Genomic DNA, 56,114 nt, shown 5'->3' with positions numbered 1-56,114 from the left:
CCTGCATGCTGCCATCCTCGCCGCCGCGGCCGTGCAGGACGATGAAGGCGCGGTCGATCTTCTCGCTGCCCAGGCGCTGCAGCAGGTCGTCGCCGACATCGATGCCGAAGGCGTCGACACCCGCCGCCTGCAGCGCGGCCAGCACCGCTGCGCCCGACTTCAGGGAGACCTCGCGCTCGGCGCTCTTGCCGCCGAAGAGCACGGCGACGCGGCCGAAGGCCTTGGGATCGCGGGTCGAATGCAGGGCTGTCATTTGCTTTTCCTCGCGGCGCTCGCGGCACCGCCGAACAGGGGACTCTTGAGCAGTTGCGGGGCCACCCCGCCGATATCGCCGGCGCCCTGGCAGAGCAGGATGTCGCCGGCGCGCAGCAGCGGCTTGACCAGCGGCGCGAGGTCGACGCCACGCTCGACGTAGATCGGGTCGAGCTGGCCGCGCTGGCGGATGCTGTGGCACAGCTGGCGGCTGTCGGCACCGGGAATCGGCTCCTCGCCGGCCGGGTAGACTTCCATCAGCAGCAGCACGTTGGATTCGCCGAGAACCTGGACGAAGTCGTCGTACAGGTCGCGGGTGCGGCTGTAGCGATGCGGCTGGTAGACCATCACCAGCCGACGCTCCGGCCAGCCGCCGCGCACCGCCTTGATCACCGCCGCGACTTCGCGCGGATGGTGGCCGTAGTCGTCGACCAGCATCACGCTGCCGCCTTCGACCGGCAGTTCGCCGTAGACCTGGAAGCGCCGGCCGACACCGGCGAACTCCGCCAGCCCCTGGACGATGGCCTCGTCGTCGATGCCTTCGTCGGTGGCGATGGCGATGGTCGCCAGCGCATTGAGCACGTTGTGGTTGCCGGGCATGTTCACCGACACCTCCAGCGGCTCGCAGCCATCGCGCAGCACGGTGAAGTAGGTGCGCATGCCGTGCTGGCGGATGTTGATGGCGCGCACGTCGGCATCCTCGCTGACGCCATAGGTGGTCGTCGGCCGGCCGATCTGCGGAATGATCTCGCGCACCACCGGATCGTCGACGCAGAGCACCGCCAGGCCATAGAATGGCAGGTTGTGCAGGAACTCGACGAAGGTCTTCTTCAGCTTGCCGAAATCGCCGCCGTAGGTGCTCATGTGGTCGGCATCGATATTGGTGACCACCGCGACCATCGGCTGCAGGTGCAGGAAGCTGGCGTCGCTCTCGTCGGCCTCGGCGATCAGGTAGCGGCTGCTGCCCAGCTGCGCGTTGGTACCGGCGGCGGTCAGGCGGCCGCCGATGACGAAGGTCGGGTCCAGCCCGCCGGCGGCGAACACCGAGGCCAGCAGGCTGGTGGTGGTGGTCTTGCCATGGGTACCGGCGACGGCGATGCCGTGGCGGTAACGCATCAGCTCGGCGAGCATCTCGGCACGCGGCACCACCGGAATCCGCTGTTCCAGCGCCAGCGCGATCTCCGGGTTGGCGGCGTTGATCGCACTGGATACCACCAGCACGTCGGCTCCGGCGACGTTGCCGGCCTGATGGCCGATGAAGATCTGCGCGCCGAAGCTCTGCAGCCGCTCGGTGCTGGCCGACTCCTTGAGATCGGAACCGGACACCTCATAGCCGAGGTTGAGCAGCACCTCGGCGATACCGCACATGCCGACCCCGCCGATCCCGACGAAGTGGATGCGGCGGATGCGCCGCATGCGGCGGACTTCGGCTTTTACCGCGGCAGGAGACTTAGCCATGGGCCACCTCCAGGCAGATATCGACCACGCTGCGGGTGGCGTCGGGCCGGGCCAGCCGGCGCGCGGTGGCCCCCATGGCCTTGAGTTTTTCCGGCTGCATCATTACCTCGGTCAGCTGCGCGGCGAGCGTGGCCGCGTCAGTCTTGGCTTGCGGCAGAAGGACGGCGGCGCCCTCCTTCGCCAGATATTCGGCATTGCGGGTCTGGTGATCGTCGATCGCGTGCGGCAGCGGCACCAGGAACGACGGCAGCCCGGCGGCGGCCAGCTCGCAGACGGTCAGCGCCCCGGCGCGGCAGATCACCAGGTCGGCCCAGGCGTAGGCCCGCGCCATGTCCTTGATGAACGGCGCGACCTCGGCGGCCACGCCGGCCTCGGCGTAGCGCTGCGTGGTGATCTCGGCGTGCTGCTTGCCGGCCTGGTGGAACACCTCGGGACGCAGCTCGACGGGCAGCTGTGCCAACGCCGCGGGCAACAGCTTGTTCAGCGGCTCGGCGCCGAGGCTGCCACCCAGTACCAGCAGGCGCGGCCGGCGACCGTCCAGGGCATCGCGCGGCGTTTCCAGGAACAGTTCCTCGCGCACCGGGTTGCCGGTGGTGCGGCGCTTGTCGCTCGCCGCGAAGGTGTCCGGGAAGGCTTCGCAGACACGCCGCGACAGCGGCGCGAGGCTGCGATTGGCGGTTCCGGCCACGGCGTTCTGCTCGTGGATCACCAGCGGCACGCCAGCCAGTTTCGCCGCCAGCCCGCCCGGACCGGTGACGTAGCCGCCCAGGCCGAGCACACACACCGGGCGCAGCTCACGGATGATGCGGCGCGCCTGGAACAGCGAGCGAATCAGCTGCAGCGGCGCCTTGAGCAACGACACCAGGCCCTTGCCGCGCAGCCCGCTGACCTGGATCAGGTGCAGCGGCAGCCCGGCGGCCGGCACCAGCTCGTTCTCGATGCCGCGCGGCGTCCCCAGCCAGTGCACCGCGTAGCCGCGCGCCTGGAATTCGCGCGCGCAGGCCAGCGCTGGGAATACGTGGCCACCGGTACCGCCGGCATGATCAGGACATTAGCGGCCATGAGCGACCTCCTTGGCCGAGGGCTCGGCAAAGTCGGACTCGTCGAACTCGGCATCCTCGCTGCCCAGCACGGTGCGGCTTTCCCACTCGATGCGCAGCAGCAGGGCCATGCTCGCGCAGGTCACCACCAGCGAGCTGCCGCCATAGCTGAGGAACGGCAGGGTCAAGCCCTTGGTCGGCAGCAGGCCGACATTCACCCCGACGTTGATCAGGAACTGCCCCAGCCAGAGGGACGCCAGACCCCAGGCGACATAAGCGGCGAAGAACTGCCGGGCCTTCTCCGCCCAAAGGCCGATGTAGAGGCACGCACGCCGACGAAGGCAAACAGGGCGATGGTCGCCAGCGCGCCGACCATGCCCAGCTCCTCGGCGAGCACCGAAAAGACGAAGTCGGTATGCGCCTCGGGCAGGTAGAACTGCTTCTGCACGCTGTTGCCCAAGCCGACGCCGAACCATTCGCCGCGACCGAAGGCGATCAGCGCCTGGGTCAGCTGGTAGCCGGCGCCATACTGGTCGGCCCAGGGATCGGTGAAGGTGATCAGGCGCTGCAGGCGATATTCCTGGGTCTGTACCAGGATCACCACCGCACCGACCGCGGCCACCACCAGCAGGCTGAAGCGGATCATGCCCACGCCACCGAGGAACAGCATCGCCACCGCGGCGCCCATCATCACCACCGTAGCGCCGAAGTCGGGCTCCAGCAGCAGCAGGAAGGCCATCGGCAGCAGCACCAGGAACGGCTTGGCGAAGCCCCACAGGCTTTCGCGCACTTCCTCCTGGCGGCGCACCAGGTAGCCGGCCAGATAGATCACCACGAACACCTTGGCCAGCTCGGACGGCTGCAGGTTGAAGGCGCCGAAACCGATCCAGCGCATCGAACCGTTGACTTCGCGGCCGATGCCCGGCAGCAGCACCAGGATCAGCAAGCCGAAAGCCGCCAGCAGCAGCATCCAGTCGAGCCGCTGCCAGGCCGACAGCGGAATCAGCAGCATCATGGCCGCGGCACCGAGGCCCAGCGCCACGTAAACCAGGTGCCGGATCATGTGATACAGCGCATTGCCGGAGCTCACCGCGGCGACCTCGGAGGACGCCGAGGTGATCATCACCAGGCCCAGGCCGAGCAGCGCCAGGCAGCCGGCCAGCATCGGGAAGTCCAGGTCCAGACCACGGCGGCCGAACAGCGGCGAAGGGGCATGGCGCAGGAAGGCAAGCATCAGTCGAGCGCCTCCACCGCAGCGGCGAACAGACGGCCGCGCTCTTCGAAGTTCTTGAACATGTCCAGGCTGGCGCAGGCCGGCGACAGCAGCACCGCGTCGCCCGCCTCGGCGCAGGCGGCGGCACGCTGCACCGCCTCGTCCAGGGTCGCCACGCGCAGCAGCGTGGTGGCGCCGGCGAGCGCCTGCTCCAGGCGTTCAGCATCGCGGCCGAGCAGCACCACGGCACGGCAGAAGCGCGCGACGGGCGCGTGCAGGCCGGAGAAGTCGGCCCCCTTGCCGTCACCGCCGGCGATCAGCACCAGCTTGCCGTCGATATCGGCACCCAGCCCCTCGATGGCTGCTAGTGCGGCACCGACGTTGGTAGCCTTGGAGTCGTCGTAATAATTGACCTCGCCGCGCTGGCCGACCCACTGGCAGCGATGCGGCAGGCCGGCGAAGTGGCGCAGGGTCTCCAGCATCGGCTCGAACGGCAGCCCCACCGCATGCCCCAGCGCCAACGCGGCCAGCGCGTTGGACTGGTTGTGCGCGCCACGCATCTTCAGTTCACGCACCGGCATCAGCGCCTCGAACTGGAACGCCAGGTACTTCTCGCCGTTCTCCTCGAACAGACCGAAACCCTTGAAGTCGGGCTTGCCCAGGCCGAAGGACCAGGTCGGCACATCCTCGCCGATCAGCGGCCGGCTGAGGCGGTCGTCACGATTGATCACCGCCTGGCGTGCACCGCGGAAGATCCGGTGCTTGGCCTGGTGGTAGGCCGGCAGGCCGCTGTAGCGGTCCATGTGGTCTTCGCTGATGTTCAGGCAGGTCGCCACCTCGGCGTCGAGCCGCTCGGTGGTTTCCAGCTGGAAGCTGGACAGTTCCAGCACATAGAGCTCGACGTCGTCGGCCAGCAGGTCCAGCGCCGGGGTACCGAGGTTGCCGCCGACCGCCACCTTGCGCCCGGCCGCCTGGGCCATCTCGCCGACCAGGGTGGTAACGGTGCTCTTGGCATTGGAGCCGGTGATCGCGATGATCGGCGCCTTGGCTTCACGGGCGAACAGCTCGATATCGCCGGACAGCTTGACGCCGCGCGCCGCCGCTTCCTGAAGAGCCGGCGTGCTGACCGCCAGTCCCGGGCTCACCAGCAGCTCGCCGGCACGGCAGAGGAACTCGACGTCCAGCTCGCCACAACGCACCTCGATGCCCGGGTACTGCGCCTGGAGAGTGGCCAGCTCCGGCGGGTTCGCGCGGGTGTCGACGACCGCGAACGGCAGGCCGCGGCGCGCCAGATGGCGAACCACGGACATGCCGCTCTTGCCGAGGCCGACGACGATGCGGAACTGGTCGGAAGCGATGAGCACTCTGGTTACCTCAGTTTCAGGGTGGCGAGGCCGACGAGCACGAGGATCACCGTGATGATCCAGAAGCGCACGATTACCCGAGGTTCGGGCCAGCCCTTGAGTTCGAAATGGTGGTGGATCGGCGCCATGCGGAACACGCGCTTGCCGGTCAGCTTGAACGAGGCGACCTGGATCATCACCGACAGCGTTTCCATCACGAACACGCCGCCCATGATGAACAGCACCACCTCCTGGCGGACGATCACCGCGATGGTGCCCAGCGCCGCGCCCAGCGCCAGCGCGCCGACGTCGCCCATGAAGACCTGCGCCGGATAGGTGTTGAACCAGAGAAAGCCGAGACCGGCGCCGATCAACGCGCCGCAGAACACGATCAGTTCGCCCGCACCCGGGATGTAGGGGATCAGCAGGTATTCGGCGAAGTTCATGTTGCCGGACAGGTAGCAGAAGATGCCCAGGCCGCCGCCGACCATCACCGTCGGCATGATCGCCAGGCCGTCGAGGCCGTCGGTGAGGTTGACCGCGTTGCTCGAGCCGACGATGACGAAGTAGGTCAGCACCACGAAGCCGATCCCCAGCGGGATCTCGATGTTCTTCAGCAGCGGCAGGATCAGCGTGGTCTCCACTGGCGCCTGCGCGGTCATATAAAGGAAGACCGCCGCGCCGAGGCCGAACACCGACTGCCAGAAATACTTCCAGCGACTCGGCAGGCCGCGGGAGTTCTTCTCGATCACCTTGCGGTAGTCGTCGACCCAGCCGATCGCGCCGAACAGCAGGGTCACGGCCAGTACCACCCAGACATAGCGGTTGGACAGGTCGGCCCAGAGCAGGGTGCTGATGCCGATGGCGCTGAGGATCAGCGCGCCGCCCATGGTCGGCGTGCCGGATTTCGACAGGTGCGACTGTGGCCCGTCGGTGCGCACCGCCTGGCCGATCTGGCGCAGCTGCAGGGTGCGGATCAGCCACGGGCCCATCCACAGCGAAAGCACCAGGGCGGTGAGCACGCCGAGAATTCCACGCAGGGACAGGTACTGGAAGACCGCGAAGCCCTTGTGGAACTGTTGCAGATACTCGGCGATCAGCAGCAGCATCAGTGTTTCTCCATGGTTGGCCCGGCAAGCGCATCGACGACCTTGTCCATCGCCGCGCTGCGTGAGCCCTTGATCAGAATGGTGGTGGCGCTGCCCTGTTCGGCACGCAGGGTTTCGATCAGGCTGTGCTGGTCGGCGAAGTGCCGGGCACCGGCGCCGAAGGCCGTGACCGCATGCGCCATCAGCGGCCCGACCGCATAGAGCGCGTCGACCTTGCCGGCGGCATAGGCCCCTACCTCGCGGTGCCCTTGCTCCGCCCACTCGCCGAGCTCGCCCATGTCGCCGAGCACGAGGACAGTGCGACCGGCGAAACCGGCCAGCACATCCACCGCGGCACATATGGACGCCGGATTGGCGTTGTAGCTGTCGTCGATCAGCCGCACGCCGTTGGCCAGCATCTGTGCCACACCGCGGCCCTTGACCGGCTGCAGGCTTTCCAGGCCCGCGACGATGGCCTCGCACGGCACACCCAGGGCATGCGCGGCGGAGGCGGCGGCCAGGGCATTGGCGACGTTATGCCGCCCCAGCAGATTCAACTGCACACGGGCCGTCCCGCAGGGACCGGTGAGCACGAAATTCGGACAGCCGCGCCGGTCATAGGCGATCGAGCGGGATAGAAGTCGGCCAGCGGGCTTTCCAGGCCGAAGCTGACGATACGTTTGCCCCCAACCCGTTCGGCCCAGATCGGATACGCCTTGTCGTCGCGATTGAGCACGGCGATACCGGCCGCGCCCAGCCCGTCGAGAATCTCGCCCTTGGCTTCGACGATCTTCTGCGGACCGCCGAATTCACCGACGTGGGCGGTGCCGGCATTGGTAATCAGGCTGACATCCGGACGCACCAGACTCACCGTGTAGGTAATCTCGCCGGGACGCGAGGCGCCCAGTTCGATGACGGCGCTACGGTGCTGCGGGCCGAGTTCCAGCAGGGTCAGAGGCGCGCCCAGGTCGTTGTTCAGGTTGCCACGGGTAGCCAGTACCGCATCCTGGCCATGGGCCGCGCGCAGGATGCTGGCCAGCAGCTCCTTGACGCTGGTCTTGCCGCTGGAGCCGGTAATCGCGGCTACCGGTCCGTTGAAGCCGGCGCGATTCAAGGCGCCCAGCCGGCCCAGCGCCAGCCGGGTATCGGCCACCACCAGCTGCGGCAGCGGCGCATTGGCGATTTCGCGCTCGACCAGCGCTGCGACGGCGCCGCGCGCGGCAACGTCCGCCAGGTAGGCATGGCCGTCGAAGCGCGGACCGGTCAGGGCGATGAACAACTGGCCCGGCTGGATCGCGCGGCTGTCGGTACACACTGCGGTGAAGCTGGCGTCGGCATCGACCAGGCGGCCGTCCAACGGCTCCTGCAGGCGACTCAGGCTCATGGCTTCAAGCATCGGGCGCCTCCCAGGTGGCCAGGGCCGTGCTGGCCTCTTCCAGATCGGAGAACGGCTGCCGTTCGCCGCGAATTTCCTGATAGTCCTCGTGGCCCTTGCCCGCCAGCAGCACCACATCCTCCGCCCGGCTGGCGGCGATAAGCGAGGCGATTGCCTGGCCGCGGCCGTGCAGGAAGGTGACGTGCTCGGGATGGGCGAAGCCCGTGCGGATGTCCGCGAGAATCTGCTCGGGCGCCTCGTTGCGCGGGTTGTCGTCGGTGACCAGCACCTCGTCGGCCAGCCGTTCGGCCACTTCGGCCATCAGTGGGCGCTTGCCGCGATCGCGATCGCCGCCGCAACCGAACAGGCAAAGCAGCTTGCCGCGCGCGTGTGGGCGCAGGGCGCTGAGCACCTTTTCCAGAGCGTCCGGGGTGTGCGCGTAATCGACCACCACCAGCGGCCGCTCGCCGCCGCCGAGGCGCTGCATGCGCCCAGCCGGGCCTTCGAGTTCGGGCAACACCGCGAGGATTTCGTCCAGCGGGTAGTCCATACCGAGCAGCGCACCAACCGCCGCCAGCACGTTGCTGACGTTGAAACGCCCCAGCAACGGACTGCGCAGCGAGCGTTCACCCTGTGGCGTGATCAACCGGGCATGGATGCCGTCGTCGTCCAGCCGGGCGTCGGCGCAGTAGAGATAAGCGGACGGGTCTTCCAGGCTGTAGCCGATCAAGCGGGACTCGGCGGCTTCGCCGGCGAGCGCACGACCGAAGCCGTCATCCAGGTTGACCACCCGGCAACTCAGCCCCGGCACGTCGAACAGGCGCGCCTTGGCCGCACCGTAGGCTTCCATGCTGCCGTGGTAGTCCAGGTGGTCGCGGGACAGGTTGGTGAACACCGCCACGTCGAACTCCAGCGCGGCGACGCGCCCCTGCTCCAGGCCATGCGAGGAAACCTCCATCGCCACAGCCCGCGCGCCCTGCTGCTTCAGGCTGGCCAGGGTCGCCTGCACGCCGATGGCATCCGGCGTGGTGTGCCGGCCCAGCTCCAGTTGCCCATGGAAGCCGGTACCCAGGGTGCCGATGATTCCGCAGGGCTCGCCGAGCCGATCCAGCGCCTGGGCGATGAGCTGGCTGACGCTGGTCTTGCCGTTGGTGCCGGTGACGCCGACCAGGCGCAGGCTGCGGCTGGGCTCGCCATAGAAGCGCCCGGCGATGGCGGAGAGCTGTCCGGAAAGCTGGCGCACCGGCAGCATCACCGCCTGCTCCGAAAGCAGCTGGCCCGCGCCTTCGGCCTCGTAGGCCACCGCTGCGGCGCCCCGGGCGATGGCATCGTCGATATGGTCGCGACCGTCCTGCTGCAAGCCCGGCACGGCGAGGAACAGATCGCCGCCGCGCACCTTGCGGCTGTCGAGGGTCAGCTCGCGGATCAGCACGTCGCTGCCGGCCTGCGGCAATAGATGATTCAATGGCATCGGCATCAGCTGCGCCCTCCCTTGCCTTTCGTCGCTTCGGCCGTTTGCAGTTCCGCCGGCGGCGGCAGGTTGTCCGGGGCGACATTCATCAGCCGCAGCGCGCGCGCCATGACCTTGCCGAATACCGGTGCGGCCACCAGGCCACCGTAGTACTGGCCCGTGCTGGGCTCGTCCACCACCACCACGGCGGCGATCCGCGGATTGGACAACGGCGCGACGCCGGCGAAGAAGGAGCGGTAGGCGTCCTTGGTATAACCGCCGGTGCCGGAAATCTTCTTCGCGGTGCCGCTCTTGCCGCCGACGTGATAGCCCGGCACCTTGGCGCGGGCACCGCCACCACCGTCCTCTTCGACGACGGCCCGCAGCATCTGCAGCACGGTACCGGCGATCTGCTTGTCGATGACCTGCACGCCGTCCTGGGTGCGGTCCAGGCGCAGCAGCGACAGCGGCACGTTGACCCCGGCATTGCCCAGCACCGCATAGGCATGCGCCAGTTGCACCGCCGTCACCGAGAGACCGTAGCCGTAGGCCAGCGATGCGGTTTCGGCATCGCGCCACTTGCGATGGTTGGGCAGGTTGCCGACGCGCTCGCCGGGGAAACCGAGCCCGGTATCCTGGCCGAAACCGGCCTGCTGCATCACCGCGTAGACCGGCTCGGCACCGATATCCAGGGCAATCTTGCTGATGCCGACGTTGCTCGACTTCATCAGGATGCCGGTCAGCGACAGCATGCCTCCGCGCGAGACGTCGCGGATGGTGTAGCGGCCGATACGCATCCAGCCCGGCAGGTATTGACGACCGAATCCGGCTGATACTTGCCGGTGCCCAGCGCCGCGGCGATGCTGAACGGCTTGACCGTCGATCCCGGCTCGAACACGTCGATCATGGCCCGGTTGCGCATGGCGGCCGGCTGCAGGTTGCGGCGATTGTTGGGGTTGTAGGTCGGCTGGTTGGCCATGGCGAGGATCTCGCCGGTCTTCACGTCGATCATCACCAGGCTCGCCGCCTTGGCGCCGTATTCCTGCACCACGTTGCGCAACTCGCTGTGGGCCAGATACTGCAGGCGCAGGTCGATCGACAGCGCCATGGCCTTGCCGGCCTTGGCGTTCTTCACTACTTGCACATCCTTGATCAGGCGGCCACGGCGATCCTTGAGCACCTGGCGCTTGCCGGGAACGCCGGCGAGCCATTCGTCATAGGCCAACTCCATGCCTTCGCGGCCACGGTCGTCGATGTCGGTGAACCCCACCACATGGGCTGCCACCTCGCCGGCCGGATAGAAGCGGCGGAATTCCTCCTGGGCGTAGACGCCGGGAATCTTCAGGTCGAGCACGCTCTGCCCCTGCTCCGGGGTCAGGCCGCGCACCAGATAGATGAATTCGCGCGAGGCCTGCTGTTGCAGGCGCTCGGTCAAGGCAGCGGCGTCCTGGCCAAGTGCCTTGGCCAGTTCCGGCCAGCGCGCACGTGCGGCCTGCAGTTCCCGCGGGTTGCCCCACAGCGTGGTGACCGGGGTGCTCACGGCGAGCGGCTCGCCATTGCGGTCGGTGATCAGGCCACGGTGCGCGGGAATCGGAATATGGCGAACGCTGCGGGCATCGCCCTGCTCCTTGAGGAAGCCCTGGTTCATGACCTGCAGGTCGACGATGCGCCAGGCGATCGTCCCCACGAGCAACGCCAGCAGCGCCAGCACGATGCGAAAGCGCCAGGGATAGAGCGCGCCCTGGATCTTCATGGCTTCACCAACCGCACATCAGCGGCCGCCGGGATGTGCATGCGCAGCTGCTCGCTCGCGAGAATCTCGATGCGGCTGTGGGCGGTCCAGGTGCTCTGCTCGAGGATCAGCCGGCCCCATTCGGCCTGAGCCTTGTCGCGCACGCTCAGCTCGCCGTAGAGCTCGTTGAGCAACTGGCGGTTCCAGTGCGCGCTGTAGGCCACGGCGATCGCCGACAACAGGACGCCGGCGAACAGCACCAGCATCAGCAGGCTGCCGCTGGGCATGGAACGCAGCATCCGGCTCACCGCACTTTCTCCGCCACACGCATGACGGCGCTGCGCGAACGCGGGTTGGCCCGGACCTCCGCCTCGGAGGCGTATTGCGGCTTGCCGATCAGTTTCAAGCGGGGCTCGAAGGCCTTGGGGATGATCGGCAGGTCGCGCGGTAGCTTGTCTGCCTCGCCCTTGGCATGCCGCCGCATGAATTGCTTGACGATACGGTCCTCCAGCGAATGGAAGCTGATGACCACCAGCCGCCCGCCGACTTCGAGCGCCTCCAGCGCGGCGTCTAGGCCCTTTTCCAGATCGCCGAGTTCGTTGTTGACGTGGATGCGCAGCCCCTGGAAGGCACGGGTCGCGGGGTTCTTGCCCTTTTCCCAGGCCGGATTGGCGTCGGTCAGCACCTTGGCCAGGTCCGCGGTGCGCTCGAAGGATTTTCCGCGCGGCGCTGCACCACGGCACGCGCCATGCGCTTGGCGAAGCGCTCCTCGCCATACTCCTTGAACACCCGGGCAATCTCGTCTTCGCCGGCCTGGGCGATCCACTCCGCCGCGCTGACGCCCCGGCTGGGGTCCATGCGCATGTCCAGCGGGCCGTCGCTGAGAAAGCTGAAACCGCGCTCGGGGTCATCCAGCTGCGGCGAGGAAACCCCCAGGTCGAGCAGAACACCGCTCAGCGTCCCGGTCCAGCCACGCTGCGCCACTTCCTCGCCGAGCTCGGCAAAGCTTCTCTGCACAACGACAAAGCGGCCGTCCTCGGCCGCCAGTGCTTGCCCCGTAGCGATGGCTAAGGGATCCTTGTCGAATCCTAGCAAATGGCCATCAGGCCCGAGCTGCTCCAACAGTAGCCGGCTGTGCCCGCCGCGGCCGAAGGTGCCATCCAGATAGCGACCGTCCGGACGCACGGCCAGCGCCGCGACGGCTTCGTCGAGCAACACGGTGATATGTCGCAGGCTGCTGATCTGGCTCACAGGATAAGGTCACGTAGTTCTTCCGGCAGACCGCCGGGTTGCTTGATGGCCGCCAGGTCCGCGTCGGATATCGCGTTCCAGTCGTCCTCGTTCCACAGTTGAAACTTGTTGAGCTGCCCCACCAGCATTGCGCGCTTGTCGAGCCGGGCGTACTCACGCAGGCGCGGCGGCACCAGCACACGGCCGCTTCCGTCCATCTCCAGATCCACCGCATTGCCGATCAGCAGACGCTGCAGACGGCGGGCTTCCTCGCGCAACGAAGGCAGGTCGCGCAACTTGGCTTCGATCAATTCCCACTCGGGCAAGGGATAGATGCACAGGCAACGATCCACGGCATCGATCGTGATGATCAACTGGCCATCGCCACGCGAATTCAGCTCGTCGCGATACCGGCTGGGCATGGCAAGCCGGCCTTTGGCGTCGAGACTGATGGCGTTGGCTCCGCGAAACACGGCTGCGCTTCCCCTGAATTAGCTATCCATGCCCATATTTACCCACTTCATGCCACTTCTTACCACTTATGCGCACTATAGAAACGCACCCGCCCCACCGTCAAGGCGAGCCCGACGGGAAAAAGCCTTACGGAGCGGCAATTTAGCGAGCCCGAGAGGAGGAAACGGCTGAAGAAGACAAAAAGCGGTTACCAGGAGGGAAAAGGCACAAGCACTTACCCAACAAAGTTAATGTGCTTTGTTAAGTGCAAGAATCTTTCGGAATTAAAAACGGGCGAAACGGAAGGAATAAAAGTTGGAGAGTCGATCTGTAAGCCGGGTTCTGTCGAGGACAGCCATTCCTCTACGACAGCCATCGCTGACTGCCTCTAGCAACCTACCCGGACCCAGCGCGGGCCACGCCAGAGGGTCCCTATTTGGTCTTGCTCCAAGTGGGGTTTACCTAGCCACGGACTGTTACCAGCCGTGCGGTGCGCTCTTACCGCACCTTTTCACCCTTACCGGCACCGAAGCGCTTAGGCGGTTGTTTTCTGTGGCACTTTCCGTAGGCTCGCGCCTCCCAGGCGTTACCTGGCACTTTGCCCTATGGAGCCCGGACTTTCCTCCCTCCCTTCTTGCCGGAACAAAAAGAGACAGCGACTGTCCGATCGACTCTCCGCCGACAAGGGTAACGACCCAAGCTGCAAGCTGCAAGCCAGCGGCTCACAACGGCCAAGCTTTTTCTTCCAGCTTCAAGCTTATGGCTTCGCTGCTTTACCCCTGCCTCGCCAATGCCGCCTGGTACAACAGGTTCTTGCGCACCCCGGTGATTTCGGCCGCCAGCGCGGCGGCACGCTTGAGCGGCATCTCCGCCAGCAGCAGATCGAGCACCCGCAGCGCCTCGGCACTCACCGCATCTTCACCTTCCGGAGCCTGCCAGCCGCCGACCACCAGCACGCACTCGCCACGCTGTTGATTGGCGTCGGCCTCGACCCAGGCGCGCAGCTCGCTCAGCGGCATACCCTGCAAGGTCTCGAAGGTCTTGGTCAGCTCACGCCCCAGCACTGCCGCGCGCTCGCCACCGAACACCTCCTGCAGATCACCCAGGCACTCCAGAATGCGATGCGGCGCCTCATAGAATATGAGGGTACGCGGCTCGTCCTTCAGTTGCTCGAGACGCGCGCGACGTCCAGCAGCCTTGGCCGGCAGGAACCCCTCGAAAATGAAACGATCCGACGGCAACCCCGCCGCCGACAATGCCGCAATCAAGGCACAGGCCCCCGGCACCGGCACCACACGGATGCCTGCCGCCCGCGCCTGGCGGACCAAGTGATAGCCGGGATCGGAGATGAGCGGGGTACCGGCATCGGAAATCAGCGCGACATCGTCGCCTGCCAACAGACGCCCGAGGAAGCGCCCACCCTCGTCGCGCTCATTGTGCTCATGGCAGGCAGCCAGAGGCGTCTGGATACCGAAGTGCGCCAGCAGCCGGGAGGAGTGACGAGTGTCCTCCGCGGCGATCAGCGCCACCTCACGCAGCACCCGCAAGGCGCGGGCACTGATGTCCTCCAGGTTGCCGATGGGCGTGGCGACCACATAAAGCGTACCCGCGCCGGAATTCGCAACACCGCTGGCAGTCACAGGGCTTACCTCAATCACGGAAATGCGCATTGTAGCCCGATTCAGTGCCGCGACATCGCGGCTGCGTCGGGGCTTGGGTACAATCCGTGCACACTCGCCAGTGCTTTCAGGAACGATTACATGATGGTCCGCCTTCGCCCACTTCTCTTCATCTGCCTAGCTGCCATGCTTTCGGCTTGCGCCAGCTCGCCCTCTTCCACGCTGGGCGAACTGCCGCGCACCCCGCAAGCCACGACGCAGCAATTGCTGCAGCAGGCCGATAGCAGCGATCCGGAGCAGGCCGCACAACTGCGCCTGGCCGCGGCCGACCAGAGCATGCGCCAGGGCAATCCGGCACAGGCCCGCAGCATTCTCGGACAAGTTCAGCTGGATGCCCTGAAGCCAGCCCAGCAAATCTTCGCGCGCACCCTTCAAGCCGAACTCGCACTGGCCGACGATCAACCACGCCAGGCCGAGCAAGCCCTGCAGCACCCGGCATTCGAACGCCTCGGCGAGCTTCCCGTGGAACAACAGATCCGCACCCAACTGGTTCGCGCCCAGATGTTCGAGGCCACCAGCCAGCCACTCGCCGCCGCCCGCGAACGGGTATTCACCGCCCCCCTGCTGAGTGGCCAGCAGGCCAAGGATAATCACGAGGCCATCTGGAAGCTGATCTCCGCCCTGCCGGCGGAACAGCTGCACGGCGCCACCGAACCGGACCTGGCCGGCTGGCAGGCGCTCGCCGCCACCCTCAAGCAAGCCGGCACCGTTGCCCAGCAGCAGCGCGCCATCGACGACTGGATCGCCCAGAACCCGCAGCATCCCGCCGCACAGCAGCTCCCGGAACCACTGCTGAAGCTTCGCGAACTCGCCGACCAGCCATTGACCAATATCGCCTTGCTGCTCCCCATGGAAGGTCAACTGGCCAACGTCGCCCGCGCCCTGCGTGATGGCTTCCTCGCTGCCCACCTGCAGGAACAACAAAGCGGGCAGGCGTTGCGGATCGAACTGTATGACAGCACCCGCCTGACCTCCATCGACGACTTCTATCGTCAGGCCGGAGCCGCCGGTGTCCAGTTGGTGGTCGGCCCGCTGGAAAAGGATCTCGTACGACAACTCGGCGAACGCGACCAACTACCGATCACCACCCTGGCGCTGAACTACAGCGATGCCGGCCAGCGAACGCCCCCGCAACTCTTCCAGTTCGGACTCGCCGCCGAAGATGAAGCCCGCGAGGTTGCCCGCCGCGCCTGGGCCGATGGCCATCGCCGAGCCATTGCCCTGGTCCCTCGCGGCGACTGGGGCGCCCGCATTCTCGAGGCGTTCCGCCAGAGCTGGCAGGAGGCCGGCGGCACTCTCGTCGCCGCCGAGCCACTGGCCGAGCCGGTCGAGCTGGCCAACCAGATCGCCGACCTGCTGCAATTGCGCCACAGCGAGAGCCGTGCGCAGCAACTGCGCAGCACCATAGATACCGCCACCACCTCGCAACCCACGCGCCGCCAGGATGTCGATTTCATCTTCCTCGCAGCCACCCCGCAGCAGGCGCAACAGGTCAAGCCGACCCTGATCTTCCAATACGCCGGCGACCTGCCGGTATATGCCACCTCGCACCTGCACGCGGCCAATCATGACCGGACACAGTACCTGGACCTCGAAGGCATCCGCTTCGCCGAGACGCCATGGCTGCTGGACAATCAACTGCCGCTGCGCCAGGAAGTCGAGCGCAAGTGGCCGCAGGCGGGGGGCAGCCTGGGCCGGCTGTACGCCATGGGGGCCGATGCCTATCTGCTCGCCCCGCGCCTGAACCAGCTGCTGGCATTGCCGGGCACAAGGCTCGAAGGGCTTTCGGGAACCCTCAGCCTCAATCCGCAACAGCGCATCGAGCGCCAGCTGCCATGGGCCGAGTTCCATGGCGGCGAGGTCGAGCGGATGCCGGACAACCCGCTCCAATGAGCGACAGCCAGAGCAGCGGACGCTCTGCCGAAGCGCTAGCCCTGAACCACCTCGCACGGCAGGGGCTGCGCCTGCTCGAGCGCAACTGGTCCTGCCGCAGCGGCGAGCTTGATCTGGTCATGCTCGACGGCGATACAGTAGTATTCGTCGAGGTCCGCTACAGGCGGCACGCCGCCTGGGGCGGCGCACTGGAGAGCGTCGACGCGCGCAAGCAGCAGAAGCTGATCAAGGCGGCCCAGCTATTCCTGCAGAAGGAAAGCCGCTGGGCCAGCAGCCCCTGCCGTTTCGATGTCGTCGCCATTGCCGCACACGGACAGAGCCAGAACCTGAACTGGATCCGCAACGCCTTTGATAGCTGAACGATCCATCCCGGCAGTCGCTGTACGATGCCCCCAGCCCTAGTGAACCGCGAGCGAATCGCCCGAGCGGCACTCGGGCACGCCCGCCACCTTGAAGGTCAATCACCGATGGACATGCAAACCCGTATCCGCCAGCTTTTCCAGGCCAGCATCGAAACCAAGCAGCAGGCCATGGAAGTCCTGGCCCCGAGCATCGAGCAAGCCGGGCAGGCCATGGTCAATGCCCTGCTGAGCGAAGGCAAGATTCTCACCTGTGGCAACGGCGGCTCGGCCGGCGATGCCCAGCATTTCTCCTCCGAGCTGCTCAACCGCTTCGAGCGCGAGCGTCCCAGCCTGCCGGCAATCGCGCTGACCACCGACAGCTCGACGCTTACCTCGATCGCCAATGACTACAGCTACAACGAAGTCTTCTCCAAGCAGATCCGCGCCCTGGGCCAGCCCGGCGACGTGCTGCTGGCCATCTCGACCAGCGGCAACTCCGCCAACGTGATCCAGGCCATCCAGGCTGCACACGACCGGGAGATGCTGGTCGTGGCCCTGACCGGCCGCGACGGCGGCGGCATGGCCTCCCTGCTGCTGCCCGAAGACGTCGAGATCCGCGTGCCGGCCAAGGTCACGGCGCGCATCCAGGAAGTCCATCTGCTGGCCATCCATTGCCTGTGCGACCTGATCGACAACCAACTGTTCGGGAGTGAGGAATGAAGCTGCCCCGCCTACCCACGATCGCCCTCGGCCTCTGCCTCGCCGTTAGCGGTTGCAGTTCGGTACTGACCGCCACCCGCGACGAGCCGATTGCCGACGACCGCGGCACCCGCACCATCGGCAGCAAGATCGACGACTCACTGATCGAGACCAAGGCCGCCGTGAACATCGCCAAGGCCCACCCCGACCTCGACAACGCCTCGCATATCGTCGTGGCCAGCTACAACGGCGTCGTGCTGCTCGCCGGCCAGACGCCGCGCGCCGAGCTCAAGGAACTGGCCGAACGGGCCGCAAGCTCGGTGCAACGGGTCAAGCGCGTCCACAACGAACTGCAGATCCTGCAGCCCTCTTCCGCCCTGGCGCGCAGCAATGACTCCTGGCTGACCACCAAGATCAAGACCCAGATGCTGACGGACAACAACGTGCCGGGCTCGCGCATCAAGGTCATCACCGAAAACGGTATCGTCTACCTGCTCGGCCTCGTAACCCGCCAGGAAGGCAATCGCGCCACCAGCCTGGTGCAGGGCGTATCCGGCGTACAACGCATCGTCAAGCTATTCGAGTATATCGACTGAGGACAGCGGCACGCGGCAAGCGAAAACGGGCGCCAATGGCGCCCGTTTTTCGTGACGGCTCACCGCCGCCCTGGCTTGTCGCTAACGCTATTTGACGACCTTCAGACTCGGGCGGCCACCCGGGCGCGGAGCGCCACCGTCACCGTCATCGCTCGACCCGTCATCATCCGGCGGGGTGGGCTCGATCTCGAACACCATGCCCTGACCGTTTTCCCTGGCATAGATCGCCATCACCGCCGCAGAGGGGACGTTGAGCGAATGGGCGATACCGCCGAAACGGCCTTCGAAACTGATCGCCTCGTTATCCATGTGCAGATGGCGCACGGCGCTGGGGGCCACGTTCAGTACGATCTGGCCATCACTGGCGAATCCGGCGGGCACCTGTACGCCCGGATACTCGGCATTGACCAGCAGGTGCGGCGTGCAATCGTTGTCGACGATCCACTCATAGAGCGCTCTTACCAGATAAGGGCGGCTTGAATTCATGACGACGTCCTCTTTTAGCGCATGTCGCGCTCGACGGCGGAAAGACTGGCCTGGAAGGCCTCACGGGCGAAGTTGCGCTCCATGTAGTCGAGCAACGGCCTGGCCGCTCGCGGCAACTCGATACCGAGTCTGGGCAAACGCCAGAGGATAGGCAACAGGCAACAGTCGACGAGACTCAGCTCGTCGCTCATGAAATAGGGCTTTTCACCGAATATCGGCGATACGCCGGTCAGGCTTTCACGCAACTCCTTGCGCGCCTGCGCACGCTGCGGCTCGGCAACGCGCTGATCCAATATGCGATCGGCCAGTGAGCACCAGTCACGCTGGATACGATGCGCCAGTAGCCGCGTATTGGCACGAGCCACCGGGTATACCGGCAGCAGCGGCGGATGCGGATAGCGCTCTTCCAGATATTCCAGTATCACACCCGGCTCATACAGCGCTAGGTCGCGATCCACCAGCGTCGGCACGCTGGCATAGGGGTTCACCTCTGCCAACCTGGCCGGGCATTGCCCCGCCTCGACATCGATGACCTCGACAGCGACCCCCTTCTCCGCGAGCACGAGGCGGACACGGTGGGAATAGTGGTCGGCGGGATCGGAATAGCAGACCAGGCGGTTGGCTGCAGCCATAGGCCCCTCACTCTCTTATTTGGAGGCAGAAAAAACACGCGCGCCCATTGGGCGCGCGCAAGGTACAGCTTGAACAGCTAGAGCACTTAGTGAACGTCTTTCCAGTACTCGCGCTTGAGCAGGTAGGCGAACACGAAGAAGACGGCCAGGAACAGCAATACATAGGTACCGATGCGTTGGCTCTCCAGCTTGACCGGGTTGGCCGAGTAGGCCAGGAAGGTCACCAGGTTCTTGATCTTCTCGTCGTATTCGGCTTCGGTCAGCTCACCGGTGCCAGGCTCTACGACCATCTGATCACAGGCTTCCTTGGTGATCGGCGTGCCGGTCAGCGGATCGAACTGCTTGCGGCCATCCTCGACCACCTGGACCTGCTTGCAACCGACGACCCGGCGCCCCTGCAGCGGAGCCAGCACATGCGGCATGCCCACGTTCGGGAATACCGTGTTGTTGACGCCATAGGGACGCGCAGGATCTTCGTAGAAGCTGCGCATGTACGAATACAGCCAGTCGTTGCCACGAACCCGCGCGACGAGCGTGAGATCCGGCGGTGCAGCACCGAACCAGACCTTCGCATCGTCAGGCTTCATGCCACTCTTCATGTGGTCGCCGTACTTGGCATCGGTGAAGACGATGTTGTCCATCATGACTTCTTCCGGAATACCGAGGTCGGTAGCCACTCGCTCATAGCGCTGGTACTGCGCGCTGTGGCAGCCCATGCAGTAGTTGGCGAAGGTCTTCAGACCGTCCTGCATGGCCGCCTTGTCGGTCAGGTCGATATCGACCTTGTCCAAGTGGGCCTCGGTGCCGGCAGCAAAGGCAAAGGCCGGCAGAATTGCAAGAATCAGTGCAGCAAATTGCTTTTTCATCAGCCATCCACCCTTTGCGGAACCACTTTGGTCTTCTCGAGCTTGGTGTAGAACGGCATCAGGATGAAGTACGCGAAGTAGATGACGGTACAGATCCGAGCCAACAAAGTGCGCTCAGGGGTCGGAGACAATACGCCCAGCACGCCGAGAATGATGAAGGAGACGCAGAACGCCAGCAGCGCAAGCTTGCTCATCCAGCCCTTGTACTTCATGGACTTGACCGGACTGCGGTCGAGCCAGGGCAGGACGAACAGCACGGCAATGGCAGCGCCCATCGCAATGACGCCGAGCAGCTTGTCCGGTACAGCGCGCAGAATCGCGTAGAACGGCGTGAAGTACCAAACTGGAGCAATGTGTGCCGGCGTCTTGAAGGCATTCGCCACTTCGAAGTTCGGTTTCTCGAGGAAGTAACCGCCCATCTCGGGGAAGAAGAACACGATCGCACAGAACACGAACAGGAACACCACTACGCCGACGATGTCTTTGACGGTGTAGTACGGGTGGAACGGGATGCCGTCGAGCGGCACACCGGCCTCATCCTTGGTCTTCTTGATGTCGACGCCCAGCGGGTTGTTGGAGCCGACTTCATGCAGCGCCAGGATGTGCAGCACCACCAGACCGAGGATGACGATCGGCAGGGCAATCACATGCAGGGCGAAGAAGCGGTTGAGGGTGATACCGGAAATCAGGTAGTCACCGCGGATCCACTGGGTCAGATCACCACCGATGACCGGAATGGCACCGAACAGCGAAATGATCACCTGGGCACCCCAGTAGGACATCTGCCCCCAGGGCAGCAGGTAGCCCATGAAGGCCTCGGCCATCAGCGCCAGGTAGATCATCATGCCGAAGATCCACACCAGCTCGCGGGGCTTCTGGTAGGAGCCGTAGAGCAGGCCACGGAACATGTGCAGATAGACCACCACGAAGAACGCCGAAGCGCCAGTGGAGTGCAGGTAGCGGATGATCCAGCCGTACTCCACATCGCGCATGATGTATTCGACGGAAGCGAAGGCACCCTCAGCGGAGGGCTCGAAGCTCATGGTCAGCCAGATACCGGTAAGGATCTGGTTGACCAGCACCAGCAACGCCAGCGAACCGAAGAAGTACAGGACGTTGAAGTTCTTGGGGGCGTAATACTTGGCAAGGTGATCTTCCCACATCTTGGTAGCGGGGAAGCGGGCGTCGACCCATTCCATGAACTTGCTCATCAGGCGTTCTCCTGGTCCACACCGATGATGATGACATTATCGGTCTCGTACGAGTGCGGGGGCACCGGCAGGTTCAAGGGAGCGGGCTGCGCCTTGTAGACGCGACCAGCCATATCGTATTTGGAACCGTGGCACGGACAGAAATAGCCACCCAGCCAGTCGGCGCCGAGATCGGCCGCAGCCACTTCGGGGCGGAAGGACGGGGCGCAACCCAGGTGGGTGCAAAGACCAACCACCACCAGGATCTCCGGCTTGATCGACCGGTTCTTCGGATCGACATAAGTCGGCTGTTCCGAGGCCTTGGACTCCGGATCCGCCACCTGCACGGCGACCTTCTCCAGATTCCCGAGAATCTCCTCGGTGCGGCGCACGATAAATACCGGCTGACCGCGCCATTCGGCGACCATCTGCTGCCCCGGCTCGATCTTGCCCGATATTCACCCTTACCGGCGCACCGGCAGCCTTGGCCTTGGCACTCGGGAACCACGATCCCACGAACGGGACCGCGGCACCCACCGCTCCTGCAGCACCCACCACCGAAGTGGCGGCTACGAGGAAGCGACGCCGGCCAGCATTCACGCCGTCATTGCTCATTCAGTCGTCTCCCATCAGCTTCTTATGACCCGCTCTAGCAGGCATGTACTACGTAAAATTGAGCCGCGAAAAATTCGCCAAATGGTAAAGAAAAGGCCCTCTTCTGACAAGGTAATAGCCTGTCACAAAACACCTGCAGCCCCGTAAAACGGGACCTCCCGGCACGTGACACGCTGTCGCACCAGAAATCCGACCCATAAAAAAACGCCCAGCTCCGAATGAAACTGGGCGTTTCTTGTAAAGCGCGAATTAGCGCTTGGAGTACTGCGGACGCTTGCGCGCTTTGCGCAGACCGACCTTCTTGCGCTCCACTTCGCGAGCATCGCGAGTGACGAAACCGGCCTTGCGCAGCGGGCTACGCAGGGTCTCGTCGTACTCGATCAGAGCGCGAGTGATACCGTGACGAATGGCGCCAGCCTGACCACTGACACCGCCACCCAGAACGGTGACATAGATATCGAACTTCTCGACGGTCTCGGTCAGCTCGAGCGGCTGACGAACCACCATGCGGGCGGTTTCACGACCGAAGAAGTTGTCCAGCTCACGGTTGTTGATGGAAATCTTGCCAGTACCCGGGCGCAGGAAGACGCGCGCGGTTGCAGTCTTGCGACGGCCAGTGCCGTAATTTTGAGTCGCCGACATAATGAACTATTCCGTTAAATCTTCAGTTCTTGGGGCTGCTGAGCGGTGTGCGGGTGGCTGGCACCCTTGTAGACCTTCAGCTTACGATACATGTCGCGACCCAGCGGATTCTTCGGCAGCATGCCTTTGACCGCGGTCTCGATCACACGCTCGGGCGCCTTGGCGATCAGCTTCTCGAAGTTGATCGACTTGATGCCACCCGGGAAACCGGAGTGAGAGTAGTACATCTTGTCGGTGGTCTTGGCACCGGTAACACGTACCTGCTCGGCATTGATCACGACGATGTAATCGCCGGTATCGACGTGAGGCGTGTATTCCGGCTTGTGCTTGCCACGCAGGCGGCTAGCGATTTCGGTTGCCAGACGACCCAGGGTCTGGCCGGCAGCGTCGACGACGAACCAGTCGCGCTTGACGGTTTCCGGTTTAGCAGTAAATGTCTTCATTCGTTATAGCCTCAGGGGCCGCCCTGAAAATAAGACGGCGAATCTTACTGAATAGTGCTCGCCCTGGCAAGGTCAGGGCAGCCGGAAACAGACGCTATCGGGGGCTCGGGTCAGCGCGTCCGCCACGGCGGTGGTTCGGTAGGCTAGGCATCCCCTACCTTTGGCTTGCGTCGACAGGCTAGGCATCCCCGCCGACAGGCTGCGGAATTATCCTGATTACCAGGAAAATAGCAATCGACTTTTGGCATCGACCGAACAACACGACCACGATGGCATCAAAACCGATGCACGCGGCCCGTCGGCAGGCCGCCCCATGCCGACGAGCACGAGCGACGCCATCTTCGTTAAGCTTCCAGACATCAGTTTTCAACCCGAGGAATACCCATGGAATTTCGTCGACTAGGCCGCTCCGAACTTGAAGTGAGCTCGCTCTGCCTGGGCACCATGACCTGGGGCGAACAGAACAGCGAAGCCGACGCTTTCGCCCAGATCGACAGAGCAAAGGCAGCCGGCATCAACTTCATCGATACCGCGGAGATGTATCCGGTACCGCCGCGAGCGGAAACCTACGCCACCACCGAGCAATACATAGGCAGTTACTTCAAGGCACGCGGCGATCGCGCCGACTGGATCCTGGCGACCAAGATCGCCGGCCCAGGCAATGGCATCACCCACATTCGCGACGGGCACCCACGATTCGACCGCCAGCAAATCCGCACCGCCATCGATGCCAGCCTCCGGCGCCTGCAGACCGATTGGATAGACCTTTACCAGCTGCACTGGCCCGAGCGCAGCACCAATTTCTTCGGGCAATTGGACTATCGGCACCAGGAAAGCGACTTCACCCCTCTCGAAGAGACCCTGGAAGCGCTGGACGAAGAGGTGCGGGGCGGCAGGATACGGTGCATCGGCCTCTCCAACGAAACGCCCTGGGGCACCATGAAATATTTGCAACTGGCCGAAAGCCGCGGTTGGCCACGCGCGGTCTCGATCCAGAACCCGTACAACCTGCTCAACCGCAGCTTCGAGGTCGGGCTGGCGGAAATCGCCATCCGCGAACAATGCGGACTGCTCGCCTACTCGCCCCTGGCATTCGGCATGTTGAGCGGCAAGTACGAGAATGGGGCACGGCCAGCCAACGCACGCATCACCCTGTTCCAGCGCTTCGCACGCTATACCAACCCACAGGCAAAAGCCGCCTGTTCGAGATACGTGACCCTCGCCCGCGAGCACGGTCTCGATCCCGCCCAGATGGCACTTGCCTACGTCACCGCACAGCCCTTCGTTACCAGCAACATCATCGGCGCCACCACCATCGAGCAGCTCGCGGCCAACCTCGCCAGTGCCGACCTGAAACTGTCGGCCGAGGTTCTTGCGGGGATCGAGGCGATTCACACCGAACAGCCGAACCCAGCCCCTTGAACACCGACCAGCGATCAAGCAACGCCCCCCCCCGGAAGCAGCACACCAAGGAGCCACGGGAATGATCTCCGCCCACCTACTTGCCCCATCCAGCATACTTGCGGGCTGGCTGGTCTATACGCTCGCCTTGCTCTGGGCAGCGTGGCGCGCGCCATGGGTCGAGCTGTTCAGCGATACGCGGCGCCAACACCTGCTGTTTGGTGCGATGCTGGCCATTTTCCTGCTCTGGCTGGTTCGGCGCGATTTCGACTCGGGACTGTCCTTCCACTTCATTGGCCTGACGGCCGTTACCCTTTTGCTGGATTGGCCACTGGCCATCCTGGCCGCCTTCAGCGCACAACTCGGCCTGACGCTGACAGGTCACCAGCAGCTGACGGCATTGGGGTTGAACGGCGTCCTGCTGGTACTGATTCCGGTACTGGTCACCGTCATTTGCGCCCGCCTGGTCGAGCGCGCTCAGCCCCGCAACCTCTTCGTCTTCATTTTCTTTTCCGGCTTCTTCCCGGCCGCCCTGGCCGCGTTGCTTTGCGTGCTGGCTTCGCTGGGAGTCCTGCTGATCGATGGACGCTTCCCGATGCCGCCTTGGCTGGAGGACTTCGCAGGCTATATCTGGCTGGTGATGTTTCCAGAGGCATTCATCAACGGCACCGCCATCACAGCACTGGTGGTGTTCTACCCGGACTGGCTGGAAAGCTTCAACCAGAGCCGCTACCTGCAGGCGCCCTGGAAGGACGAAGAACGCTGACGCCCGCGAGCCAGACGAAGGTATCGACGAATCGCAGGTTGCAACCCGCCGCTACGGATGTTGAACGCTATTGCTTTCGTAGGGGCGTGCCATGTTCGCGCCCTTACCACGCAAAGTTATCGCGAGCATGGCTTGCGCCTATAGAGATGGTGCGAACTTGCCCGCCCCCGCAAGCCTAGTGCTGGCGAGGCGGCATATCACCGGAGAACAGCTCATCCTCCAGTTCGTTACCCGGAATGGCGTGCTCCTCCGAAGCCCACGCCCCCAGATCGATCAGCTTGCAGCGATCCGAACAGAACGGCCGGTGCGGGCTCTGCACTCCCCACTCTACCGGCGCCCCGCATGTGGGACACTCAACGATGGTCGCGGTCATTGCCGGCCTCCCCGCAGTGTCAGATAAAAACGATGCAAACGCTCCACCTCGGACTCCAGCCAGGACAAATCACGGTCGTTCAGCAGCACATCGTCAGCATGCCGTAGACGCTCCTCGCGCCCCGCCTGGACCTTGAGAATCGCACGCACCTGCTCCTCACTGGCCTGGTCCCGACCAATGGTGCGCTGTATCTGTAGCGCCTCCGGCACATCCACCACTAGCACACGATCGACTTGCCGGTACTGTCCCGACTCGACCAGCAGCGGCGAGACCATGATCGCGTAGGGTGATTCGGCAAGCGCAAGATGCCGGGCAATCTCCGCCCGGATCAGCGGATGCAATAGCTGCTCAAGCCATTTCCGCTCCTCAGGACGACGAAATACCCGCTCGCGCAGCGCGGCACGATCCAACTCTCCATTCGGCAGAAGGATACCTTCACCGAAGTGCTCGGCAATCTGCCGCAGGGCGGGACGGCCAGGCTCGACCACCCAGCGCGCGGCCTGGTCGGCATCCACGACATGCACGCCCAGGCTGGCGAAATGATCGGCCACGGCGGTTTTGCCACTACCGATGCCGCCGGTCAATCCAAGAATCCAGGGTTTCATCAGGCAAACACACCAGCTGTGAATCAGGACGCGCAGTAGTAACCACTCGACTCACGAAGCGCAAGCCCCGGCCGACAGTGAGGTGAATGAGACAAGCCCTATGGAAGGCGCGCCCCGCAAGGATTGGCGGCAGGACAGCCAAAAGCTTGACAAGCATCGCCCCGAGGTCGGGCCTCCCACAAAAGCGGCATGCGTCCACCGGACCCGGCGGGAGGCGCGCCCTCGCGGCGATTACAGGCCGAAGGTCTGCCCGAACGGCTGACCCCACCTAACCTGGATGGCAAGCCTCTCCGACGCCGGCGGCCCCACCTATCGCCCAGGATAAAGCTGAAGACTTTCCGCAACCCTAGAAACGCGCGAACTGCAGATAGCTTTGTGTGATCCAGTCACCCCAAAGCAGAGCGACCCACCCCGCAATCGCCAGGTACGGCCCGAAGGGGATAGGCGTATTGCTCTCGGCATTCTGGACCCGCAGCAGAATGCTTCCAAGCACAGCCCCTACCACCGACGACAGCAGAATGGTGAGCGGCAACACCTGCCAACCGCCCCATGCGCCCAGCATCGCGAGCAGCTTGAAATCGCCATAGCCCATACCTTCCTTGCCGGTCAGCAGCTTGAATAGCCAGTACACGGACCACAGGCTCAGGTACCCCGCCACCGCCCCCACAGCGCGCTCTCGAGGGAGACGAACAAACCGAAGTCATTGAGGATGAGCCCCAACCAAAGCAGCGGCAGCACCAGCGCATCGGGCAACAATTGATGATCGACATCGATCATGCTCATCGCCAGCAACCCCCAGGTCAGCAGCAGCATGGCACCCGCCTGCCAGGAGAAGCCGAAATGCCAGGCAACGTAGCCCGACAGCAGCCCGCACGCGAGTTCCACCAGCGGGTAGCGAGCACTGATCGGCGCCTTGCAGGACGAGCATTTGCCCCGCAACGCCAGCCAACTGAGCAGAGGAATGTTCTCCCACGAGCGAATCTCATGGCCGCAGCGCGGACAATGCGAGCCCGGCAGCAGAAGATTGAAGCGCTCGCCAGCCGGCTCCGGCGGGTATTCCAGATACTCCCGCGCCTGCATGCGCCAATCGCGCCGCATCATGACCGGCAAACGATGAATCACCACATTGAGAAAGCTGCCCACCAGCAATCCCACCAGGGCAGCGGACAAAACAAAGGCCAGCGCATGGCTGGCCAAGAATTCGAGCATCATTGATTATCCGACCACACTTCCCAACTGGAAGATCGGCAGGTACATCGCAATGATCAACCCCCTACCAGCACCCCCAAAACCGCCATGATCAAGGGCTCCATCAAAGTCGTAAGGTTATCCACCATGTTATCGACTTCAGCCTCATAGAAACTTGCCAATTTATCCAGCATTTCATCTAGCGAGCCGGACTCCTCGCCAATCGCCGTCATCTGAATAGCCATGGATGGGAAAATTCCCGTGGTACGCATGGAGAAATTGAGTTGCACACCGGAGGAGACATCATTACGAATCTTCCCGACTGCATTACGAAATACGACGTTCCCCGTTGCCCCGGAAACCGAATCCAGTGCATCAACCAGCGGTACGCCTGCCGCAAAGGTGGTCGATAGCGTCCGCGCATATCGCGCCACGACGGACTTGTAGAGAATATCGCCAACAATGGGCAGCTTGAGCAGAAGGCGATCAAGAGAATCACGGAGCTTCTCAGATCTTTTATAAGCGTGCTTGAACAAGAACACAGCAGCAAACAGCACGATGAACACCGCATACCACCACTCCTGCAGCCAACGCGAAAGCTCAACCACTATCATGGTAAAAGCAGGCAACTGGGCGCCGAAGCCCTCGAAAACACTCTCGAATTGCGGAACGACCTTAATCAGCAAGATCGCTGAAACGATGATAGCCACTACAATCACCGCAATAGGGTAAGTCATGGCCTTCTTGATCTTGGCCTTGAGTGCTTCAGTTTTTTCCTTGTAAGTAGCGACCCGATCCAATAGGGTTTCCAGCGCACCGGACTGCTCACCCGACTCCACTAGATTGCAATAAAGATCATCAAAATACTGCGGCTTCTTGCGTAACGAACCTGCAAAGCTGTTACCCGCCGCCACCTCCTGCTTGATCTCATCTACTAGCTTACGCATGTTGGGGTTATCAAATCCCTCACCGATGATGTCGAAGGATTGCAATAGCGGCACGCCGGCCTTCATCATCGTTGCCATCTGCCGAGTGAACAGTGCGATGTCCATCGGCGTGATTTTCTTGCCCGCGCCAAACAGCGAGACGGCTTTTTTACGAACCTTGAGCGGATTGATACCTTGCTTGCGAAGCTGCGCCTTGACCAGTGAAGGACTCTGGCCAGCCAGCTCTCCCTTGACCTTGCCACCTTTTCTGTCAGTGCCTTCCCAGGTAAAAACACTGGTTTTCAACGCTTTTTCCGCCATGGTTAATCCTTGGTCACGCGGTTGACTTCTTCCAGGCTGGTGACGCCACTCATGGCTTTGACCAGACCCGAAGTGCGCAGGTCATTGAAACCATCTTTGCGCGCCTGCAAGGCGATATCGATGGAATTACCTTCTTCCATGATAAGCCGCTGCAACGCCGGCGTGATTTTAACCACTTCATAAATACCGACACGCCCCTTGTAACCACCCTTGCAGCTATCGCAACCCACCGGCCCGTAGAGCTTGAAGGCACCAATTCTCTCTGCCGGGAACCCCTCCTTGATCAAGGCATCACGCGGCACATCGACCTCCTGCTTGCAACTGGGGCAAAGCTTGCGGGCCAACCGCTGGGCAATGATCAGGTTCACCGAAGTCGCAATGTTGAAAGCGGGCACCCCCATGTTGCGCAAACGCGTGAGTGTCTCCGCAGCACTATTGGTGTGCAGTGTCGACATCACCATATGTCCGGTCTGCGCCGCCTTGATGGCAATCTCGGCAGTTTCCAGGTCACGGATTTCGCCCACCATGATGATGTCGGGGTCTTGGCGAAGGAAGGCACGCAGCGCCTGAGCGAAATCCATGCCTTGCCGCGGATTGACGTTGACCTGGTTGATCCCCTCCAGGTTGATCTCCACTGGATCCTCGGCGGTGGAGATGTTTACGTCTACCGTATTGAGGATATTCAGACCCGTGTACAACGAAACCGTCTTACCCGAACCTGTCGGGCCAGTCACCAGAATCATGCCCTGTGGCTGCTTTAGAGCATTCATATAGAGCGCTTTCTGATCGTCCTCATAGCCGAGGGCATCAATACCCATCTGAGCGCTGGAAGAATCCAGGATCCGCATCACGATCTTCTCGCCCCACAGCGTGGGTACGTATTCACGCGAAAATCAATGGACTTGGTCTTGGAAACCTTCATCTTGATACGGCCGTCCTGCGGTTTGCGCCGCTCAGCAATATCCAGACTGGCCATGACCTTTAAACGCGCGGAGATTCGACTGACCAACTGCACCGGGGGGCGAGCCACTTCGTGCAACATGCCATCGGTACGAAAGCGCACACGATAACTCTTTTCGTACGGCTCGAAATGCAGGTCAGACGAACCACCCTTGATGGCATCCAACAGCATCTTGTTGACGAAGCGGACTACTGGGGCATCATCAGCTTCAGTGTGTTCTCCTGCATCATCCTTCGCATCTCCAGCCACCTCGACATCCAGATCATCCAGATCCGAACCGCTCAGCCCATCGAGCGCCGTACTGGCGGACTCGAAGAATTTCTCGATGGCCTCGCCAAGCCTGTCATCCTCGACCAGCACAGCCTCAACCGAAAGCCCAGTGTTGAACTGGATATCGCTGATGGCCTGGTGATTAGTTGGATCGGATACTGCCACATACAGCTTATTGCCACGGCGTTGCAATGGCAGCGCACGATGCTGGCGTACGAGCTTTTCGCTAACCAGGTCTTTGGGCTGGGTTTCCCTGTCCAGAGCCGCCAGATCAAAAAAAGGCACACCGAATTGCTCAGCGGCAATGTCGCCCAGCACACGCCCCTTGACCAGCTTGTTCTGCACCAGCCAGGTGACCAGCGGCACCTGATTACGCTGAGCCTGCAATTGCGCCTGTGCTGCGGCTTTTTCATCCAACTGGCCCGCCAGCACAAGCTGTCGAGCAAGACCACCGAGGGGAGCCGTTTCGTTCATGGGATCCAACCAAGACTGAAAGAATCGCTGCCTTATAACGCAGTTCCAACCATGAGCAAAACCCACCCAGAAAAAAGTGGCGCTTTTTGTCACATGCTGACCTCAAGCGCTATATAAGGTGCGATAGAAATCCCTGCCACTGGAAAAGCTGCAGTGCACTGTCGGAAGCCACCCACATATCAACCTCATATGGCCATCACGAAAAGTACTGCCCCGCCCACATGCTAAAGCCCCTAAGCATGCGCTCTATAGCGCCTGTTATAGGGGCCATCTCTCTACCAAGAAGAAATCCAACCACTTCAATCCGACACAGCTGCGTGCAAGCCAGCACATCCACACATCATCAAAAAAGTGAACCACCGCACATCAGTCCGCACTGACACGTCTTCTCCACATTATCTGGCACAGAAACTGCTCCTGTCATGCCGGGTCACGGACCTTACCAACACAGGAGCTTTTCCATGAAGTCCATCAAGAAGCAAAAAGGCTTTACCCTGATCGAATTGATGATTGTGGTTGCAATCATCGGCATTCTGGCTGCCATCGCTATTCCGCAGTTCAATGAATATCGTGCTAAAGCCAACGACTCCACCGCTCAGGCTGATGTGAAGAACTCCATCAGCGTAATGACTGCCGCTCAACGTTAAGGGTGACACAAATGAAAAAGAATCTGCTGGCTTTGATTGCTGCTTCCACTCTTATGTGTGCCTCTTCGGCTATGGCAGCTCCGACCAAAATAGATAGCGGCGAACCAATCACCACCACTGAATGTGCCATTTTGGGTGATACGGTTCGCCTGAATCTCTCCAAGGGCGTGTTTGGCGCATATAATTGCGACGAAGCCTTAACGCCATTAACGTTGGCGCCTGCCATACAACGGGTAGCCGTAGCACCAGCCTAACTTGCGCTCAAATTGGCGTGGATGCTGCTGGTGATGCGACCTACAACGACGCTCAATGCAACGCCAGCAATATCGGCGAGGTCGTGACCGTAGCCAACCCCAGCTACCGTGGCTTCCGTGCTTCCAGCACAGGTGGGACTGTTGGAGCCCAATCGTTGAGCAGCAACTGCGCTGATGGCGTACCTGAAGCTCAACTGGTCAACTTCCAGTAATAATCTTGACGCCATTGCTTTAGGTGGCAGGCCGTGGGGCTTTCCTCCACGGCCTTTTTATTGGAGCCCCAATAAAGCTCAATGGAGGAACGCGATGAAATCCGATATATTAGGTTTCACGCTGATTGAGTTAATGATCGTGGTAGCGATCATCGGTATATTGGCCGCCTTGGCAATCCCCCAGTTCTCGGAATATCGAGCCAAAGCCAATGATAGCAATGCCCAGGCAGATGTCAGGAATGCCGTTTGGATTATGGCATCCTCTATTGACAAATAAGTTGCATCAATCTTTTAGAGCCACCTGAGAGAAAATAAATCTAACTCTCACTTCCTGCACCATTGACCGAAGGCCTGAGCAAGGAATTACAATCATTACCTGCCCCCTCAACCGCTATGACTAGCTACCACTCATGCTCTCTTCACCAAACATTCCGACCGGTCTCCGCCTTGCCCTTCGCGCCCGCTTTGGCTGGTTGACTAGCTGCTCATTACTCATGCTGTTCCTCACAGTGTTGTTGTCCGCCCAGTTCAGTGGCAGGCAGCCAGCCACTGTAGCTCTAGATATCGGCCTTTCGGTCATTCGCCTACTGTTGCCACTGGTCTTGATCCTGATGGTCCAAGAGTTGGTCTCTCGCGAGTTCGACCGACGTTATTTCCTTAACACTCTGACCTACCCATGCCCACGACATAGCCTCTTGCTTGGCCGCTTTATCGCCATCGCAACTCTGATCTTAGGACTTCTATTACTACTTGCCGGAGCGCTGGCAGTTCTGGTCTGGCTAATCGACCAAGCTACGCACAAGGCACACCGGTCGCACTGGATCATCACTACCTCATAACCATCGCATTTATCGGCCTCGATGTGTTACTACTGACGGCCGTCGCCGCTCTACTCGCTGTGCTCGCATCCACCCCCAGTTTCGTATTGGTCGGCACTTTCGGCTTTATGTTTATCGCGCGTTCGTTCGGCGCCATCACCGAACTGCTGACCCGCAACACCATGGTGGTAGGCGACGCCGAGAGTTACCGCTCCGGCATCACGCTTTTGAGCTATCTGCTACCCGACCTCGGAGCACTAGATGTACGCATGGTTGCGCTTTACGGCAAGCTCGAATTCCTGCCAGCCGATTGGCCCTGGCTGGTGCTTTCGAACCTGACCTACACGGTTGGTTTGCTGGCCTTGGCCGTTTGGGTCTTGCAGCGCAAGCGCTTCGCCTGACATGTACAAGCATCACTCGCTATATCTGGCTGCTTTGGGTTTCACCCTGTTCGTCGTCGTTGCCGCCTGGCGCGCCCAGCAACCAGTAGTGCTGACGCCGCAATTCCTCCCTGATCGAGTAGTGATACCCGCACCTCTTCTAGTCGCGCTGCATGGCGGTGATCGTTTCCTGGCCGCCGATCTCGAAACCATACGCCTGGCTGCGACCGGTATGGATGACCGGGGCGTCGATATCGGCTATCTGGTTCGTGCCCAACGGGAAGTCGCCCAGCTCAATCCCTGCCATGAAGACAACTATTATCTGGCTAACGGCCTGCTCACTTGGGGCGGCGCGGTGGATGATGGCAACAAGGTACTGCAAGCCGCAGTCGATTGTCGGTTCTGGGACGAAATTCCGCCGTTCTTCTATGGCATCAATCTGGCATTCTTCCACCGCGACAATGAGCACGCTGCACGCGTGTTGGAGATCGGAGCACAGCGATCACCAGAAAACGCTGCCGCCATGCAAAAACTGGCCGTGATGCTTCGGGCGGAGCAATTTGCCGATGAGCGCCTGGCACTGAACTACTTGAAGCAGCAACGTGACGGTGCATCGGATACTAAGCTACGCGACATGCTCGATAAACGCGTTATTCGACTACAAGGCTTGATTGACCTGCGTGAGGCGCAGCGTCATTACGAAGCGGCATATGGCCACTGCCCGAACTACAGTCGCTGGTCGGTCGAGGCATCGTGGGCGAGCTGCCCCGTGACCCTCTACGCCTCGGCTATGAGCTTCGCAATGGCCACATTGAACTGAAAAAACTGAAGATTGCCGGCATGGAGGAACAGCCTTGAGCGCAGCGGTGGAGTTTCACGGCGTCAGCCATACTTTCAGAGTAAAGGGCAAACAGATCCAAGCGGTGCGCGACGTGAGCTTCAGCCTTTCCGAAGGAGAGGTATTCGGCTTCGTCGGCCCTAACGGCGCCGGAAAGTCCACGACCATCAAGATCATGCTGGACATCATCAACGACTACCAAGGCAAAGTGACACTATACGGCAGCGATGCACACCAAGCCGCATCGCGCCGGGATGTTGCCTATGTGCCGGAGGCACCGGCGCTGTATGACCAGTTCACACCACTGGAAATCCTGCGCATGGGCCTTTCGATGAACGGCATCAAGCGGCCCGACGCCAATGCCTGGTGCATGGGCTGGCTAGAGCGCTTTTCCGTCGCCGAGTATGCCAAGCGAAGAATTCGACATCTATCGAAGGGCAACGTACAGCGCACGGCGCTGGCTCATGCGATGGCTGTGGAACCACGGCTGCTGATTCTCGACGAACCACTGTCCGGCCTGGACCCAGTAGGCCGAAAGGATGTGGTCGACATTCTCAATGAATATAAGAAACAGGGAGGTGCGATATTTTTCACCTCCCACGTTCTTCACGATGTCGAGCGAATCGCTGACCGCTTCGGCTTCATCAACAAAGGCCAACTGCTGACCGTCCGCTCGCCTCGCGAACTGGCCGCCGAACGTGCCAGCCATTTCATCCTGCGTTATCAGGCGGAGCAGCCATTGAAGCCAACCTGCACGCTTCTACGCCCGGGTGAGTTCGAATGCGAAATGGAGCAATCCGAGCTACCCGCCGCCATTGCACAGCTCAACAGTATCGGCGGGCATTTGCTAACCGCTCAGCCAGCAGCTTCATTGGAAAGCGTCTTCTTCCGCATTCTGGCCGAAGCATCCTAAGCACCGGGTTGCCGCAAGCCACACAGGATAAGAACGCCACAGGCGCTTTCGACGCTCGCCCCAAATCGGCAGATGTCACGTCCGAGATCATGCCCCTAAACAAAACGCCCTGCATCGGCAGGGCGTTTTTCCGCGGGTTTAGATCGCCCCACGCTCACGCAGCAACTGAATCACCTGCCTTACCCCCTCCTCCAGCGTCGACGTTTCGGTATCGACCACCAGATCCGCATTCAGCGGCACATCGTAGGGGAAGGACTCACCCGGGATGTTGTCACCACCTGCGGCGTACAGCCCCTGCGGATCGCGCCCGCGGCAGGCCTGCGGCGAAGCCTGGGTATAGACGGTGATCAGCCGATCGTCGCCGATCAGCGCCCTGGCCTGTTCGCGGCCTTCGGCATCCGGGGCGACGAAAGCCGCCAGGGTGATCAGGCCGGCCTCGTTGAACTGTCGTGCCACATGGGCAGCGCGGCGCCAGTTCTCGGTGCGACCGGCACGATCCTGCTGCAGGCCCTTGTTCAGGTCGTGGCGCAGGTTCTGGCCATCCAGGACGTAGACCGCACGCCCCATGTCGAACAGCTTGCGTTCCACCGCATAGGCCAAGGTGCTCTTGCCGGCACCGGACAGGCCGGTGAACAGCACGGTAGCCGGCTGCTGGCCGAAGCGTGTGGCGCGCTCTTCAGTGGAGACATGCGCCAGCGCACCGTGATGTCCGCCGGTACCATGGGCGACCGGCTCGGCGATGATCATGCCGGCGCCGACGGTACCGTTGGTAAGGCGATCGATGACGATGAAAGCACCGGTGGTGCGGTTCTGCACGTAGCCGTCCAGAGCGATCGGCGCATCCAGACTGACCTTGACCTTGCCGATCTCGTTGAGCTGCAGACTGCTCGCCGCGCCCTGCTCCAGCGTGTTCACATCCACCTTGTGAGTGATGCTGGCAATCGAGCCTGGCACGTAGCTGGTGGCACGCTTGATGTCGTACTTCTTGCCCGGCAGCATCGGCTCTTCACCCATCCATACCAGCATGGCCTCGAAGCTGTCGGCGATGCGCGGGCGGTTGTCGGCATGCACCAGCATGTCGCCGCGGGAGACGTCGATCTCGTCTTCCAGGGTCAGGGTGATGGCCTCGCCCGGCGTGGCCTGCTCCAGTTCGCCGTCGAAGGTGACGATGGATTTCACCCGGCTGATCTTGCCGGACGGCAACACCGCGATCTCGTCACCCTTGCGCACGATGCCGCTGGCCAGGGTGCCGGCAAAGCCACGGAAATTGAGGTTGGGCCGATTGACGTACTGCACCGGGAAGCGCAGGTCGTCGAAGTTGCGATCGCCGGCGATCTCGACGCTTTCCAGGATTTCCATCAGCGACTGGCCATCGTACCAGGGCGCGCGCTCGCTCCGATTGACCACGTTGTCGCCCTTGAGCGCGGACATCGGCACGAAGTGCAGCGAGGACGGTTTCAACTCGATACGCTCGGCGAAGGCGAGGTAGTCGGCCTTGATCTTCTCGAAGACGTCCTGATCGAAGTTCATCAGGTCCATCTTGTTGACGGCGACGACGATGTGCTTGATGCCCAGTAGCGAGGTGATGAAGCTGTGGCGCTTGGTCTGGGTCTGCACACCGTAGCGGGCGTCGACCAGGATGATCGCCAGGTCGCAGGTGGATGCGCCGGTGGCCATGTTGCGCGTGTACTGCTCGTGGCCGGGCGTGTCGGCGATGATGAACTTGCGCTTGGCGGTGGAGAAATAGCGGTACGCGACATCGATGGTGATGCCCTGTTCGCGCTCGGCCTGCAGGCCGTCGACCAGCAGCGCCAGATCGACATCCTCACCGGTGGTGCCGACCTTCTTCGAATCACGGGTGATGGCCTCGAGATGGTCCTCGTAGATCATCTTGGAATCGTGCAGCAGACGCCCGATCAGGGTGCTCTTGCCGTCGTCGACGTTGCCGCAGGTGAGGAAACGCAGCAGTTCCTTGCGCTCATGCTGCGCAAGGTAGGCGAGGATGTCGGCGGAAATCAGGTCGGATTGGTGGGACATTGGCTTCTCCAAGCTGGAAGCTGGAAGCTGGAAGCTGGAAGTAACAGCCACAGCGTCGACAGCTTGCGCTCTGCTATAGATCTATAAATCGTGACGAATGGTCTGAATCAGGCTGGACAGCATGGCGGCGATTTCACGAGTTTCCTGAATGCTCGGCCTTGCGAACTCCTCAGCTACGAAGCCTGCCTCACGACCTATATAAAGTTGCGTTCGCAATTCTGCACAAGAGCCGTTGGCAATCAGCAGGAACCGCACCTTCTCCCTAATACCCTCCCAGCTCATGCCTTCGGCAATATTGCTGGGAATCGATAATCCCGAGCGGGTGACTTGATCCTTAAAACCCAACTCACGGGAGTTTCTCAGGTGCTGATAAAGCGCTACCGACAATCTCGCTGAGCGTTTCCATACGTCCAGTTTCTCGAAATCCACGCAGCACTCCTGCTCTTTTGGCTTCAAGCTTCCAGCTTAAAGCTCTCGGCTTCCGGCTGTTGTTAAAAGTATCCCTGCCGCTTCTTCTCCTCCATCGACCCGGCGGCATCGTGTCGATGACGCGGCCCTGGCGCTCGGAGGTGCGGGTCAGGAGCATTTCCTGGATGATCTCCGGCAGGCTGGTGGCGGTGGACTCCACCGCGCCGGTCAGCGGGTAGCAGCCGAGGGTGCGGAAGCGCACCATGCGTTTTTCGATACGGGACTTTTCCTCGTCGGAAAGATGCTCGAGGATGCGCTCGTCGTCGATCATGATCAGCGTGCCGTTCTTCTCGATGACTTCGCGCTCGGCGGCGAAATACAGCGGCACGATCGGGATCTGCTCGAGATAGATGTATTGCCAGATGTCCAGCTCGGTCCAGTTGGACAGCGGGAAGACGCGAATCGACTCGCCCTTCTTCACCTTGCCGTTGTAGAGATTCCACAGCTCGGGACGCTGATTCTTCGGGTCCCAGCGATGCTTGCTGTCGCGGAAGGAATACACGCGCTCCTTGGCCCGGGACTTCTCCTCATCGCGGCGGGCACCGCCGAACGCGGCATCGAAGCCGTATTTGTCCAGCGCCTGCTTGAGCCCCTCGGTCTTCATCACGTCGGTGTGCTTGGCACTGCCGTAGGTGAAGGGGTTCATATCCTGGGCGACGCCCTCCGGATTGACGTGGGTGATGAGATCGAGCCCCATCTCCGCGACCATCTTGTCGCGGAAGCGATACATTTCCTGGAATTTCCAGCGGGTGTCGACGTGCATCACCGGGAAGGGCAGCTTGCCCGGAAAGAAGGCCTTGCGGGCCAGGTGCAGCATCACGGCCGAATCCTTGCCGATGGAGTAGAGCATCACCGGGTTGTCGAACTCCGCGGCGACCTCGCGGATGATATGGATGCTTTCCGCCTCCAGCTGTTTCAGATGCGTCAGTTTATCGACCATGACTACTCACGAATTGGCAAGTGGGACGGCCGGCCGGCCGCTCGAAGTGGCGCAAACTCTAACACGGCTTTAGATTCTAATCAGGCCAGCTGTTAGACCTAAAACTTCTAGATTTATACCGATGCTGCTGATCGGCGCCCGACCTTCCGAATCCGAGGCGCCATGGCGCCTGCCAGAGCTCAAGCCGGATTCGGACAGTCGATGAACAGGTGTTCGATGGCAAACCGATGCGCAAGGTAGTCGCCCAGGGCACGAACGCCATAACGCTCGGTGGCATGGTGGCCGGCCGCAAAGAAGCTCAGACCATTTTCCCGTGCGATATGCACCGTGGGCTCGGAGATTTCCCCCGTGAGGTAGGCATCCACTCCTGCCGCAACCGCCTGTTCGATATAGCCCTGGGCTCCGCCGGTACACCAGGCGATGCGCCGGATCGGGCCTTCGCCCTCGATCATCAACGGCTCGCGACCGAGCGCTTCGTGCACCCGGCGCAGGAAGTCCACCGGCGCCAGGGGTGTTTCCAGCGAGCCGACCAGGCCCACCGAGCACGGATTGTCCGGCTCCAGCGACCCTTCGACGGTAAGCCCGAGCAATTCAGCCAGCTGGACGTTGTTGCCGACCTCGGGATGGACGTCGAGTGGCAGATGGTAGGCCAGCAAGCTGATATCGTTGGCCAGCAACGTCTTCAAGCGCCGCTGCTTCATGCCGACGATGCGTGCGTCCTCGTTCTTCCAGAAATAGCCGTGATGGACCAGCACCACGTCGGCCTGCGCCTCGACGGCGGCATCCAGCAGCGCCTGACTGGCCGTCACACCGCTGACGATCCGCCGCACCTGGGGGCGCCCCTCGACCTGCAGACCATTGGGACAGTAATCGGCGATTCTGGCGGCATTCAGGTAGCGGTCCGCTTCTTCGACCAGGGTGGTCAGCGCAATGGCCATGAAAAAAAACCTCTTGGGTGATGCCGCGGTGCCCGCGGCGCAACGTGCGGCCCACGAGTGGGTGCGACAAATCTGCACGCACGAAGCTGCAATTCAGCTTCAGCTTCGTATAATGCCGCCACCTTAAGGGGCGCTCCCTGCGCTCGCAACTCTGTCCGGACCCCAAGCGATGTTCAATGCCCTGCGTTTCCTTGGCTGGCCGTTGCTGGTCGGCGTACTCGTAGCCCTGCTGATCATCCAGCGCTATCCGCATCTGGTGGGCATCCAGGAGCAGAGCATCGGGCTGCAGCAGGCACCGTTGAAAGCCACGGCCCCGCAACAAGGTCCCTATTCGTATGCCAACGCGGTATCGGACGCCGCCCCGGCGGTGGCCAATCTCTATACCACCAAGGTGATCGAAAAGACCGAACGGCAGCCCCTGGCCAAGGACCCGCTCTTCCAGCGCTTCTTCAGCGACAACCTGCCGAGGCAGCAACGCATGGAGTCCAGCCTGGGCTCTGCGGTGATCATGAGCTCGGAAGGCTACCTGCTGACCAACAACCACGTGACCTCCAATGCCGAGCAGATCGTGGTGGCGCTCAAGGATGGCCGCGAGACACTGGCACGGGTGATCGGCAGCGATCCCGAGACGGACCTTGCGGTATTGAAGATCGATCTTGCCAACCTGCCGGTGATCACCCTCGGTCATTCGGACCGGATTCGCGTCGGCGACGTCACCCTGGCCATCGGCAATCCGTTCGGCGTCGGCCAGACGGTGACCATGGGCATCATCAGCGCAACCGGACGCAACCAGCTGGGCCTCAATACCTACGAGGATTTCATCCAGACCGATGCGGCGATCAACCGGGGCAACTCCGGCGGCGCGCTGGTGGACACCGGCGGCAACCTGATCGGCATCAACACGGCGATCATCTCCGAGTCCGGCGGTTCCCAGGGTATCGGTTTCGCCATCCCGGTGAAGCTCGCGCTGGAGGTGATGAAATCGATCATCGAGCACGGCCAGGTGATCCGCGGCTGGCTGGGGGTCGAGGTGCAGTCGCTGACCCAGGAACTCGCCGAATCCTTCGGCCAGGAGGGGCGCCCCGGCATCGTGGTGGCCGGCGTTTACCGGGACGGCCCGGCCGAACGCGCTGGCCTGCAGCCGGGTGATCTGATCCTCAGCATCGACGGCGTGCAATCGGCCGACGGGCGCAGCTCGATGAACCAGGTCGCCCGGACCCGGCCGGGCGACAAGATCGACATCGATATCCTGCGCAACGGCAAGCCGCTGACGCTGACGGCCGAAGTGGGCATACGTCCGCCGGTGAACACCGCGCCGAAGTAGGCGCCAAAAGCCGAAGCTTGAAGCTTCAAGCTCAAAAAGCATCGCCCCGAGGGCGGGCCTCCCACAAAAGCAGCGAGCCACCACCGAAGCAGCAAGTGCACACCGCCCCTCTGTGGGAGGCGCGACCTCGCGGCGATGCAGGCCGCAGGCCTGCCCGATGCCCCGCTACAGCAAGCAGCTCATGCTAGCCGAGCGCGTCCAGCAGCGCCTGGTTCTGTTCCGGCGTACCGATGGTGATGCGCAGGAACTGTTCGATGCGCGGATGCCTGAAGTGACGGACGATAACGCCCTGTTCGCGCAGGCTGGCGGCGATCCCGGCGGCATCGTGCTGCGGGTGGCGGGCGAAGATGAAGTTCGCCGCCGAAGGCAGCACCTCGAATCCTTTCCCCTGCATGGCCGTCACTACCGCCTCGCGGCTGGCGATCACCTGCCGGCAGGTCTGCTGGAAATATGCCCGGTCCTCGAAGGCCGCGGCCGCGCCGGCGATGGCGATACGGTCCAGCGGATAGGAATTGAAACTGTTCTTGATCCGCTCCAGCGCCTCGATCAGATCCGGATGACCGACCGCCAGGCCGACGCGCAGCCCGGCCAGCGAACGGGACTTGGACAGCGTCTGCGTCACCAGCAGGTTCGGATAGCGATCGACCAGCGCGATGGCCGATTCGCCGCCGAAATCGACATAGGCCTCGTCCACCAGCACCACGGAATCGGTATTGGTCTGCAGCAGCCGCTCGATGGCCTCCTGCGCCAGCAGGCAACCGGTCGGCGCATTCGGGTTGGGGAAGATGATGCCGCCGTTCGGACGCTGATAATCGGCCACATCGATCTGGAACTGCTCGTTCAGCGCGATGGTTTCGTAGTCGATGCCGTAGAGCCCGCAATAGACCGGATAGAAACTGTAGGTCACGTCGGGGAACAGCAGCGGACGACCATGCTGGAACAAGCCGTGGAAGGCATGCGCGAGCACCTCGTCGGAACCGTTGCCGACGAACACCTGGGCCGGCCGCACGCCGTAGTAATCGGCCACCGCCTGCTTGAGGCGCTCGCCGTTGGGGTCCGGATACAGCCGCAGGTTGTCGTTGAGCTCCGCCTGCATCGCCGCGATCGCCCTGGGCGACGGGCCGTAGGGATTCTCGTTGGTATTGAGCTTGACCAGCTTGCTCAGCTTAGGCTGCTCACCCGGCACGTAGGGCACCAGGTCATTGACGAAGGGGCTCCAGAACTTGCTCATCCGCCCTTCTCTCCTCGAATGTGGTCGGTTTGCCGTAGGGTGGAAAACCGCGAAATGTTTTCCACCCAGTGACGTCAGGTGGAAAAGGCCTGCGGCCGTTTTCCACCCTACGACTTACTTGATCCGGTACTCGGCGCTGCGGGCGTGGGCGGTCAGCGATTCGCCGCGCGCCAGCACCGAGGCGACCTTGCCCAGGTTCGACGCACCTTCGGCCGAGCAGTTGATGATCGACGAGCGCTTCTGGAAGTCGTACACGCCCAGCGGCGACGAGAAACGCGCGGTGCCCGAGGTCGGCAGCACGTGGTTGGGCCCGGCGCAGTAGTCGCCCAGCGCCTCGGCGGTGTAGCGGCCCATGAAGATCGCGCCGGCATGGCGGATCTGCGGCAACCACTGCTCCGGCTCGGCGACCGACAGTTCCAGGTGCTCCGGGGCGATGCGGTTGGCCACCTCGATGGCCTGCTGCATGTCGGCAACCTGGATCAGCGCGCCACGCCCCTCGATGGAGATGCGCGCGATATCAGCGCGCTCCAGGGTCGGCAGCAGGCGCGCGATGCTCTCGGCAACCTTGTCGAGGAACGCCGCGTCCGGGCTGACCAGAATCGATTGCGCATCCTCGTCGTGCTCGGCCTGGGAGAACAGGTCCATGGCGATCCAGTCCGGATCGGTCTGGCCGTCGCAGACCACGAGGATCTCCGAAGGCCCGGCGATCATGTCGATACCGACCTTGCCGAACACGTGGCGCTTGGCGGTGGCGACGTAGATGTTGCCCGGGCCGACGATCTTGTCCACCGGCGGCACGCTCTCGGTGCCATAGGCCAGGGCAGCGACGGCCTGGGCACCGCCGATGGTGAACACCCGGTCGACGCCGGCCAGGGCAGCGGCGGCGAGCACCAGCTCGTTGATCTCGCCACGCGGGGTCGGCACCACCATGACCACTTCCGGCACCCCGGCGACCTTGGCCGGAATCGCGTTCATCAGCACCGACGAGGGATAGGAGGCCTTGCCGCCCGGCACGTAGAGCCCGGCGCGATCCAGCGGAGTGACCTTCTGCCCGAGCACGGTGCCGTCGGCCTCGGTGTAGGTCCAGGAATCCTGCTTCTGCTTCTCGTGGTAGCTGCGCACCCGCTCGGCGGCGACTTCCAGGGCCTGGCGCTGCGCCGGGGTGATGCGCTCGAGCGCCTGCTCGAGGCGCGCGCGCGGCAGGATCAGGTCGGCCATCGCGGCGACTTCCAGCCCGTCGAAGCGCTGGGTCAGCTCGACCAGCGCCGCATCGCCGCGCTCGCGCACGGCCTGGATGATCTCCAGCACCCGCTGATTGACGCCGTCGTCGGACACGCTTTCCCAGCTCAGCAGATGATCCAGATGCCGGGCGAAATCGGCATCGGCAGCGTTGAGTCGGCGAATGGCGGTGGGAGCGGTCATGGCGGGCCTCATGGTTGGCTAAGCATCGAAAACTGCATACGACGAATCGGAAGGCAGGCTCTCAGGCGCCGCTAGAATATCAAGCCCACCGTGCGGGCACCCGAGAATTTCGGCTATGACACGGATAGGCAGGCGCGGTGGCAACCGCGAAGCGTATCAATGCCGATGCTGCTCGACAGCGGCCTGCAGCGTATCGATCAGCGCCTGGATGCGCGCGTGCTGCATCTTCATCGAGGCCTTGTTCACCACCAGCCGCGAGCTGATGGTGGCGATCAGTTCCTGCGGCTCCAGGCCATTGGCGCGCAGCGTGTTGCCGGTATCGACCACGTCGATGATCTTGTCGGCCAGACCTACCAGCGGCGCCAGTTCCATCGAGCCGTAGAGCTTGATGATGTCGACCTGGCGGCCCTGCTCGGCGTAGTAGCGCTTGGCGACGTTGACGAACTTGGTCGCCACCCGCAGCCGGCCCTTGGGTTCCGGTGCGCCGACCCGGCCTGCAGTCATCAGCTTGCAGTTGGCGATCTTCAGGTCCAGCGGCTCGTAGAGGCCCTGGCCGCCGTATTCCATCAGCACGTCCTTGCCGGCCACGCCGAGGTCGGCCGCACCATGCTCGACATAGGTGGGCACGTCGGTGGCGCGGACGATCAGCAGGCGCACGTCATCCTGGCTGGTCGGGATGATCAGCTTGCGGCTCTTGTCCGGGTTCTCGGTCGGCACGATACCGGCCGCGGCCAGCAGCGGCAGGGTGTCGTCGAGGATGCGGCCTTTCGACAGGGCGATGGTGAGCATTGCGTTAATCCTTGGGTTGCGCGCGTTCGGCGGTCAAAAGCTGGCTCTTAAGGACAAGGACAAATTATCCATGACCTTTATTCCTGTAGGAGCAGGCCATGCCTGCGAACAAATCCCGCACACAAGCGTGGCTGCCTTTCGCGGGCATGGCCCGCTCCTACGGAGACCGTTCACCACAGTACGTTCTCTGCTCCTAGCCCGGCACGCGGCGAATCTTCGCGCCCAGCAGCTGCAGCTTCTCCTCGATGCATTCGTAGCCACGGTCGATGTGGTAGATGCGATCGATCAGCGTATCGCCCTCGGCCACCAGGCCGGCGATCACCAGGCTGGCGGAAGCGCGCAGGTCGGTCGCCATGACCGGGGCGCCCTTGAGCCGCTCGACGCCGGTGACGACGGCGGTGTTGCCCTCGACCAGGATCTGCGCGCCCATGCGGTTCATTTCGTAGACGTGCATGAAGCGATTTTCGAAAACCGTTTCGATCACCGTGCCGGTGCCTTCGGCGATGGCGTTGAGGGCGATGAACTGCGCCTGCATGTCGGTGGGGAATGCCGGGTATGGCGCGGTGCGCACGTTCACGGCCTTGGGCCGCTTGCCCTTCATGTCCAGCTCGATCCAGTTGCTGCCGGCATCGATATGCGCGCCCGCCTCGACCAGCTTGTGCAGCACGGCTTCGAGCAGGGTCGCATCGGTGTCCTTCAGGCGCACCCGCCCGCCGGTCGCCGCGGCGGCCACCAGATAGGTGCCGGTCTCGATGCGGTCGGGCATCACGCTGTAGCGGCCGCCGCCGAGGCGCTTGACGCCGTCGATGACGATGGTATCGGTGCCGGCGCCGCTGATCTTCGCACCCATGGCGTTGAGGAAGTTGGCCAGGTCGACCACTTCCGGCTCGCGCGCGGCGTTTTCCAGCACGCTGCGGCCATTGGCCAGAGCGGCGGCCATCATGATGTTCTCGGTACCGGTCACGCTCACGGTATCGAAGAAGAAGTGCGCACCGCGCAGGCCGCCGGCCGGCGCCTTGGCCTTGATGTAGCCGCCTTCCACTTCGATCTGCGCGCCCATGGCCTCGAGACCGCGGATGTGCAGGTCGACCGGACGCGAGCCGATGGCGCAGCCGCCCGGCAACGCTACTTCGGCCTCGCCGAAACGCGCCACCATCGGGCCGAGCACCAGGATAGAGGCGCGCATGGTCTTCACCAGCTCATAGGGCGCGACCAGGGTCTTGATGCTGCTGGCATCGACCTCGACGCTGAGCTTCTCGTCGATGATCGGCTGCACGCCCATGCGGCCGAACAGCTCGATCATGGTGGTGATGTCGTGCAGGTGCGGCAGGTTGCAGACGGTAACCGGGGTGTCGGCCAGCAGGGTGGCGGCCAGGATCGGCAGGGCGGAGTTCTTCGCGCCGGAGATGCGAATCTCGCCATCGAGCGAATGCCGCCGGTAATGATCAGTTTGTCCATGGATGTTCCCGTAACCCGCAGGCCGGAAGGCCTGTCGAAGGGGCGGCGCAGTCGCTGGCGACGCGCTCGGCCTTGGTATGAATGGATGTCGCCGGCTGGCGCCCGCTCAGGCGCGCCCGGCCCAGTCGGTACGACTGAAGAATTTCATGGTGACGGCGTGAATGCTGCCGTCGGCGATCCAGGGATTGAGATGAGCATAGATCTGCTGCTGGCGCTTGACCGGGCTCAGGCCGGCCAGCTCGTCGCTGATCACGTTGAGCTGGAAGTTGCAGCCTTCGCCTTCCACTTCCACCTGGGCTCCCGGAAGCTTCTCTTCCAGGAAATTCTTCACTTCTAGGGCCTGCATGTTCAACCTCGATCGGCGCAGGACGCGCACGGGCCGGCCATCATACAAAAAAGCCCGAAGGCTGCGAACCCCGATCCGCGCCGAACCGACGCAAGCGTCTCAATCCAGCGTCTCGGCCGCCTGCTCGCTGCGCTCGCGCGGCGGCCGGGCACTGTCGCCCTGCACAGCCGGAAAGCGCGAGGAGGCGAAGCGCACCACCAGGATCGCCAGCGCCAGCAGCAGGATCGCACCGGAGACGTAGACCACGCCCATGTCGGGACGATGATGATGCGAGACGTCGGAAATCAGCAGGCGGGTCAGTGCGGTGATCGCCACGTAGATGAGGAAGCGCACCGGCATGTGGTTGGTCTTGAAATAGATGCCAACCATGGCGCCCAGCTCGAGGTAGATGAACAGCAGGAGGATGTCATCGACCGTGATGTGGCCCTTCTCGACCATGCCGAGGAACGCCATGACGGCCGCCCAAGCCGTCACGCCGCCGATGGCGAACAGCGCCAGGTAGTGGAAGCTCTCGACCAGCAGGTTGCCCAGCGCTTCGGCGAGCGCATGGACGCCTTCGCGCAGATTCTCGGCCCAGCGCATCTTCATTCGGCGGTTCCTTCGAGCGAAGCGCTGCCCAGCGGCAGGATATCCAGCAGGCCGGACACGCCGGCGATCTTCTGCATGTCTTCGGGCAGGCCGCTGATGTGCAGCGCGATGCCTGCAGCGCGGGCATCGCGCATGAAGGCCAGCAGCAGCGACAAGCCGACACTGCTGGACTTCTCGACCGCCGAGCAATCCAGCGTCAGCGCATCTCGAGCGTCGCCGATCAGCGCCCGGCCGGCCTCGCGTAGCGCCGGGCCACTGCGATAGTCCAGCACGCCGGTCAGGCGCAGCACGCCGTCCGCGCCCCGCTCGATACTGCCGTCAGTCATTGCCGGCAGCCTGCTGACCGGCCTCGGTGTCCTTGGCCCGCGCCACCACCTCGGCCCAGCCGTCGATGGTCTTGTCCAGATCGCCACCGTTGCGCTGCATGGAATCGGCGAACTGGTCACGGAACAGCTTGCCGATGTTGATGCCGTTGATGATCACGTTGCGCACGCGCCACTCGCCATCGTTGACCATGGTGTAGGACACCGGATAGACCTCGCCCTGGCGCCCGACCACTTCCATGCCGACGCTGGTGCGCTTGGGATCCTGCTTGCCGCTGGGCGGCAGCACGCGAATCTGCTGGTTGTTGTACTCCAGCAGGGCATTGCCGTAGAACTGCATCAGGCTGCGCTTGAAGTTCTCCTGGAAGCGCGTCATCTGCTCGGGCGTGGCGTTGCGCGAATATCTCACCGTCATGATGCTGCGCGAGATGCCGTCGGCGTCGACCACCGGGCCGAGGATCTCGTTCAGCGAATCGTAGAAGGCCGCCGGATCGCTGCGGTATTGCTCCTTGTTGGCCTTGAGGTCGGCCAGCAGTTCATCGGTGGTCCGCTGGATCACCTGGTGGGCGCTCAGGGCCGCATGGGAGACCAGAGGCAGTACGGCCAGCAGCACCAGCAGGCCGCGACGCAGGGCAGTCATCATGGAAAGTTACTCCTTGTTAACCGAATTGAGCAGGAACTTGCCGATCAGGTCCTCGAGCACCAGCGAGGACTGGGTGTCCTGGATGGTGTCGCCGTCCTTGAGCAGCTCGTCGTCGCCGCCGACACTGATGCCGATGTACTTCTCGCCCAGCAGGCCGGCGGTCAGGATCGATGCCGTGGAGTCGGCCGGCAGGATGTCCACGTCCTGCTGGATTTCCAGGGTCACGCGACCGGTGTAGCTGTCGCGGTCCAGATCGATCGCCGTGACCTTGCCGATCGTCACGCCGGCCATGGTCACTTTGGATCGGACCGTCAAACCGGCGATATTGTCGAAATAGGCATACAGTTTATAAGTATCGGCGTTGCCGACGCTCAGCCCGCTGACACGCAGCGACAGCAGCAACAGGGCCAGCAGGCCGGCGAGCAGGAACAGGCCGACACCCATTTCCAGTGTGCGGATACGCATCAGAAATCTCCAAACATCAATGCGGTCAGAATGAAATCGAGGCCGAGCACCGCCAGCGAGGCGTATACCACGGTGCGGGTCGTGGCCCGGCTGATACCCTCGGACGTCGGCTCGCAGTCGTAGCCCTGGAACACCGCGATCCAGGTGACCACCAGCGCGAACACCAGGCTCTTGGTCACGCCATTGAGCACGTCCGAATGGAAGTCGACGCTGTTCTGCATATTGGCCCAGAACGAGCCCTCGTAGACGCCGAGCCAGTCCACGGCGACCATCGCCCCGCCCCAGATGCCAACCACGTTGAAGATCAGCGTCAGCAACGGCAGCGAGATGAAGCCCGCCCACAGACGCGGGGCGATGATGTACTTGAGCGGATCGACGCCGATCATCTCTAGGCTCGAGAGCTGCTCGGTGGACTTCATGTTGCCGATCTCGGCCGCCAGCGCGGAGCCGGCGCGCCCGGCGAACAGCAAGGCCGTCACCACCGGCCCGAGCTCACGCAGCAGGGTCAGCGCCACCATCTGCCCGACCGCCTGTTCCGAGCCGTAGCTGCTGAGGATGTTGTAGCCCTGCAGCGCCAGCACCATGCCGATGAAGATGCCGGAAACCACGACGATCGCCAGCGACAGCACGCCGACCGAATAGAGCTGCTTGACCAGCAGGGCCAGGCCATTGTGCAGCCCGCTGCGGCCGAACAGCGCGTGCACGAGGAAGATCGTCGAGCGCCCCAGTGCCGCCAGCACGTCCAGGCCGGCACGCCCGAGCAGGACAATCCGGTCCAACAGCGAACGCTTACGCATCGGTGCCTCCCAGCAGGTCGTCGGCATAGGCCGGGGCAGGAAAATGGAACGGCACCGGACCGTCGGCCGAGCCCTTCATGAATTGCCGGATGCGCGGATTGTCCGACTCCATCAGCTCCGCCGGCGCCCCCTGGCCGAGCACCTGGCCGTCGCCCACCACGTAGATGTAGTCGGCGATGGAAGCGGTTTCGGCCAGATCGTGGGAGACCACGATACTGGTGATCCCCAGGCGTCGTTGAGCAGGCGAATCAGGCGCACCAGGACACCCATGGCGATGGGGTCCTGGCCGGCGAACGGTTCGTCGTACATGAGGATCTGCGGATCCAGGGCAATCGCCCGGGCCAGTGCGACGCGGCGCTTCATGCCACCGGAGAGCTCGTCGGGCATCAGCTCGACGGCACCGCGCAGCCCCACCGCCTGCAGCTTCATCAATACGATGTCGCGGATCATCTCCTCGGGCAGGCGGGTATGCACGCGCAGCGGGAACGCGACGTTCTCGAACACGTCGAGATCGGTGAACAGCGCGCCGCTCTGGAACAACACGCCCATCTGCTTGCGCATGTCGAACAGCTCGCTGCGCGAGAGGCTCGGCAGGTTGTTCCCGGCCACCCAGACCTCGCCCCGGGCGGGCATCAACTGGGCGGCGATCAGGCGCAGCAAGGTCGTCTTGCCACAGCCGGACGGCCCCATGATGGCCGTGACCTTGCCTCGCGGAATGGCGATATCGACGTTATCGAAGATACTCCGCTCCCCGCGCTTGAAGGTCACTCCCTTCAGCTCGACGGCGTAGTCGTTGCTGGCGCTCATCTGGTCTCCTTGCATGCAGTCTGCGAAACAGACGGCTCCCGGCCGCGCCAGGATACGTTCCGGCATGACCGTTTACGGCGGCGCACTATAGCACCGCGTCGATAGCCGCCCAACCGACGACCATTTCAGCAGATGACCGACCGCCTCCCCGTTCAGCTCCGATTCAGCTTGCGCAACGATGATCGACCGGCGCAACGGACAGCCGCGCCCTGCTACTTTTTCGATGAGCCACGCCCCGTTTCCCGCTATAATCGCCGCCTTTTAATCGGACGACCTCGCCAACGATGAGCCAGAGCAGCCAACTGATCGAGACCGCACAACGCACCATCCACCTGGAAATCGAAGCCGTGGAGCAGCTCAAGGCGCGCATCGACGAGCGCTTCGTCCAGGCTTGCGAACTGATCCTGAACTGCAAGGGGCGGGTCGTCGTGGTCGGCATGGGCAAGTCCGGGCACATCGGCCGCAAGATCGCTGCCACCCTGGCCAGCACCGGCACCGCCGCGTTCTTCGTCCACCCCGCCGAAGCCAGCCATGGCGACATGGGCATGATCACCCCGGACGACGTGGTACTGGCGCTGTCCAACTCCGGCACCACCAGCGAAATCGTCACCCTGCTGCCGCTGATCAAACGCCTGGGCATCACCCTCGTCAGCATGACCGGCAACCCCGAGTCCGTGCTGGCCAAGGCCGCCGCGGTCAACCTGGACGCCAGCGTCGCCATCGAAGCCTGCCCGTTGAACCTCGCGCCGACCTCGTCGACCACCGCCAGCCTGGTGCTCGGCGACGCCCTGGCCATTGCCCTGCTCGAGGCGCGCGGCTTCACCGCCGAGGATTTCGCCTTCTCCCATCCCGGCGGTGCGCTGGGCCGGCGCCTGCTGCTCAAGGTCGAACACGTCATGCACACCGGCGAGCGCCTGCCGAAGGTCCCGCGCGGCACTTCGCTGCGCGATGCGCTGCTGGAAATGACCCAGAAAGGCCTGGGCATGACCGTGATCGTCGAGGCCGACGGCCGCCTGGCCGGGATCTTCACCGACGGCGACCTGCGCCGTGCGCTGGACAAGGGCGTCGACGTGCGCCAGACCCGCATCGACGAGGTGATGACCGTCCACGGCAAGACCGCCAATGCCGAGATGCTCGCCGCCGAAGCGCTGAAGATCATGGAAGACCACAAGATCAGCGCGCTGGTGGTCATCGACGAGCAGGAACTGCCGATCGGTGCGCTGAACATGCACGACCTGCTGCGCGCGGGGGTCATGTAATGCACGAACAGCTCCTGCAGCGCGCCCGCGACATCCGCCTGGCGATCTTCGACGTCGACGGCGTGCTCACCGACGGTCGGCTGTACTTCCTCACCGACGGCAGCGAGTTCAAGACCTTCAACACCCTCGACGGCCACGGCATCAAGATGCTGATCAACTCCGGCGTGCGCACCGCGATCATCAGCGGCCGCAAGACCCCGGTGGTCGAGCGCCGCGCGCAGAACCTCGGCATCCAGCACCTCTATCAGGGGCGCGAGGACAAACTGGTGGTGCTCGACGAGCTGCTGGCCGAACTGCGCTTGAACTACTCTGAGGTGGCTTACCTCGGTGATGACCTGCCGGACCTGCCGGTGATTCGCCGGGTCGGCCTGGGCATGGCCGTGGCCAGCGCCGACGCGTTCGTCCGCGAGCACGCCCATGGCGTGACCCAGGCGCGCGGCGGTGAGGGTGCAGCGCGCGAGTTCTGCGAATTGATCATGCGCGCCCAGGGCACCCTGGCTGCCGCTCAAACCGCTTATCTGTAGAGGCCTCGATGTTTCGCAAACTGCGCTTCGCTGCCGTTCTCGTCCTGATCGCCGCCCTGCTGGTGGCGATCGGCTACTGGAACATCCGCCCGGAAAGCTTCATGCAGCAGCCAGCCACCGTCAGCGGCGAGGAGCCGGAAATCGACTTCTACGCGATCAACTCGCGCACCGTGCAGTATCAGCCCGATGGCAAGCGCCACTATGAAATGACCGCGGACAAGGTCGAGCACCTGCGGGCCAGCGAAGTCAGCCTGCTCACCCGCCCCGACCTGCTGGCCTATCGCGGCACCGAACTGCCCTGGCATGCGCGCAGCGAGCGCGGCGAAGTGTCTGCCGACGGCAGCGAGGTGGAGCTGATCGACCAGGTGCGCATCGAACGCACCGACGCCAAGGGACGACCGACGATCCTCACCACCAGCCGGCTGACCGTGCTGCCGGAGAAGGATTATGCCGAGACAAGCCAAGCCGTTAGAATCGAGGCCGCCAATGGCGTGACCACGGCAACCGGCATGAAAGCGTATCTGGATGACGGCAGGATGCACCTGCTGTCCAACGTAAGAGGCCAGCATGAGCTGCGTTAAGACCTTCCCCCTCCTGCTCGGTTTGAGCGCATTCCTGCTTGGCGCCACTGCCTGGGCGCTTCCCGAAGACCGCGACCAGCCGATCCGCGTGCAAGCCGATTCCGCCGAACTGGACGACAAGCAGGGCGTCGCGGTGTACCGCGGCGACGTGGTGATCACCCAGGGCACCATGAAGATCACCGGCGACACGGTGACCATCACCCAGGACAGCAACGGCGATGTCGAGGTCTTCACCTCCATCGGCAAGCCCGCCTACTACGAGCAGAAGCCGGCGGTGGACAAGGAAATCGTCAAGGCCTACGGCCTGACCATCCAGTATTTCGCCGCCAACGAACGCATCGTCCTGATCGACCAGGCCAAGGTGGTCCAGGAAGGCAACACCTTCGAGGGCGAGAAGATCGTCTATGACACCCGCCGCCAGATCGTCAACGCCGGCCGCGCGACCAACACCGACGTGACCACGCCGCGCCCGCGGGTGGACATGGTCATCCAGCCGCGCAAGAAGGAAGCGGCAGCGGAGCAACCCCAGTAATGACCGTCCTCAAAGCCCAGCATCTGGCCAAGAGCTACAAGAGCCGCCAGGTCGTGCGCGACGTCAGCCTGTCCATCGAGAGCGGCCAGATCGTCGGCCTGCTCGGCCCGAACGGCGCCGGCAAGACCACCTGCTTCTACATGATCGTCGGCCTGGTCAACGCCGACCAGGGCCGCGTGCTGATCGACCAGCACGACGTCACCCATCTGCCGATGCACGGCCGCGCCCGCGCCGGCATCGGCTACCTGCCGCAGGAAGCCTCGATCTTCCGCAAGCTGTCGGTGGCCGACAACATCATGGCGATCCTCGAGACCCGCAAGGACCTGGACCGCAGCGGCCGCCAGCAGGCCCTGGAAGGCCTGCTGCAGGAATTCCACATCAACCATATCCGCGACAGCCTCGGCATGAGCCTGTCCGGCGGCGAGCGGCGGCGGGTGGAAATCGCCCGCGCCCTGGCCACCGCGCCCAAGTTCATCCTGCTGGACGAGCCCTTCGCCGGCGTCGACCCGATCTCGGTGGGCGACATCAAGCAGATCATCCACCATCTCAAGGCCAAGGGCATCGGCGTACTGATCACCGATCACAACGTGCGCGAGACCCTGGACATCTGCGAGACCGCCTATATCGTCAACGACGGCCAGCTCATCGCCGAAGGCGATGCGCAGACCATTCTCGACAACCAGCTGGTCAAGGAAGTCTATCTGGGCCACGAATTCCGCCTGTAGAGCGGTTTTTTTGCTCGGCTCGGCCAATCGGCCCTAGGCAAAGGCTTCGCCAGCAGGCATATAATTTGCTTTCTGTCGGCGCCCAGCGCGTCACATGTCGGAACAGGCGCGGTTGCGCCGGCATAAAAGGTTCGAAGTCCTCTGCCATGAAACCATCGCTAGTCCTCAAGATGGGCCAGCAGCTGACGATGACGCCGCAGCTGCAACAGGCCATACGCTTACTCCAGCTTTCGACGCTCGACCTGCAGCAGGAGATCCAGGAAGCGCTGGACTCCAATCCCATGCTCGAGCGTGAGGAAGACGGCGACGATTACGACGGCGGCGACCCGATGGCCGAGACCGCCGATACGCTCGGCGACGGCGCCTCGCAGACCAGCGCCAGCCAGGACAGCCAGTACCAGGAACCCACGCATAGCGCGGAAAACCTCGACGACACGGAATGGGGCGAGCGCATTCCCAACGAGCTGCCGGTGGACACGGCCTGGGAAGACATCTACCAGACCAGCGCCAGCAGCCTGCCCAGCAATGACGACGACGAGTGGGACTTCACCAGCCGCACCTCCAGCGGCGTGAGCCTGCAGAGCCATCTGCTGTGGCAGCTCAACCTGGCGCCCATGAGCGATACCGACCGTCTCATCGCCACCACCCTGATCGACTGCATCAACGACCAGGGCTACCTCGAGGAGTCGCTCGAGGAGATCGTCGACTCCTTCGATCCCGAACTGGAGATCGAGCTCGACGAAGTCGAAGTCGTGCTGCGCCGCATCCAGCAATTCGAACCAGCCGGCATCGGCGCCCGCGACCTGCGCGAGTGTCTGCTGCTGCAACTGCGCCAGCTGCCCGAGCGGACCCCGTGGCTGAGCGAGGCCCAGCAGCTGGTCGGCGACTACCTCGACATCCTCGGCAGCCGCGACTACAGCCTGCTGATGCGCCGGCTCAAGCTCAAGGAAGACGAGCTGCGCCAGGTCATCGAGCTGATCCAGAGCCTCAATCCGCGCCCGGGCTCGCAGATCGAGGCGAGCGAGCCGGAATACGTGGTGCCCGACGTCATCGTGCGCAAGCACAACGACCGCTGGCTGGTCGAGCTCAACCAGGAAGCCATGCCGCGCCTGCGCGTCAATGCCCAGTACGCCGGCTTCGTCAAACGCGCCGACTCCAGCGCCGACAACACCTTCATGCGCAACCAGCTGCAGGAAGCCCGCTGGTTCATCAAGAGCCTGCTCAGCCGCAACGAGACGCTGATGAAGGTCGCCACGCAGATCGTAGAGCACCAGCGCGCCTTCCTCGAGCACGGCGACGAGGCGATGAAGCCCTTGGTACTGCACGACATCGCCGAGGCGGTGGGCATGCACGAGTCGACCATTTCCCGCGTGACCACGCAGAAATACATGCACACGCCGCGCGGTATCTACGAACTCAAGTACTTCTTCTCCAGCCATGTCAGCACCGCCGAAGGCGGCGAATGCTCGTCCACCGCGATCCGCGCGATCATCAAGAAGCTGGTCGCCGCGGAAAACCAGAAAAAGCCGTTGAGCGACAGCAAGATCGCTGGTTTACTGGAGGCGCAGGGCATCCAAGTGGCCCGCCGCACGGTCGCCAAGTACCGGGAGTCCCTCGGCATCGCACCGTCCAGCGAGCGCAAACGATTGCTGTGACCGGCCATCGATCGAACCGTTCCAGGTCGGCCGGTCCGCCAGCCTGCTCTTCGCACAAGGCAAAGGAGATAGCAGTATGCAAGTCAACATCAGCGGTGTTCATCTGGAAGTAACCGGCGCCCTGCGTGACTACATCGAGGAGAAATTCGACCGGCTCGCCCGGCATTTCGACCGCATCATCAACATCCAGGTGGTCCTGCAGGTCGAGAAACTCAAGCAGAAAGCCGAAGCGACCCTGCACGTCGCGGGCCGCGAAGTGGTGGCCAATGCCGAGCACGAGGACATGTACGCCGCCGTCGACCAACTGGTCGACAAGCTCGATCGCCAGCTGATCAAGCACAAGGAAAAACAGCTCGACCATACTCAGGGCACCGTCACCCGCTGACCCCTCCTATGATCCGACTCGAAAACATCCTGACCCCCGGACGTTCCCTGGTGAACGTCCCGGGCGGTAGCAAGAAGCGTGTCCTGGAACAGATCGCCAAGGTGATCGCCCAGGACCTGACCGATCTCGATGCCCAGACCATCTTCGAAAGCCTGATCGCCCGCGAGAAGCTGGGCTCCACCGGCTTCGGCAACGGCATCGCCATCCCGCACTGCCGGATGGTCGGCTGCAATGCGCCGCTGAGCGCGATACTGCGGCTGGAAACCCCGGTGGATTTCGACGCCATCGACGGCGTTCCCGTGGACCTGCTGTTCGTCCTGCTGGTACCGGAGGCGGCCACCGACGAGCACCTCGAACTGCTGCGCCAGATCGCCAGCATGCTCGACCGCGAGGACGTACGCCAGCGCCTGCGCCAGGCGCCCACCAACCAGAGCCTCTACCAGGTAGTGGTCGATGTGCAGAACGGCGCTTAGCGGAATGACCAGATGCGGCTGATCATCGTCAGTGGGCGCTCGGGCTCGGGCAAAAGCACCGCGCTGGACGTGCTCGAGGACAACGGCTTCTACTGCATCGACAACCTGCCGGCCGGGCTGCTGCCCGAGCTCGCCGAACGCGCGCTGCTGCATACCGAGCTGCTGCATCCGCAGGTCGCCGTGTCGATCGATGCGCGCAACCTGCCCAGCCAGCTCAAGCGCTTCCCCGAGTTGCTCGAGGAAGTTCGCGCACGGCACATCCAGTGCGACGTCATCTACCTGGATGCGGACGACGAGACGCTGCTCAAGCGCTTTTCGGAAACCCGCCGGCGCCACCCGCTGACCAACGAAAGCCGCTCGCTGGCCGAAGCCATTCACGACGAGGAGCAGCTGCTGGCAGCGATCGTCGATCATGCCGATCTGAAGATCGATACCACGCACCTGAACCTCTATCAGCTGCGCGATACGCTCAAGCTGCGCCTGCTCAACAAGCCCGAGCCCGGCACCGCCTTTCTCGTCGAATCGTTCGGCTTCAAACGGGGCATGCCGGTCGATGCCGACCTGGTGTTCGACGTGCGCTGCCTGCCCAATCCCTACTGGAAGGCGGAACTGCGCGACTTCTCCGGCCTCGACCAACCCGTCATCGATTACCTCGCGGCACAGCCCGACGTCGACGAGATGTTCCAGGACATCCACGCCTACCTGAGCAAATGGCTGCCGCGCTTCGCCGCCAGCAACCGCGCCTACGTGACCGTTGCCATCGGCTGCACCGGCGGCCATCACCGTTCGGTCTATCTGGCCGAGCGCCTGGGCCAGGCACTCAAGGGGCCGCTGAAGAATCTGCAAGTCCGCCATCGGGACCTTGCCTAGGAATACCTGCCGCCATGCCCGCCCGCGAAATCACCATCATCAACAAACTCGGCCTGCATGCACGCGCAGCAGCCAAATTCGTCGGTGTCGCCAACCGCTATCCCTGCGACATCCGCATCGGCCGCTGCCCCGCCAGCCTGGTGGATGGCAAGAGCATCATGGCCGTCATGATGCTGGCCGCCAGCAAGGGCACCACCTTGCATCTGCATACCGAAGGCGAGCAGGAAGAAGATGCGCTCGAAGCCTTGATCGGCTTGATCGAAGACTATTTCGAGGAAGGCGAATAGCAGGCTGTTGAAAAACGTAGGCGAGGCAGCCAGCGCAAGGCGCAACGACCAACGGGAGTAACAGCCGAAGGCTGGCCCGAAGGGTGAGCGTCAGCGAATCAAACAGGCGAAAAAGCGCAGTTTACGAGTGGTAAATGAGCATTTTGATCGGACTTGCGCACGAGCCTGTTTTTAACGCCGCGAT

At 63.0% G+C, this 56,114-nt stretch carries 52 protein-coding genes, 1 other RNA gene and 12 pseudogenes (1 of these 65 running past the window's edge); 24 read left to right on the top strand and 41 right to left on the bottom strand.

All coding sequences use genetic code 11. The features are described from left to right. From BAY1663_RS05915 to rsmI, 14 genes and pseudogenes are all read right to left on the bottom strand, one after another. Positions 1-253 carry the start of a D-alanine--D-alanine ligase gene (locus BAY1663_RS05915; protein ID WP_037038548.1) on the bottom strand. The gene continues 692 nt to the left of window position 1, outside the view, so only the first 253 of its 945 coding nucleotides appear in the window; it begins with the start codon at positions 251-253; its stop codon lies beyond the left edge, outside the window. Continuing rightward, positions 250-1,710: a UDP-N-acetylmuramate--L-alanine ligase gene (gene murC, locus BAY1663_RS05910; protein WP_051497081.1), complete on the bottom strand. Its 1,461-nt coding sequence runs from the start codon at positions 1,708-1,710 to the stop codon at positions 250-252. Before murC ends, BAY1663_RS05915 begins: the two co-directional genes overlap by 4 nt. Then, positions 1,703-2,772 (bottom strand): annotated as a pseudogene (gene murG, locus BAY1663_RS05905) (undecaprenyldiphospho-muramoylpentapeptide beta-N-acetylglucosaminyltransferase). The gene murC and the pseudogene murG overlap by 8 nt, the downstream one beginning before the upstream one ends. Beyond that, positions 2,762-3,984 (bottom strand): annotated as a pseudogene (gene ftsW, locus BAY1663_RS05900) (putative lipid II flippase FtsW). Before ftsW ends, murG begins: the two co-directional pseudogenes overlap by 11 nt. After that, the gene (murD, locus tag BAY1663_RS05895; RefSeq protein WP_037038544.1) at positions 3,984-5,327 is read right to left on the bottom strand and encodes a UDP-N-acetylmuramoyl-L-alanine--D-glutamate ligase; all 1,344 of its coding nucleotides are present in this window, start codon (positions 5,325-5,327) and stop codon (positions 3,984-3,986) included. The pseudogene ftsW and the gene murD overlap by 1 nt, the downstream one beginning before the upstream one ends. Before the next feature lie 5 nt (positions 5,328-5,332). After that, positions 5,333-6,415, bottom strand: a complete 1,083-nt coding sequence (gene mraY, locus BAY1663_RS05890) for a phospho-N-acetylmuramoyl-pentapeptide-transferase (RefSeq protein ID WP_037038543.1) — start codon at positions 6,413-6,415, stop codon at positions 5,333-5,335. Then, a pseudogene (gene murF, locus BAY1663_RS05885) lies at positions 6,415-7,790 on the bottom strand (UDP-N-acetylmuramoyl-tripeptide--D-alanyl-D-alanine ligase). Before murF ends, mraY begins: the two are co-directional and overlap by 1 nt. Next, on the bottom strand, positions 7,783-9,246 hold the full coding sequence (locus BAY1663_RS05880; protein ID WP_037038540.1) for a UDP-N-acetylmuramoyl-L-alanyl-D-glutamate--2,6-diaminopimelate ligase: 1,464 nt from the start codon (positions 9,244-9,246) through the stop codon (positions 7,783-7,785). Before BAY1663_RS05880 ends, murF begins: the two are co-directional and overlap by 8 nt. Then, positions 9,246-10,972, bottom strand: a pseudogene (locus BAY1663_RS05875) (peptidoglycan D,D-transpeptidase FtsI family protein). Before BAY1663_RS05875 ends, BAY1663_RS05880 begins: the two are co-directional and overlap by 1 nt. After that, on the bottom strand, positions 10,969-11,250 hold the full coding sequence (gene ftsL, locus BAY1663_RS05870) for a cell division protein FtsL (RefSeq protein ID WP_272888630.1): 282 nt from the start codon (positions 11,248-11,250) through the stop codon (positions 10,969-10,971). The pseudogene BAY1663_RS05875 and the gene ftsL overlap by 4 nt, the downstream one beginning before the upstream one ends. A gap of 5 nt (positions 11,251-11,255) precedes the next feature. Continuing rightward, positions 11,256-12,202: pseudogene (gene rsmH / locus BAY1663_RS05865) on the bottom strand (16S rRNA (cytosine(1402)-N(4))-methyltransferase RsmH). Beyond that, a complete protein-coding gene (gene mraZ / locus BAY1663_RS05860; RefSeq protein ID WP_037038536.1) occupies positions 12,199-12,654 on the bottom strand; it encodes a division/cell wall cluster transcriptional repressor MraZ in 456 nt (151 codons plus the stop codon). Before mraZ ends, rsmH begins: the two are co-directional and overlap by 4 nt. A 295-nt stretch (positions 12,655-12,949) precedes the next feature. Next, positions 12,950-13,309, bottom strand: an RNA gene (gene rnpB / locus BAY1663_RS22935) — RNase P RNA component class A. A gap of 98 nt (positions 13,310-13,407) precedes the next feature. Then, entirely contained in the window at positions 13,408-14,304 is an 897-nt protein-coding gene (rsmI, locus tag BAY1663_RS05855; RefSeq protein ID WP_164838430.1) for a 16S rRNA (cytidine(1402)-2'-O)-methyltransferase, read from the bottom strand. 90 nt (positions 14,305-14,394) lie between these two features. On the opposite strand from rsmI, the gene BAY1663_RS05850 reads away from it, so the two are divergent. From BAY1663_RS05850 to BAY1663_RS05835, 4 genes are all read left to right on the top strand, one after another. Then, positions 14,395-16,206, top strand: coding sequence for a penicillin-binding protein activator (locus BAY1663_RS05850; protein ID WP_128576104.1), 1,812 nt, complete (start codon positions 14,395-14,397; stop codon positions 16,204-16,206). Beyond that, entirely contained in the window at positions 16,203-16,565 is a 363-nt protein-coding gene (locus BAY1663_RS05845; protein ID WP_037038532.1) for a YraN family protein, read from the top strand. The genes BAY1663_RS05850 and BAY1663_RS05845 overlap by 4 nt, the downstream gene beginning before the upstream one ends. A 108-nt stretch (positions 16,566-16,673) precedes the next feature. Beyond that, on the top strand, positions 16,674-17,267 hold the full coding sequence (locus tag BAY1663_RS05840) for a phosphoheptose isomerase (protein ID WP_037038530.1): 594 nt from the start codon (positions 16,674-16,676) through the stop codon (positions 17,265-17,267). Next, entirely contained in the window at positions 17,264-17,842 is a 579-nt protein-coding gene (locus BAY1663_RS05835; RefSeq protein ID WP_037038528.1) for a BON domain-containing protein, read from the top strand. The genes BAY1663_RS05840 and BAY1663_RS05835 overlap by 4 nt, the downstream gene beginning before the upstream one ends. 87 nt (positions 17,843-17,929) lie before the next feature. On the opposite strand, the gene BAY1663_RS05830 is transcribed toward BAY1663_RS05835, so the two are convergent. From BAY1663_RS05830 to rplM, 7 genes and pseudogenes are all read right to left on the bottom strand, one after another. After that, entirely contained in the window at positions 17,930-18,328 is a 399-nt protein-coding gene (locus tag BAY1663_RS05830; protein WP_037038526.1) for a ClpXP protease specificity-enhancing factor, read from the bottom strand. 14 nt (positions 18,329-18,342) lie between these two features. Continuing rightward, on the bottom strand, positions 18,343-18,960 hold the full coding sequence (locus tag BAY1663_RS05825) for a glutathione S-transferase N-terminal domain-containing protein (protein WP_037038523.1): 618 nt from the start codon (positions 18,958-18,960) through the stop codon (positions 18,343-18,345). Between the two features lie 86 nt (positions 18,961-19,046). Next, a complete protein-coding gene (locus BAY1663_RS05820) occupies positions 19,047-19,826 on the bottom strand; it encodes a cytochrome c1 (RefSeq protein WP_037038519.1) in 780 nt (259 codons plus the stop codon). Beyond that, positions 19,826-21,037 (bottom strand): cytochrome bc complex cytochrome b subunit, encoded by a 1,212-nt coding sequence (locus tag BAY1663_RS05815; RefSeq protein ID WP_037038512.1) that lies wholly within the window; start codon positions 21,035-21,037, stop codon positions 19,826-19,828. The genes BAY1663_RS05820 and BAY1663_RS05815 overlap by 1 nt, the downstream gene beginning before the upstream one ends. Further along, positions 21,037-21,631 (bottom strand): annotated as a pseudogene (gene petA, locus BAY1663_RS05810) (ubiquinol-cytochrome c reductase iron-sulfur subunit). Before petA ends, BAY1663_RS05815 begins: the two are co-directional and overlap by 1 nt. A 249-nt stretch (positions 21,632-21,880) precedes the next feature. Then, complete coding sequence (gene rpsI / locus BAY1663_RS05805) at positions 21,881-22,273, bottom strand: 30S ribosomal protein S9 (protein WP_037038506.1); 393 nt, start codon at positions 22,271-22,273, stop codon at positions 21,881-21,883. A gap of 14 nt (positions 22,274-22,287) precedes the next feature. Continuing rightward, the gene (rplM, locus tag BAY1663_RS05800; RefSeq protein ID WP_003281188.1) at positions 22,288-22,716 is read right to left on the bottom strand and encodes a 50S ribosomal protein L13; all 429 of its coding nucleotides are present in this window, start codon (positions 22,714-22,716) and stop codon (positions 22,288-22,290) included. Positions 22,717-23,100: 384 nt separating this feature from the next. Here rplM and BAY1663_RS05795 point away from each other — a divergent pair, with 384 nt between their 5' ends. Beyond that, positions 23,101-24,138, top strand: a complete 1,038-nt coding sequence (locus BAY1663_RS05795) for an NADP(H)-dependent aldo-keto reductase (protein ID WP_037038498.1) — start codon at positions 23,101-23,103, stop codon at positions 24,136-24,138. Between the two features lie 61 nt (positions 24,139-24,199). Then, entirely contained in the window at positions 24,200-24,883 is a 684-nt protein-coding gene (locus BAY1663_RS05790; protein ID WP_037038494.1) for an energy-coupling factor ABC transporter permease, read from the top strand. Between the two features lie 175 nt (positions 24,884-25,058). Here the strand turns inward: BAY1663_RS05790 and yacG are convergent, their stop codons facing one another. From yacG to pilB, 5 genes and pseudogenes are all read right to left on the bottom strand, one after another. Next, on the bottom strand, positions 25,059-25,256 hold the full coding sequence (gene yacG / locus BAY1663_RS05785; protein ID WP_037038493.1) for a DNA gyrase inhibitor YacG: 198 nt from the start codon (positions 25,254-25,256) through the stop codon (positions 25,059-25,061). Then, complete coding sequence (gene coaE, locus BAY1663_RS05780; protein ID WP_164838431.1) at positions 25,253-25,864, bottom strand: dephospho-CoA kinase; 612 nt, start codon at positions 25,862-25,864, stop codon at positions 25,253-25,255. The genes yacG and coaE overlap by 4 nt, the downstream gene beginning before the upstream one ends. Before the next feature lie 343 nt (positions 25,865-26,207). Then, positions 26,208-27,073, bottom strand: a pseudogene (locus BAY1663_RS05775) (A24 family peptidase). A gap of 3 nt (positions 27,074-27,076) precedes the next feature. Beyond that, positions 27,077-28,296 (bottom strand): annotated as a pseudogene (locus BAY1663_RS05770) (type II secretion system F family protein). Between the two features lie 2 nt (positions 28,297-28,298). Further along, a pseudogene (pilB, locus tag BAY1663_RS05765) lies at positions 28,299-30,001 on the bottom strand (type IV-A pilus assembly ATPase PilB). Between the two features lie 461 nt (positions 30,002-30,462). Here pilB and BAY1663_RS25715 point away from each other — a divergent pair. The 7 genes from BAY1663_RS25715 (at position 30,463) to BAY1663_RS05740 (ending at position 34,063) form a co-directional block, all read left to right on the top strand. Beyond that, complete coding sequence (locus BAY1663_RS25715) at positions 30,463-30,648, top strand: type IV pilin protein (protein WP_037038490.1); 186 nt, start codon at positions 30,463-30,465, stop codon at positions 30,646-30,648. Positions 30,649-30,659: 11 nt separating this feature from the next. Then, positions 30,660-30,902, top strand: coding sequence for a hypothetical protein (locus tag BAY1663_RS23335; RefSeq protein ID WP_128576101.1), 243 nt, complete (start codon positions 30,660-30,662; stop codon positions 30,900-30,902). A gap of 174 nt (positions 30,903-31,076) precedes the next feature. Continuing rightward, positions 31,077-31,391: a type IV pilin protein gene (locus tag BAY1663_RS25710; protein ID WP_305809516.1), complete on the top strand. Its 315-nt coding sequence runs from the start codon at positions 31,077-31,079 to the stop codon at positions 31,389-31,391. A gap of 133 nt (positions 31,392-31,524) precedes the next feature. Then, the gene (locus BAY1663_RS25020; RefSeq protein WP_371257589.1) at positions 31,525-31,953 is read left to right on the top strand and encodes an ABC transporter permease; all 429 of its coding nucleotides are present in this window, start codon (positions 31,525-31,527) and stop codon (positions 31,951-31,953) included. 86 nt (positions 31,954-32,039) lie between these two features. Further along, a complete protein-coding gene (locus BAY1663_RS25015) occupies positions 32,040-32,333 on the top strand; it encodes a hypothetical protein (protein WP_256206558.1) in 294 nt (97 codons plus the stop codon). A gap of 1 nt (position 32,334) precedes the next feature. Beyond that, on the top strand, positions 32,335-33,132 hold the full coding sequence (locus BAY1663_RS05745) for a hypothetical protein (RefSeq protein WP_256206557.1): 798 nt from the start codon (positions 32,335-32,337) through the stop codon (positions 33,130-33,132). A gap of 34 nt (positions 33,133-33,166) precedes the next feature. After that, positions 33,167-34,063 (top strand): ABC transporter ATP-binding protein, encoded by an 897-nt coding sequence (locus tag BAY1663_RS05740; protein WP_037038487.1) that lies wholly within the window; start codon positions 33,167-33,169, stop codon positions 34,061-34,063. A 138-nt stretch (positions 34,064-34,201) separates the two neighbouring features. On the opposite strand, the gene cysN is transcribed toward BAY1663_RS05740, so the two are convergent. The 4 genes and pseudogenes from cysN to BAY1663_RS05720 form a co-directional block, all read right to left on the bottom strand. Continuing rightward, positions 34,202-36,100: a sulfate adenylyltransferase subunit CysN gene (gene cysN, locus BAY1663_RS05735; protein WP_037038486.1), complete on the bottom strand. Its 1,899-nt coding sequence runs from the start codon at positions 36,098-36,100 to the stop codon at positions 34,202-34,204. A gap of 81 nt (positions 36,101-36,181) precedes the next feature. Next, positions 36,182-36,529, bottom strand: coding sequence for a four helix bundle protein (locus BAY1663_RS05730; RefSeq protein WP_037038485.1), 348 nt, complete (start codon positions 36,527-36,529; stop codon positions 36,182-36,184). A 62-nt stretch (positions 36,530-36,591) separates the two neighbouring features. Continuing rightward, a pseudogene (gene cysD, locus BAY1663_RS05725) lies at positions 36,592-37,508 on the bottom strand (sulfate adenylyltransferase subunit CysD). A gap of 179 nt (positions 37,509-37,687) precedes the next feature. Next, positions 37,688-38,446 (bottom strand): Nif3-like dinuclear metal center hexameric protein, encoded by a 759-nt coding sequence (locus tag BAY1663_RS05720; protein WP_037038484.1) that lies wholly within the window; start codon positions 38,444-38,446, stop codon positions 37,688-37,690. Between the two features lie 169 nt (positions 38,447-38,615). Here BAY1663_RS05720 and algW point away from each other — a divergent pair, with 169 nt between their 5' ends. Then, entirely contained in the window at positions 38,616-39,770 is a 1,155-nt protein-coding gene (gene algW, locus BAY1663_RS05715) for a Do family serine endopeptidase AlgW (RefSeq protein ID WP_037038482.1), read from the top strand. Between the two features lie 184 nt (positions 39,771-39,954). Here the strand turns inward: algW and hisC are convergent, their stop codons facing one another. The 11 genes and pseudogenes from hisC to BAY1663_RS05660 form a co-directional block, all read right to left on the bottom strand. After that, positions 39,955-41,001 carry a histidinol-phosphate transaminase gene (gene hisC, locus BAY1663_RS05710; protein ID WP_037038480.1) on the bottom strand — a complete coding sequence of 349 codons (1,047 nt, stop codon included), beginning with the start codon at positions 40,999-41,001 and terminating at the stop codon, positions 39,955-39,957. 114 nt (positions 41,002-41,115) lie between these two features. Continuing rightward, entirely contained in the window at positions 41,116-42,423 is a 1,308-nt protein-coding gene (gene hisD / locus BAY1663_RS05705; protein WP_037038478.1) for a histidinol dehydrogenase, read from the bottom strand. 156 nt (positions 42,424-42,579) lie between these two features. Continuing rightward, positions 42,580-43,212: an ATP phosphoribosyltransferase gene (gene hisG, locus BAY1663_RS05700; RefSeq protein ID WP_037038476.1), complete on the bottom strand. Its 633-nt coding sequence runs from the start codon at positions 43,210-43,212 to the stop codon at positions 42,580-42,582. Positions 43,213-43,405: 193 nt separating this feature from the next. Next, a pseudogene (gene murA / locus BAY1663_RS05695) lies at positions 43,406-44,670 on the bottom strand (UDP-N-acetylglucosamine 1-carboxyvinyltransferase). A gap of 106 nt (positions 44,671-44,776) precedes the next feature. Beyond that, positions 44,777-45,016, bottom strand: a complete 240-nt coding sequence (locus BAY1663_RS05690) for a BolA family protein (RefSeq protein ID WP_037038474.1) — start codon at positions 45,014-45,016, stop codon at positions 44,777-44,779. 99 nt (positions 45,017-45,115) lie between these two features. Continuing rightward, positions 45,116-45,604, bottom strand: coding sequence for a phosphate-starvation-inducible protein PsiE (locus BAY1663_RS05685; RefSeq protein ID WP_037038472.1), 489 nt, complete (start codon positions 45,602-45,604; stop codon positions 45,116-45,118). Then, positions 45,601-45,930, bottom strand: coding sequence for a lipid asymmetry maintenance protein MlaB (locus BAY1663_RS05680; RefSeq protein ID WP_037038471.1), 330 nt, complete (start codon positions 45,928-45,930; stop codon positions 45,601-45,603). Before BAY1663_RS05680 ends, BAY1663_RS05685 begins: the two co-directional genes overlap by 4 nt. Continuing rightward, entirely contained in the window at positions 45,923-46,570 is a 648-nt protein-coding gene (locus tag BAY1663_RS05675; RefSeq protein ID WP_037038470.1) for a phospholipid-binding protein MlaC, read from the bottom strand. The genes BAY1663_RS05680 and BAY1663_RS05675 overlap by 8 nt, the downstream gene beginning before the upstream one ends. Before the next feature lie 6 nt (positions 46,571-46,576). Beyond that, a complete protein-coding gene (mlaD, locus tag BAY1663_RS05670; RefSeq protein WP_037038468.1) occupies positions 46,577-47,035 on the bottom strand; it encodes an outer membrane lipid asymmetry maintenance protein MlaD in 459 nt (152 codons plus the stop codon). Further along, positions 47,035-47,832, bottom strand: coding sequence for a lipid asymmetry maintenance ABC transporter permease subunit MlaE (mlaE, locus tag BAY1663_RS05665; RefSeq protein ID WP_037038467.1), 798 nt, complete (start codon positions 47,830-47,832; stop codon positions 47,035-47,037). The genes mlaD and mlaE overlap by 1 nt, the downstream gene beginning before the upstream one ends. Further along, a pseudogene (locus BAY1663_RS05660) lies at positions 47,825-48,639 on the bottom strand (ATP-binding cassette domain-containing protein). Before BAY1663_RS05660 ends, mlaE begins: the two are co-directional and overlap by 8 nt. A 284-nt stretch (positions 48,640-48,923) precedes the next feature. On the opposite strand from BAY1663_RS05660, the gene BAY1663_RS05655 reads away from it, so the two are divergent. From BAY1663_RS05655 to BAY1663_RS05610, 10 genes are all read left to right on the top strand, one after another. Continuing rightward, on the top strand, positions 48,924-49,898 hold the full coding sequence (locus BAY1663_RS05655) for a KpsF/GutQ family sugar-phosphate isomerase (RefSeq protein WP_037038466.1): 975 nt from the start codon (positions 48,924-48,926) through the stop codon (positions 49,896-49,898). Beyond that, on the top strand, positions 49,898-50,422 hold the full coding sequence (locus BAY1663_RS05650) for an HAD family hydrolase (RefSeq protein WP_037038465.1): 525 nt from the start codon (positions 49,898-49,900) through the stop codon (positions 50,420-50,422). The genes BAY1663_RS05655 and BAY1663_RS05650 overlap by 1 nt, the downstream gene beginning before the upstream one ends. A gap of 8 nt (positions 50,423-50,430) precedes the next feature. Beyond that, the gene (gene lptC, locus BAY1663_RS05645) at positions 50,431-51,003 is read left to right on the top strand and encodes an LPS export ABC transporter periplasmic protein LptC (RefSeq protein ID WP_037038464.1); all 573 of its coding nucleotides are present in this window, start codon (positions 50,431-50,433) and stop codon (positions 51,001-51,003) included. Beyond that, positions 50,990-51,535, top strand: coding sequence for a lipopolysaccharide transport periplasmic protein LptA (gene lptA / locus BAY1663_RS05640; RefSeq protein ID WP_037038463.1), 546 nt, complete (start codon positions 50,990-50,992; stop codon positions 51,533-51,535). Before lptC ends, lptA begins: the two co-directional genes overlap by 14 nt. After that, positions 51,535-52,260: an LPS export ABC transporter ATP-binding protein gene (gene lptB, locus BAY1663_RS05635; protein WP_037038462.1), complete on the top strand. Its 726-nt coding sequence runs from the start codon at positions 51,535-51,537 to the stop codon at positions 52,258-52,260. The genes lptA and lptB overlap by 1 nt, the downstream gene beginning before the upstream one ends. Positions 52,261-52,406: 146 nt before the next feature. Further along, positions 52,407-53,915: an RNA polymerase factor sigma-54 gene (locus BAY1663_RS05630; RefSeq protein ID WP_037038461.1), complete on the top strand. Its 1,509-nt coding sequence runs from the start codon at positions 52,407-52,409 to the stop codon at positions 53,913-53,915. 76 nt (positions 53,916-53,991) lie between these two features. After that, positions 53,992-54,300, top strand: coding sequence for a ribosome hibernation-promoting factor, HPF/YfiA family (gene hpf, locus BAY1663_RS05625; RefSeq protein ID WP_037038460.1), 309 nt, complete (start codon positions 53,992-53,994; stop codon positions 54,298-54,300). Between the two features lie 8 nt (positions 54,301-54,308). After that, a complete protein-coding gene (gene ptsN, locus BAY1663_RS05620; protein WP_037038458.1) occupies positions 54,309-54,773 on the top strand; it encodes a PTS IIA-like nitrogen regulatory protein PtsN in 465 nt (154 codons plus the stop codon). Positions 54,774-54,785: 12 nt separating this feature from the next. Further along, positions 54,786-55,643, top strand: coding sequence for an RNase adapter RapZ (rapZ, locus tag BAY1663_RS05615; RefSeq protein ID WP_037038453.1), 858 nt, complete (start codon positions 54,786-54,788; stop codon positions 55,641-55,643). Between the two features lie 14 nt (positions 55,644-55,657). After that, positions 55,658-55,930, top strand: coding sequence for an HPr family phosphocarrier protein (locus BAY1663_RS05610; RefSeq protein WP_037038451.1), 273 nt, complete (start codon positions 55,658-55,660; stop codon positions 55,928-55,930). The last annotated feature ends 184 nt before the right edge of the window (positions 55,931-56,114 follow it).

It is taken from the genome of Pseudomonas sp. BAY1663, from assembly GCF_000582595.1.
Lineage (GTDB): Bacteria > Pseudomonadota > Gammaproteobacteria > Pseudomonadales > Pseudomonadaceae > Stutzerimonas > Stutzerimonas stutzeri_AF.
The sequence above is the reverse complement of the archived record's forward strand: the minus strand, read 5'-3'. Positions and strand labels throughout refer to the sequence as shown.

Excerpts from the sequence above, each read along its gene's own strand:
- BAY1663_RS05690 (WP_037038474.1), bottom strand. The coding sequence starts at position 45,016 with ATGCAGGCCCTAGAAGTGAAGAATTTCCTGGAAGAGAAGCTTCCGGGA.
- BAY1663_RS23335 (WP_128576101.1), top strand. The coding sequence starts at position 30,660 with ATGAAAAAGAATCTGCTGGCTTTGATTGCTGCTTCCACTCTTATGTGT.
- BAY1663_RS05675 (WP_037038470.1), bottom strand. The coding sequence starts at position 46,570 with ATGATGACTGCCCTGCGTCGCGGCCTGCTGGTGCTGCTGGCCGTACTG.
- rplM (WP_003281188.1), bottom strand. The coding sequence starts at position 22,716 with ATGAAGACATTTACTGCTAAACCGGAAACCGTCAAGCGCGACTGGTTC.
- mraY (WP_037038543.1), bottom strand. The coding sequence starts at position 6,415 with ATGCTGCTGCTGATCGCCGAGTATCTGCAACAGTTCCACAAGGGCTTC.
- rapZ (WP_037038453.1), top strand. The coding sequence starts at position 54,786 with ATGCGGCTGATCATCGTCAGTGGGCGCTCGGGCTCGGGCAAAAGCACC.
- BAY1663_RS05815 (WP_037038512.1), bottom strand. The coding sequence starts at position 21,037 with ATGAGCAAGTTCATGGAATGGGTCGACGCCCGCTTCCCCGCTACCAAG.
- mlaD (WP_037038468.1), bottom strand. The coding sequence starts at position 47,035 with ATGCGTATCCGCACACTGGAAATGGGTGTCGGCCTGTTCCTGCTCGCC.
- BAY1663_RS05720 (WP_037038484.1), bottom strand. The coding sequence starts at position 38,446 with ATGGCCATTGCGCTGACCACCCTGGTCGAAGAAGCGGACCGCTACCTG.
- hpf (WP_037038460.1), top strand. The coding sequence starts at position 53,992 with ATGCAAGTCAACATCAGCGGTGTTCATCTGGAAGTAACCGGCGCCCTG.
- BAY1663_RS05835 (WP_037038528.1), top strand. The coding sequence starts at position 17,264 with ATGAAGCTGCCCCGCCTACCCACGATCGCCCTCGGCCTCTGCCTCGCC.
- BAY1663_RS05650 (WP_037038465.1), top strand. The coding sequence starts at position 49,898 with ATGCACGAACAGCTCCTGCAGCGCGCCCGCGACATCCGCCTGGCGATC.
- BAY1663_RS05830 (WP_037038526.1), bottom strand. The coding sequence starts at position 18,328 with ATGAATTCAAGCCGCCCTTATCTGGTAAGAGCGCTCTATGAGTGGATC.
- BAY1663_RS05680 (WP_037038471.1), bottom strand. The coding sequence starts at position 45,930 with ATGACTGACGGCAGTATCGAGCGGGGCGCGGACGGCGTGCTGCGCCTG.
- BAY1663_RS05820 (WP_037038519.1), bottom strand. The coding sequence starts at position 19,826 with ATGAAAAAGCAATTTGCTGCACTGATTCTTGCAATTCTGCCGGCCTTT.
- lptA (WP_037038463.1), top strand. The coding sequence starts at position 50,990 with ATGAGCTGCGTTAAGACCTTCCCCCTCCTGCTCGGTTTGAGCGCATTC.
- BAY1663_RS05655 (WP_037038466.1), top strand. The coding sequence starts at position 48,924 with ATGAGCCAGAGCAGCCAACTGATCGAGACCGCACAACGCACCATCCAC.
- cysN (WP_037038486.1), bottom strand. The coding sequence starts at position 36,100 with ATGTCCCACCAATCCGACCTGATTTCCGCCGACATCCTCGCCTACCTT.
- algW (WP_037038482.1), top strand. The coding sequence starts at position 38,616 with ATGTTCAATGCCCTGCGTTTCCTTGGCTGGCCGTTGCTGGTCGGCGTA.
- yacG (WP_037038493.1), bottom strand. The coding sequence starts at position 25,256 with ATGACCGCGACCATCGTTGAGTGTCCCACATGCGGGGCGCCGGTAGAG.
- BAY1663_RS25710 (WP_305809516.1), top strand. The coding sequence starts at position 31,077 with ATGGCGTACCTGAAGCTCAACTGGTCAACTTCCAGTAATAATCTTGAC.
- ptsN (WP_037038458.1), top strand. The coding sequence starts at position 54,309 with ATGATCCGACTCGAAAACATCCTGACCCCCGGACGTTCCCTGGTGAAC.
- BAY1663_RS05795 (WP_037038498.1), top strand. The coding sequence starts at position 23,101 with ATGGAATTTCGTCGACTAGGCCGCTCCGAACTTGAAGTGAGCTCGCTC.
- BAY1663_RS05845 (WP_037038532.1), top strand. The coding sequence starts at position 16,203 with ATGAGCGACAGCCAGAGCAGCGGACGCTCTGCCGAAGCGCTAGCCCTG.
- BAY1663_RS25020 (WP_371257589.1), top strand. The coding sequence starts at position 31,525 with ATGCTCTCTTCACCAAACATTCCGACCGGTCTCCGCCTTGCCCTTCGC.
- BAY1663_RS05790 (WP_037038494.1), top strand. The coding sequence starts at position 24,200 with ATGATCTCCGCCCACCTACTTGCCCCATCCAGCATACTTGCGGGCTGG.
- BAY1663_RS05610 (WP_037038451.1), top strand. The coding sequence starts at position 55,658 with ATGCCCGCCCGCGAAATCACCATCATCAACAAACTCGGCCTGCATGCA.
- BAY1663_RS05825 (WP_037038523.1), bottom strand. The coding sequence starts at position 18,960 with ATGGCTGCAGCCAACCGCCTGGTCTGCTATTCCGATCCCGCCGACCAC.
- rsmI (WP_164838430.1), bottom strand. The coding sequence starts at position 14,304 with ATGCGCATTTCCGTGATTGAGGTAAGCCCTGTGACTGCCAGCGGTGTT.
- BAY1663_RS05850 (WP_128576104.1), top strand. The coding sequence starts at position 14,395 with ATGATGGTCCGCCTTCGCCCACTTCTCTTCATCTGCCTAGCTGCCATG.
- hisD (WP_037038478.1), bottom strand. The coding sequence starts at position 42,423 with ATGACCGCTCCCACCGCCATTCGCCGACTCAACGCTGCCGATGCCGAT.
- BAY1663_RS05745 (WP_256206557.1), top strand. The coding sequence starts at position 32,335 with ATGTACAAGCATCACTCGCTATATCTGGCTGCTTTGGGTTTCACCCTG.
- ftsL (WP_272888630.1), bottom strand. The coding sequence starts at position 11,250 with ATGCTGCGTTCCATGCCCAGCGGCAGCCTGCTGATGCTGGTGCTGTTC.
- hisC (WP_037038480.1), bottom strand. The coding sequence starts at position 41,001 with ATGAGCAAGTTCTGGAGCCCCTTCGTCAATGACCTGGTGCCCTACGTG.
- lptC (WP_037038464.1), top strand. The coding sequence starts at position 50,431 with ATGTTTCGCAAACTGCGCTTCGCTGCCGTTCTCGTCCTGATCGCCGCC.
- BAY1663_RS05630 (WP_037038461.1), top strand. The coding sequence starts at position 52,407 with ATGAAACCATCGCTAGTCCTCAAGATGGGCCAGCAGCTGACGATGACG.
- lptB (WP_037038462.1), top strand. The coding sequence starts at position 51,535 with ATGACCGTCCTCAAAGCCCAGCATCTGGCCAAGAGCTACAAGAGCCGC.
- rpsI (WP_037038506.1), bottom strand. The coding sequence starts at position 22,273 with ATGTCGGCGACTCAAAATTACGGCACTGGCCGTCGCAAGACTGCAACC.
- BAY1663_RS25715 (WP_037038490.1), top strand. The coding sequence starts at position 30,463 with ATGAAGTCCATCAAGAAGCAAAAAGGCTTTACCCTGATCGAATTGATG.
- murC (WP_051497081.1), bottom strand. The coding sequence starts at position 1,710 with ATGGCTAAGTCTCCTGCCGCGGTAAAAGCCGAAGTCCGCCGCATGCGG.
- BAY1663_RS05685 (WP_037038472.1), bottom strand. The coding sequence starts at position 45,604 with ATGAAGATGCGCTGGGCCGAGAATCTGCGCGAAGGCGTCCATGCGCTC.
- BAY1663_RS05880 (WP_037038540.1), bottom strand. The coding sequence starts at position 9,246 with ATGCCGATGCCATTGAATCATCTATTGCCGCAGGCCGGCAGCGACGTG.
- mlaE (WP_037038467.1), bottom strand. The coding sequence starts at position 47,832 with ATGCGTAAGCGTTCGCTGTTGGACCGGATTGTCCTGCTCGGGCGTGCC.
- hisG (WP_037038476.1), bottom strand. The coding sequence starts at position 43,212 with ATGCTCACCATCGCCCTGTCGAAAGGCCGCATCCTCGACGACACCCTG.
- BAY1663_RS05840 (WP_037038530.1), top strand. The coding sequence starts at position 16,674 with ATGGACATGCAAACCCGTATCCGCCAGCTTTTCCAGGCCAGCATCGAA.